Below are 48,540 nucleotides of genomic sequence, written 5' to 3'. Positions count from 1 at the left end.
CGCGCCAGTGGCTCACGCAGCCCACCACAGCGGTGGCGCCGCCCGTGCCTCACCCCTGGCGGGGGAACCGGGGCGGGGTCACAGGAGCCCCTCGTCGCGGGCGCGGCGGACCGCCTCGGCCCGCCGGCTCACCCCCAACTTGCGGTAGACGCTCTTCAGGTGGGTCTTCACGGTGTTCACCGACACGTGCAGGTCGGCGGCGATCTCCTCCGTGGAGAGCATGTCGGCCAGACGGTGCAGCACGTCCCGTTCCCGCGCGCTCAGGTCCTCCACCACCAGCTCCGGTGCCGGGACGGGGGTGGCGCGCCCCGCGACCCGGTACCGGCCGGGGCCGCGGACGAGCCAGCCGCCGGCCAGTTCGCGCGGCCGGCCGGTGCACAGCAGCGGGCCGAGCCAGGGGCCGGCCTCCAGGAACGGGCGGCGCAGTCGCTCGCGCCGCCCGTCCAGGAGCGCACGGGCGACGAGCCGGCCGGCGGCGGCGTGGTCGCCGGCCTGGTGCGCGGCCTGGGCGCGGACCAGCGTGGCGCGGACCGTCACCGCCGGACCGCACCGGGCGTCCTCGGGCAGGCCGTCGAGCAGCCCGAGCGCCTCGTCGGTCCGGCCCGCCGCGAGCCGGACGCGGGCCGCCTCGACCGCGCACGCGGTCCGGTGGTGTGCCACCCGCTCCACGTCCTCCCGGGCCAGGTCCGGCTGTCCCTGGGCGAGGTGGGCGGCCGAGGCGAGCAGCGCGCTCTGCTCCTGCGCCCAGGGCGAGCCGACGTCCGCGGTGACCGGTTCGACTGCGGCGGCGAGCGCGGCCCGGGTGTCCCCGCGGGCCAGGAGCAGCCGGCCCCGGACGACGGCCCGGCCCGCCCGCACGACCGGGTCCTCGACGGCCGGGCGGGTCACGGCCTCGTCGTCGAGGAGCGCCTGTGCCTCGTCGAGTTCGTCGCGCTCGATGTGGACGGCGGCCAGCACCAGGGGGCCGAGGCCCGCCCCGGAGCGCTGGGGCAGGCTGTAGCGCTCCGCCTGGCCGGCCGCGGCCAGGGCCTTGTGCTCGGCGCGGCCGGGCCAGCCGTTGAGGTAGTCGATCAGCGCCAGATGACCGAGGGCCTCCCACCGGGGCAGGGCCATCACCGCTCCGTCCGGCTGCCCCGCGACCGCCGACAGGGCGGTGCGGGCGTCGTCGAACCGCCCGGCCCACAGGCGGGCGGAGCCGAGGTGGGTGAGGAGGAGGGCGGTGAGCTCCGGGTGGGCGTCGAGGAGCCGCGCGGGGATCCGCTGCCGCAGGAGCCGGGCCTGCTCGGCGGCGCGCTCGGCCCGGGCGGGGGAGCCGGTCAGCCGGGCGGCGAGCGTGTCGAGCAGTGCGAAGCCGAGCTGGGCCGGGGCCGGTTCCCCGCTGCCCTGGGCCAGATCCTCCCCCGCGTGGCGCAGATGGGTCAGTCCGTGGGCGAGATCGCACCGGCCCAGGTCGCGGGCGGCGCGCACCAGGTCGGCTGCGGGGCCCGTCACCTCGGGGCTCATCCGGGTGAACAGGGCGGACAGGTCCTCGGAGCGCAGGCCGGTGAAGAGCCGGCCGAGCGCGAGGTCGTCGACGACGGCCCGGACGGTGAACTCCCAGTCGTCCGCCGCGGCGCCCTGGACGAGCGCGTCCCGCAGCGCTCCCGATTCCCGCAGCCAGCGGGCGGCCCGGCCGCGCAGCTCCGGCTCCAGGCCGGGGCGGCGTTCGCGCAGATGGGCGCGGAGGATCTCGGCGAACAGCGGGTGCAGGCTGTACCAGGAATGACCGAGGTAGTGGACGAAGGCGTTCTCCCGGTGCAGCGAGGCGAGCACGGGTTCCGCGTCCGTGCGCCGCGTCAGCGCGTTGACCAGGTCGGGACAGAACCGGTCGAGGACGCTGATGCGCAGCAGCAGGTCCTGGGTGCCGGGTGTCTGCCGGTCGAGCACCTCGGCGAGCAGGAAGTCGGCCACCGTGCTGTGGTTCGTCTCGAACTGCTTCGCGTACGTGCCGGGGTCCGTGTCCCGCTGGGCGGCCAGGGCCCAGAGCCGGAGCCCGGCGGCCCACCCCTGGGTGCGCTCCACCAGGGCCTGCACGGCGCCGGTGGGCAGCTGCAGGCCGTGGTGGGACAGCAGTGCGCCGGCCTCGTCGGTGGTGAAGGCCAGCTCGGCGTCCCGGATCTCCGTCATCTCGCCGGACGCGCGGTAGCGGTGCAGCGGCAGCAGGGGTTCGGTGCGGGTGACCAGCAGCAGGCGCAGGCCGTGTCCGGCGTGGTGCAGCACGAACTGCAGCTGCCGCGCGATCTCGGGAGAGGTCACCCGGTCGAGCTCGTCGAGGACGACGACGGTGGTGTGGTCGCGCCGCTCCAGGTCGGCGGCGAGGCGGGTCAGGGTCCTCGGGTCCACGCGGCCGGCCTCCGCGGGGCAGCCGACCTCGGCCGCCACCGGGATGCCGGCGGCCCGCAGCGCCTCCAGGAGGTACGCCCAGAAGACCCCGGGGGCCTGGTCGGCGGTGTCGGCGGTGAGCCAGGCGACGGGTTCGCGCAGACCGGCGGCCCAGTCCGCGACCAGGAGGGTCTTGCCCGCGCCGGCGGATCCGTTGACCAGGGTCAGGGGCGTGTGGAGCGCCTGGTCGAGGTGCCGGACCAGGCGCGGGCGGCGCAGGAAGGTGGCGGGCCGCCGCGGCAGTGCGAACCGGGTGCGCAGCAGGGGATCGCCCGTGGGGTCGGCGCCGGCCGGAGCCGGCTCCGCATCGGTCTCGTCGGTCACGGCCATGGAGCCCCCAGTGCGTGCCGTCCGCCGGTTCACGAGCGGTCCCTCGTGCCCGCTCAGCATCTCTCCGTTCACTCCCCCGCGCACGCCGCAGGCGATGAGCGCCGCCGGCCCGACCACCCGCCGCGGGCGATGCGCCCCCGTGGCGTCCGGGGGTCGACTGAGGGGCCCGCACACCGTCCAGGAGCCGCGGGGCACACCCGGCGGCTCGGAACCGGAGTACCGATCATGTGCCGCTGGCTCGCCTACTCGGGCACCCCCGTACTGCTCGACGACGTCCTCTACCGTCCGCAGCACTCGCTGATCGACCAGAGCCTGCACGCGCGGATGGGGGTGGAGACGACCAACGGCGACGGTTTCGGCGTCGGCTGGTACGCCTGGCACCTGCGCACACCCGCAGTCATCCGTGACACCGGGCCGGCCTGGAGCAACCGCAATCTGCGGGAGATCGCCGACCACGTCCGCTCGCCGCTGTTCTTCGCCCACGTGCGCGCGTCCACCGGGACCGCCGTGCAGCAGACCAACTGCCATCCCTTCCGTCACGGACGCTGGATGTGGATGCACAACGGGGCGATCACCGGGTTCTCCGCGATGCGCCGGGATCTGCTGCTGACCGTCGACCCGGAGCTGTTCCCGTCGCTGGAGGGCACGACCGACTCCGAGTTGATGTTCCACGTGGCCCTCACCTTCGGCCTCGACGGCGATCCGCCGGGCGCGGTGGCGCGGATGGCGGGTCTCGTCGAGCGTCTGGGGGAGGAACACGGAGTGGCGGAACCGCTGCAGATGACCATCGCGGTGACCGACGGCGAGCGGCTGTGGTTCTTCCGCTACTCCAGCGGCGGCAATTCGCGGTCGCTGTACTTCAGCAGCCGGGTGGAGGACGTGCGTGCCCTCCACCCCGACCTCGCGTTCCTCAAGCACATCTCCGACGACACCCGCCTGGTGGTGTCGGAGCCGCTGGGCGATCTCCCCGGTGTGTGGAACGCCGTGCCGGAGAGCAGCTACGGCGTCGTCCAGCCCGGCCGGGACCTGCTGCGGCACTTCGAGCCGGAGCCCGTGTGAGCCGCCCTGGGGGGTGTCTCAGCCCAGCCGGGCGGCGAACACCCCGTACGCCTCCTCGCCGAACAGCACGAACCTGACCCGCTCGACCGCCGTGCCGGCCGCCCGGACCGTCTCGACGGCGATGCGGGCGCCGTCGTCCACCGGCCAGCCGTAGACACCGGTGGAGACGGCGGGGAAGGCGACCGTGCGGGCGCCGAGTTCGTCGGCGACGCGCAGCGACTCGCGGTAGCAGGAGGCCAGGAGGTGGGAGCGGTCCTCGGTGGTGCTGAAGACGGGGCCGACGGTGTGGATGACCCAGCGGGCGTCGAGGTCGCCGGCGGTGGTGGCGACCGCCTGGCCGGTGGGCAGGCCCTTGCCATAGTGCGACGCGCGGAGCTTGCGGCACTCCTCCAGGATCGCCGGGCCGCCGCGCCGGTGGATCGCGCCGTCGACCCCTCCCCCGCCCAGCAGCGAGGAGTTGGCCGCGTTGACGATCGCGTCGACGCTCTCGCGGGTGATGTCGCCCTGGACCGCTTCGATGATGGTCATGTCTGCCTCAGTCGCTTCCACACGGCCTTCGCCGCGTTGTGTCCGGACATGCCGTGCACGCCGGGGCCCGGCGGGGTCGCCGACGAACAGATGAAGATCGCCGGGTGGGGCGTGTGGTACGGGAACAGGGTGAGCTTCGGGCGGAGCAGGAGCTGCAGGCCGGAGGCCGCGCCGGTGGCGATGTCGCCGCCGACGTAGTTGGCGTTGCGGGCGGCGAGTTCGGGCGGGCCGGCCGTGGCACGGGCCAGGACACGGTCGCGGAACCCCGGCGCGAAGCGCTCCAGTTGACGCTCGACGGCGTCGGTGAGGTCACCCGTCCAGCCGTGCGGGACGTGCCCGTAGGCCCAGAAGACGTGCTTGCCCTCGGGGGCGCGGGTCGGGTCGACGACGCTCGGCTGGGTCGTGATGAGGAACGGCCTGTCGGGAACCCGGCCCTCGCGGGACGCCGCGCGCAGGGCCGCGCCGATCTCCGCGCTGTCCGCGCCGATCTGCACCGTGCCGGCGATCCGGGCCTCCTTCGCGGTCCACGGGACGGGCCCGTCCAGCGCGTAGTCGATCTTGAACACGCCCGGTCCGTAGCGGTAGCCGGCGTAGTGGCTGCCGAAGCCGGCGATACGGGCCAGGGCGGTGGGCGAGGTGTCGAAGACGTAGGCCCGGGCCGGCGGCAGGTCGTCGAGGCGCTTGACCTCGTAGTCGGTGTGGACCTCGCCGCCGAGGTCGCGCAGATGGGCGGCGAGGGCGTCGGAGAGCGCCTGGGAACCGCCGCGGGCGAGCGGCCAGCCGCGGGCGTGCGCCGCGAGCGCGAAGACCAGGCCGACGGCGCCGGTGGCCAACCCGCCGAGCGGTGCCATGACATGGGCGACGAGCCCGGCGAACAGGGCCCGGGCCGGCTCGTCGCGGAAGCGGCGCATCAGCAGGGTCGACGGGGGCAGGCCGGTGAGCCCGAAGCGGGCGAGGGTGACCGGGTCGCGGGGCAGCGCCGTGAGCGGCAGGGACATGAAGTCCCGGACGAGCGTGTCCCACTTGGGCAGGAAGGGCTCGACCAGCCTGCGGTAGGCACCGGCGTCGCGCGGTCCGAAGCTGGCGGCCGTCTCGCCGACCGACCGGGACAGCACGGCCGCCGTGCCGTCCGGGAAGGGATGGGCCATGGGCAGCTCGGCGTGGAGCCACTCCAGGCCGTACCGCTCCAGCGGCAGGGCGCGGAACGCCGGCGAGCTGATGGCGAGGGGGTGGGCCGCGGCGCACGGGTCGTGCCGGAAGCCGGGCAGGGTGAGCTCCTCGGTGCGGGCTCCGCCGCCCACGGTGCTCCTGGCCTCGAAGACGGCGACGGAGAAGCCGCGCCGGGCCAGCTCCACGGCCGCGGTCAGTCCGTTCGGTCCCGCACCCACTACGACCGCATCGAGCATCGACGGCACCTTCGGACCCCTTCGTCAGCCGATGGCCACTGGGGATCAGGATATGCCCGGGGACGGACAGTCACCGGCCGCGGGGGATGTTCGCCCGGGACGACCGGTTTGCGACGGCGGCAACCGGCCTTCGAGCACGCCGGGTCACCACCTGTGCGCACCACGCGACGACTTGGGCCGTCAGCCCCCGCCCGCCAGCAGCCCCGCGATCCGGCGGGCCGTGGCCGCGTCCCGGGCCGCGGTGAACGGCAGGGCGTTGCCGCCCGTGATGCGGAACGGCTCGCCGGTCAGGGTCAGATGGGCGCCGCCCGCCTCCTCGACGAGGAGCAGACCGGCGGCGTGGTCCCACGCCGCCTCCCAGGAGAAGGCCGTGGCGTCCGACTCGCCGCGGGCGATGGCCAGGTACTCCAGACCGGCCGAGCCGCAGGCGCGCGGTGCCACGCCCTCGGTGCGCAGGCCGAGCAGGGCGTGCTTCTGCTCGTCCGTCGTGTAGTCCGGGTGGGAGGTGGCCACGCGGAGGTCGCGGCCCGGCTCGGGGACGCCGGCGAACAGCCGCTCGCCGTCGAGGTAGGCGCCCTTGCCCCGCTGGGCGGTGGCGAGCCGGTCGCGGGCGGCGGCGTAGGTCCAGGAGGCGAGGAGGGTGCCGCCGTGGGCCAGTGCGACCAGGGTGCAGAATCCGGCCTCGCCGCGCACGAACTGCCGTGTGCCGTCGACCGGGTCGACGATCCACACCGGGGCGTCGCCGCGTATCGCCTCGTAGGAGGCCGGGTTGGCGTGGACCGCCTCCTCGCCCACCACGACCGAGCCGGGCAGCAGGGCGACCAGCGCCTCGGTCAGGTACAGCTCGGCCTTGCGGTCGGCGTCGGTCACCAGGTCGTGCGGCCCGGCCTTCTGGTCGATCTCGTGCGCGGCGAGCCGGCGCCAGCGCGGCAGGATCTCCGTGGCCGCGGCCTTGCGGATCGCCTCTTCGACGTCGGAGGCGTGCCGGGCGAGAAACTCTTCGATGGTTTCGTTGCTGTCGATCACCCCTCCATCACAACACGCGCCGCTGACAATCCCCACCCGCGGGGTTCACCCCGGGTGGCCCCGCGGTGAACACCGGCGCGCGGGGAGGCGGTCACCGGCCGACCGCGTACCCCTGCATGCCGCGCGGGTTCGCCGCCGCCGACAGCACGCCCGTCTCCGGGTCGCGGGCGACCGCGCAGAGCCGGCCCTCCGACCAGGGAGCGCCGACGGTCACCTCATGTCCGCGCCGCCGCAGCTCCGCGACGACGGCCGGGTCGGTCCGGGCCTCCACGGTCACGCTGCCCGGGCGCATGCCACGCGGGTAGAAGGAACCGGGGAAGCCGTCGTTGTGCCAGTTCGGGCTGTCGATCGCGCCCTGCAGGTCGGGACCGCCGCGGACCCGGGGGCGCAGCGCGAGGGCCAGCAGGAAGTGCAGCTGCCACTGGTCCTGCTGGTCGCCGCCGGGCGTGCCGAACGCCAGGACGGGCACGCCCTCGCGCAGCGCGATCGACGGGGACAGGGTGGTGCGGGGGCGGCGGCCGGGGGCGAGGGTGGCGGGCAGGCCCTCCTCCAGCCAGGTCATCTGCAGCCGGGTGCCGAGCGGGAAGCCGAGTTCGGGCACGACGGGGTTGGACTGGAGCCAGCCGCCGCTGGGTGTGGCCGAGACCATGGTGCCCCAGCGGTCGACGACGTCGAGGTGGCAGGTGTCGCCCCGGGTGCTGCCGTCGGGGAGGATCTCCGGCTCGCCGGGCACGGGTGAGCCGGGGAGTTTCGCGACCGTCGGCTCGCCGATGCCGAGCGCGTCGAAGCCCTCCTGCGCGGCGGCGGCCACGCACGCGTGCGCGCCCAGGCGCGGGGTGCGCCCGCCCGGGCTGCCGGGCCGCAGACCGTGCTCGGCCCGCTCGCCGACGAGGGCGCGGCGGGCCGTGTTGTACGCGGGTGACAGCAGGTCGTCGAGCGGCACGTCGGCGGCGTCCCCGTACCAGGCCTCCCGGTCCGCCATGGCGAGCTTGCAGCCCTCGACGAGGAGGTGGACGTAGTCGGCCGAGCCGTACGGTGGCAGCTCGGGCGGGAGCAGGGCGAGCTGCTGCAGGAGGACCGGACCCTGGCTCCAGGGGCCGGGCTTGCACACGGTCCAGCCGTTCCAGTCGTACGTCGCCGGTGTCTCCCAGGTCGCGGACCAGGCGGCGAGGTCGGCGGCGGTGAGGGTGCCGGTGTGGCGGGTGCCGCTGGTGTCGAGGGTGGGGCGGGCGGCCTGCCGGACGAGGGCCTCGGCGATGAATCCGGTGCGCCAGACCTGCCGCGCCGCGTCGATCCGCGCCTCCCGGTCCCCGGCTCCGGCGGTCTCGGCGAGCAGGCGCTTCCAGGTGGCGGCGAGCGCGGGGTTGCGGAACAGCTCCCCTGGGCGTGGTGCCTTGCCGCCGGGCAGGTACACCTCCGCCGAGGAGGTCCACTCGGTCTCGAAGAGTTCCCGTACGGTCTCGACGGTCTGGCCGAGGCGCTCCACGGGCGGGTGGCCGTGCTCGGCGTATCCGATGGCGTACTTCAGGACGTCGTCGAGGGACTTGGTGCCGTGGTCGCGCAGCAGCAGCGCCCAGGCGTCGAAGGCGCCGGGCACGGCGGCGGCGAGCGGGCCGGTGCCGGGGACGAGGTCAAGGCCGAGGCCACGGTAGTGCGCGACGGTCGCCCCGGCCGGCGCGACGCCCTGCCCGCACAGCACCCGCACCTCGCCGCCGGGCGGAGCGAACAGCAGGGGCACCTCACCGGCCGGGCCGTTGAGGTGGGGTTCGACGACCTGCAGCACGAAGCCGCCCGCGACGGCCGCGTCACAGGCGTTGCCACCGTCCTCCAGCACGGCCATCGCCGTCTGCGAGGCGAGCCAGTGGGTGGAGGAGACCATGCCGAAGGTGCCCTGGAGGGTGGGGCGGGACGTGAACATGCGGCTGGTCACCTCTCGTCGTCGTGCGCCACCCGTCCCCTTCCCCCTGTCGCGGCCCCGACAAAACCCGGGCGCCGGAGCGGGTGCGCAAATCCCCCACCCGCCGCGCAAACGACCGGAATCACAGGCGTCCGTGGTGAGCCCCCGTCACCGCGCCACCACGCAGCGAGTTCGCACTTCCGCCCCACAGGGACTCGTGTGACACTGTCGTCCCCGTCCGCCGTGCGGACCCGTTCCGCACCGTCCGTCCCCCACGAGAAGGGCGCCGTGCGTTCCCTACCCCTTCCCCTGGCCCTGACCGCACGCCTGTCGCCGGTGGCCGTGCTCGCCGCGGCGGGCTGGGCGCTGTCGTCCGGTCCGCTCGCCGCGCCGAGTGCCGCCCAGCACAAGCCGGCCGAGGAGAGGACCGAGACCCGGTCCGCCTCCACTCCCTCGACGTCGACGGAGTCGAAGACGTACGCGGCGGCGCCCGCGCCGTGCGAGAGCGTCGCGAAGGAGACGATCGAGTCGCTGGTGCCGGGCGCCAGGCCGGCCGGCAAGGAGATTCCGTCCACGGACGCGAAGCTGCGCCGGACCTGCTCCTGGAACGCGCTCAAGGGCTACGACTACCGGTGGCTCGACGTGTCCTACGAGGTGATGGCGTCGGACGAGGCGGCCGAGAAGTCGTACCGGGAACAGGTGGAGCGGAAGAGCGGCGGCGGGGCCGTCCCCGGTCTGGGAGACAGCGCGTACTCCGTCGTGAACCTCACCACCGAGGACAAGCAGCAGACCCGCGAGGGCGTCGTGATCGCCCGCGCCTCCAACGCGCTGGTGACGATCACCTACAACGGCAGTGACTTCGAGTCGAAGAAGGCGCCGGACACGGACACCGTCAACAAGGGCGCCATCAGGGCCGCGAAGGAGGCCGTGGCCGCGCTGGAGAGCGAGAAGGGCTGAGCGCCCTCCAGCGCGGCGGTCACCCGGCTCGGCGGGCCGCGCGGCCGCGCAGCGCCATCAGCAGCAGGTACAGCACCATCGATGTGCCCAGGCCCACGGCCCAGCCGTAGTCGGCCAGATCCGCCAGTGCCGGGATGGGACGGCCGTCGACGAGCGGCTTGAAGCCGGCGCCGCCGACGGCGAGGACACCGCCGGCCGCGAAGGCGACGACGGCCCGCCAGTTCCAGCCACCCTCGTACCAGTAGCGGCCACCCGGGCGATACAGGTCGGCGAGGTCGAGCCTGCCGCGGCGCAGGATCCAGTAGTCGGCGATGAGGATGCCCGCGACGGTGCCGAGCAGGCCGCCGACCAGGCCGAGCCAGGTGAAGATGTAGCCCTGCGGGTCGGAGTACAGCTTCCACGGGAAGATCAGCACGCCGAGGACGCAGGTCGCGAGGGCGCCGGCGCGGAAACTGATGCGCCGCGGCGCGATGTTGGAGAAGTCGAACGCCGGGGAGACCAGGTTGGCCGCGACGTTGACGGACAGGGTCGCGACCAGGACGGTGACCAGCGCGAAGAGCAGGCCCACGGTGTTGTCCGTCTTGGCGGCGAGCTGCACCGGGTCCCAGATGGCCTCGCCGTAGACGGCCTGGGAGCCGGAGGTGACCATCACCGAGAGGAACGCGAAGAGCGTCATGGTGGTCGGCAGGCCGAGGGCCTGGCCCCAGGTCTGTGCCTTCTGGCTTTTGCCGTAGCGGGTGAAGTCGGGGATGTTCAGCGACAGCGTGGACCAGAAGCCGATCATGCCCATGAGGGCGGGGGCGAACAGTGTCCAGAAGTCGGCGCCCCAGCCGAGTTTCGAGGGCTGGTCCAGCAGCGGTCCAAAGCCACCCGCCTTGTCGCTCATCCACCACAGCATCACGAAGGCGCCGACGAGCACGAAGGGCGCCGCCCAGTTCTCGAACCGGCGGATCGTCTCCATGCCCCGGTAGATGATGACGACCTGCAGCGCCCAGAAGATCGCGAACGACAGCCACATGGTCCAGGCGTAGCCGCCGACCTTCGCCGCGTCCGTCCAGCCGGTCCCGACGAGCTTCCCGGCCAGGAAGTAGATGGCCTCACCGCCGATCCAGGTCTGGATGCCGAACCAGCCGCAGGCCACGAGCGCTCTCACGACGGCGGGCAGGTTGGCGCCGCGGATGCCGAAGGAGGCGCGTGCGAAGACCGGGAAGGGTATCCCGTACTTGGGTCCGGCGTGCCCGGTGAGCAGCATGGGTATCAGCACGATCACGTTGGCCAGGGCGATGGTGAACACCGCCTGCTTCCAGTCCATGCCGACGGCGATGAGCCCGGAGGCCAGGGTCCAGGAGGCCGTGTTGTGGGCCATGCCGACCCACAGCGCGGAGAAGTTGTACGTGGTCCAGGTGCGCTTGGCGACGGGGACCGGCAGCAGGTCCTCGTTGGCGTAGGGGCCGCTCGGCGCCGGAGCGCCCGGGGCGATCTCCACCCGGCCGTCGGCGAGGGTGACTTGGGTGGTCGGCGGGGTGGCCGTGGGAGCGGTATCGGTCATGGGCCGGGCCAATCGGGAGGTGGGACGGGAATGGCCGTGCGGGTGATGCCGACGGGGGGTGCGCCCGGGAGCGTCCTGCGCCCCCTTCCCGGGCCGGGGGAAGGGGGAGTCGAAAGGGGTGTGCGCGACAGGGGTCAGTCGTGGAGGGCTGGGATCACCCGGGATCCGTAGGCGTCGATCACGGCTTCCTGCGCGTCGTGCATGTCGTAGACGGCGAACTGGTCCACGCCGAGTTCGCGCAGTGCGTTCAGTTTCTCGACGTGCCGCTCCACCGGTCCGATCAGGCAGAACCGGTCGACGATCTCGTCGGGCACGAACCGGGTGTCCGGGTTTCCGGCGCGGCCGTGATGGGAGTAGTCGTAGCCCTGGCGGGCCTTGATGTAGGCGGTGAGTTCGTCCGGGACGGCAGCCGAGTGCTCGCCGTACTTGGAGACCAGGTCGGCCACGTGGTTGCCGACCATGCCGCCGAACCAGCGGCACTGCTCGCGCGCGTGGGCGAGCGCCTCGGGCGAGTCGTCCTCGGTGACGTAGGCGGGGGCGGCCACGCAGACGGTCACCTCCGACGGGTCGCGTCCGGCGGCGACGGCCGCGTCCTTCACGGCCTTGACCATGTACTCGGTCAGGTACAGGTCGGCCAGCTGGAGGATGAACCCGTCCGCCTCCTCGCCGGCCATCTTCAGGGCCTTGGGGCCGTACGCGGCCATCCACACGGGCAGTTCGGCGTCCGGCTTGATCCACGGGAAGCGGACGACGCTGCCGCCGCCGAGGTCGGCCTCCCGGCCGCTGCCGAGGGCCCGGATGACCCGCATGGCGTCGCTGATCCGGGCCAGGGTGTTGGGTTTGCGTCCGGCCACGCGCATCGCTGAGTCGCCGCGGCCGATGCCGCAGACGGTGCGGTTGCCGAACATGTCGTTGAGGGTGGCGAAGGTGGAGGCGGTGACCTCCCAGGTGCGGGTGCCCGGGTTGGTCACCATGGGCCCGACCTTGAGTTTCGTGGTGTTGGCCAGGATCTGGCTGTAGATCACGAACGGCTCCTGCCACAGCACGGCGGAGTCGAAGGTCCAGCCGTGGGTGAAGCCGTTGCGTTCCGCGCGCTTCATCAGGCTGATCACCCGCGAGGCCGGCGGGTCGGTCTGCAGGACGAGTCCGAAGTCCATGCCCACCACTCCTAGTCGAGGTACTGACAAGTCGAACGCGGGATGAAGACGCCGTGTCCGGCGTGCCCGGTGTACTCCCGCTCGGTGACGACGGGGACGCCGCGCGAGAACACCGTCTCGACCCGGCCGGTGACCCGCCTGCCCTCGTACGCCGAGTAGTCGACGTTCATGTGGTGGGTCTCGGCCGAGATGACCTGCTCGGCGTGCGGGTCGTAGATCACCACGTCGGCGTCGGCGCCCGGCGCGATGGTGCCCTTCTTGGGGTAGAGGCCGAACATGCGGGCCGGGGTGGCACAGGCGATCTCGATCCAGCGGCGGCGGCTGATGTGCCCGTCGACGACGGCCTGGTGGAGCAGGTCCATGCGGTTCTCCACGCCCGGCAGGCCGTTGGGGATCTTGGAGAAGTCGCCGCGGCCGAGTTCCTTCTGGCCGGTGAAGCAGAAGGGGCAGTGGTCGGTGGAGACGACCTGGAGGTCGTTCGTGCGCAGGCCCTGCCAGAGCTTCGCCTGGTGCTCGCGGGGGCGCAGGGGCGTGCTGCACACGTACTTGGCGCCCTCGAAGTCCGGCTCGGCGAGGTTGTCGGTGGACAGGAACAGATACTGCGGGCAGGTCTCGCCGAAGACGGGCAGCCCCTCGTCGCGGGCCCGGGCCAGTTCGGCGACCGCCTCCATCGCCGAGACGTGCACGACGTAGAGGGGAGCGCCGGCCACCTGCGCGAGCCGGATGGCACGGTGGGTGGCCTCGGCCTCCAGCAGGGCCTTGCGGACCTCGCCGTGGAAGCGCGGGTCGGTCTCGCCGCGGGCCAGGGCCTGTTCGACCAGGACGTCGATGGCGATGCCGTTCTCGGCGTGCATCATGATCAGGCCGCCGTTGTCGGCGGAGCGCTGCATGGCGCGCAGGATCTGGCCGTCGTCGCTGTAGAAGACGCCCGGGTAGGCCATGAACTGCTTGAAGGAGGTGACGCCCTCCTCGACCAGCAGGTCCATCTCCTTGAGCGTGTCCTCGTTGACGTCGGAGACGATCATGTGGAAGCCGTAGTCGACCGCGCAGTTGCCCTCCGCCTTGGCGTGCCAGGCGTCGAGGCCCTCGCGCAGACCGTGGCCGACGCTCTGCACGGCGAAGTCGATGATCGTCGTCGTGCCGCCCCAGGCGGCGGCGCGGGTGCCGGTCTCGAAGGTGTCGGAGGCGAAGGTGCCGCCGAAGGGCAGCTCCATGTGGGTGTGGGCGTCGACGCCGCCGGGGATGACGTACTTTCCGGCGGCGTCGATGGTGCGGTCGGCGGTGAGAACTCCGGGCGCGGCCAGGGCGGCGATGCGGCCGTCTTCGATCAGGACGTCGGCGTGGACTTCGTCGGAAGCTGTGATGACTAGACCGCCGTGGATCAGTGTTCGGGTCATCGGGCGCTCCTCAATGTGGATACGTGCGGGTTCGTCGTGGCTGGTCGCGCGCACGCGGCGGCAGCCGCATATCGCATACGGCCCCGCGCCCCTAGAGGTCCGTCAGCGGACCGTACGTGGCGGGCGCCCGGTCCCGGTAGAACTGCCAGCGGTCGCGGACCTCGCGGAGCCTGGCCAGGTCCAGGTCGCGGACGACCAGTTCGGGCGCCTTGTCGCCCGCCACCTCGCCGACGAACCGGGCCTCGGGGTCGACGAAGTACGAGGTGCCGTAGAAGTCGTTGTCGCCGTACTCCTCCACGCCGACCCGGTTGATCGCGCCGATGAAGTACTCGTTGGCCACGGCCGCCGCCGGCTGCTCCAGCTGCCAGAGGTAGCCGGACAGGCCCCGGGAGGTGGCGGAGGGGTTGAAGACGAGTTCGGCACCCGCGAGGCCCAGCGCCCGCCAGCCCTCCGGGAAGTGCCGGTCGTAGCAGATGTAGACGCCGACCCGGCCGACCGCCGTGTCGAAGACCGGCCAGCCGGAGTTGCCCGGACGGAAGTAGAACTTCTCCCAGAACCCGCGTACTTGCGGGATGTGCGTCTTGCGGTACTTGCCGAGGTAGGTGCCGTCCGCGTCGATCACGGCGGCGGTGTTGTACAGGACGCCGGGCTGCTCCTCCTCGTACATCGGCAGCACCAGGACGAGGCCCAGTTCCCTCGCCAGGGCCTGGAAGCGGCGGACGATCGGGCCCTCGGGGATCTGCTCGGCGTACTCGTAGAAGGCCGGGTCCTGCACCTGGCAGAAGTACGGGCCGTAGAACAGCTCCTGGAAGCAGAGGACTTGGGCGCCCTGCGCGGCGGCGTCGCGGGCCGCCTGCTCGTGGACCTGGATCATCGACTCCTTGTCGCCCGTCCAGGCGGTCTGGAAGACGGCGGCACGGATCACTCGGCTCATCGGGACCTCCGGTCGCTCGGTGTGCCGTGAGCCTAGGAAGCCGGGACGCCCTCTTTGAGTGGCACCGTGTCACGTCTCGGGGCGTGCGGCGTGCCACCGTGTCACTCTCGCGAAGGCCCATGTTTCACCGCCGTTTTCCCAGGTGGTTGCGTGTTTCAGTGGTGTTGCGCGTCGTGCGCGAGGAGTGCGATGTGCACCGAGGCGGCCTGCTCGAAGTCGTCGAGGTCCACCCCGAGGCGGACCTGTATCGCCTCCAGGCGGCGGTACAGGGCCGGCCGGGAGACGTGGTGGAGCTGGGCGGTGCGGGACTTGTTGCGGCCGGTGGCGAGGTAGGTGCGCAGCACGGACAGCAGGTCCCTGTCCGCCTCGCACAGCAGCCCGTCCAGTTCCCGCTCCGCGAAGGACTGCACGTGCGGGTCGTCCCGCAGCAGGCGGATCAGCCCGCGCAGGTGGACGTCCCTGAGGCGGACCACCGGGGGCAGGTCGAGGGCGGCGGAGGAGCCGGCGACGGCGTCCGCGACGTGCTGGGCCTCGCGCAGGCCGGTGGGCACGTCGTCCCAGGCGAGACGGGGTTCGGCCGCCGCGACGACCGTGCCGTCCGTGCCGGACTCCGTGCGCAGCCGGGTCGCGAAGTGCGTGGCGAGGGCGCCCGCGTCCTGGTCGCGGGCGAGGCTGAGCAGCACGGCGGTGGCGCCATCGGCGAGTTCGGCGACCAGCCCGGACAGACCGAGCAGCCGCAGCAGCCGTTCCAGGCGGGCGACGTCGCCGTCGCGGACGACCAGCGGCACGAACGTCCGCCGGTTGACCGGCAGTCCGGCCGCCCGTGCCCGGGGCAACAGGTGCCGCGCCGGTACGACGCCGCTGACCAGGTCGGTCAGCAGGCCCTGCGCGGACTGCTCCTCCCAGGAGCACCCGGCGCCCCCGCCGAGCATGCGGTGCAGGACGAGGGCCTCGGCGGCACGGTCGGCCAGCAGCCGTCCGGTGGCGGTGTCACCGCGGTAGCCGCACAGCACGATCCGGCCCCAGCGCTCCCCGCGCCCGCCGAGTTCGGCCCGGATCCAGCCGTCGCCCCCGGCGCCTGCCCCAGTGCCTGAGCGTCCTGGGCGGTGCCCCCATGCCTGCCGGGCGATGCGCTCCCAGTCGCGCAGCACGTCGTCGACCGCGGGCCGCTCCCCCGCCGTGCCGAGGACGCGGTGGGCGAGGTTGGTGACGACGACCGGGCAGGCGCTGTGCCGGGCGACCTCGTCGAGCAGGCGCTGCAGCGGGGCGCCCGCGGTGATGAGGGCGGTGAGTTCGGTGCGGACGGCCTCGGAGAGGCTGACGGCGGCGAACTTGCGCCGCACCAGCCGGGACTGGACCTCCTCGGTCAGTTCGGCGAAGGGGAAGGGCCGGTGCAGCACGACCATCGGCAGCCCGCACCGCTCGGCGGCCCGGCGCATCACGTCCGGCGGGGAGGGGAAGGCCCGGCCGAGTCCGAGGACGACCGCCGCCGCCTCGGCGCGGTGCAGCGAGCGCACGTACTCGGCCTGCTTGTCCTCGTCGCCGGCGAGCAGCACGCCGGTGGTGAGGACCATCTCGCCGCCGCTGAGCATGACCCCGACGTCGGCGGCCTCGGCGACGTGCACCCACCGCACGGGCCGGTCGAGGTGGCCGGCACCGGCCACCACCTCGGGCTCCCCGGCGAGCACCCGCTCCAGGGCCAGGACCTGCCGGACCGACAGGGCCGGTTCCGGGGGATCCAAGGTGATGGTCATGGTGTCGGTTCCCTTGTTCGGTCCACCGCTACGTGATGCTCCGCAGAGCGTTCTCGAGGATCGCGGCACCCTCCTCGGCCTCCGCGACGTTGAGGGACAGGGGCGGGGCCACGCGCAGGGAGCTGGTGTTGTGGCCGCCGCCCTTGCCGATCAGCAGGCCGCCCTCGCGGGCCGCCTCCAGGACGGCCGCCGCGGTCGCCGGGTCGGCCTCGTCGGTGCCCGGTCTGGTGATCTCGATGCCGATCACGAGGCCGCGGCCGCGGACCTCCCGGACGGCCGGGACCTGGGCGGCGGCGGCCCGCAGCCGTTCGATGAGCAGACCGCCCACGCGTCGGGCGTTGCCCTGGAGGTCGTGTTCCAGCAGGTAGTTGAGGTTGGCGAGGCCCGCCGCCATGGTGATCTGGGTGCCGCCGAAGGTCGAGATGCTGTTGGAGTCCAGGCAGTTCATGATCTCGGCGCGGGCGACGACCCCGCCGATGGACATGCCGTTGCCGATGCCCTTGGCGAAGGTCATGATGTCCGGCGGTCCGTGCTGCCCGTGGGCCTGCCAGCCCCAGAAGTGCTCGCCGGTGCGGCCCCAGCCGGTCTGCACCTCGTCGGCGATCCACAGGATGCCGCGCTCGTGCAGCACCTCGCGGAAGGCGGCGTAGAGCCCGTCCGGCGGGGAGGTGAAGCCGCCGACGCCCTGGATGGGCTCGGCGATCAGCGCGGCCGGCGCACGGGTGTGGCCCAGCAGGTCGACCAGGTCGTCCACGCAGGCCGCGATGAAGTCGCCGTCGCTCAGCTCGGCGTACGGGCCGCGGGTGCGCACGCCGCCGTGCACGTACAGCGTCTGCAGCGGGGACAGTGAGGTCGGGGACCAGCCGCGGTTTCCGGTGATGCCGACGGAGCTGAAGGAGCGGCCGTGGTAGCTGTTGCGCATGGCCAGGACGGTGTTGCTGCGCCGGTACGTCGTGGCGAGCAGCAGGGCGGTGTCGTTGGCCTCGGTGCCGGAGGTGGTGAAGAAGACACGGGCGTCCGGGATGCCGCTCAACTGGGCGATGCGCTCGGCCAGTTCGACCATCGGGCGGTTGAGGTAGAGGGTCGAGGAGTGGATGATCCGCCCGGCCTGCTCGCTCACCGCCTTGGTCACCTCGGGCAGCGCGTGCGCGGTCATGGTGGTGAGGATGCCGCCGAAGAAGTCGAGGTAGCGGTTGCCCTCGGAGTCCCAGACGTGGCGGCCCTCGCCGTGGGTGATCTCGATCGGCTCCTCGTAGTAGAGGGCGAGCCAGTCGGGGAGCACGGCCCGGTGGCGGCCCAGCAGGTCGTGGGTCATCACGGCCGCACCAGCCCTTCGTAGGCGTCGGGGCGGCGGTCGCGGTAGAAGGCCCACGTCTGCCGCACCTCCTCGATCAGGTCGAGGTCGATGTCCCGGACCACGAGCTCCTCCTTGCTGTCGCTGGCGACGTCCCCCACGAACTGCCCGCGCGGGTCGACGAAGTAGCTCGTGCCGTAGAAGTCGTTGTCGCCGTACTCCTCCTGTCCGACACGGTTGATCGCGGCGATGTAGTAGCCGTTGGCGACGGCCGCCGCGGGCTGCTCCAGCCGCCACAGGTGGGCCGACAGGCTCCGGTGCGTGGCGGAGGGGTTGTAGACCAGCTGGGCCCCGGCCAGGCCGAGTTCGCGCCAGCCCTCCGGGAAGTGGCGGTCGTAGCAGATGTAGACGCCGACCTTGCCGACGGCCGTGTCGAAGACGGGCCAGCCGAGGTTGCCCGGCTTGAAGTAGTACTTCTCGCGGAAGCCCTTCAGCTGCGGGATGTGGTGCTTGCGGTACTTGCCGAGGTAGCTGCCGTCGGCGTCGATCACGGCCGCGGTGTTGTAGTAGAAACCGGGCTGCTCGGCCTCGAACACCGGCGCGACGATCACCATGCCGGTCTCGCGGGCGAGCGCCCGCATGCGCCGCACGGTCGGCCCGTCGGGGACGGGCTCGGCCCAGCGGTAGTGCTCCGGTTCCTCGACCTGACAGAAGTAGGGGCTGTTGAACACTTCCTGGAACCCGATGATCTTCGCGCCCCGGCGGGCCGCCTCGCGGGCGTGCTCCTCGTGTTTCGCCACCATGGACTCGGTGTCGCCGGTCCAGGTGGCCTGGACCAGAGCGGCACGTACGACGTTGGCCATGAGCTGCTCCTTCGACGCGACGTCTGCGCCTCTACGCCCGTAGAAGCGAGCCGTAGAGCCACGAACGTAAGCCTCCCGCCGGGGCTTGCCAAGACCATCGTCGCCAACCCGCGGGGCAGCGCGCGATTCGCACTCCGGTGGGTGAGTCGCCGGGGCCACGGCGTCGCCGGTCAGGCGGGGTGTCCGGCGACCCGGAGCGCGTGCACGAGATCCCAGCGGCGCTCGTCCGACACGCCCGCGGCGGCCTGAAGCAGGAGCGGTACGAGGCGCTGCGGGTCGGGCGCGGCGCTGCGGGCGGCCTCCTCGGGGGTGCGGGCCGCGACGTAGGCGTCGAGGAGCACGCGCACCTCACGCCGGCGCCCCGCGTCGACCAGCCCGAGGACGGCCCGGCCGATCTCGCCGGGCGGGCGGGCGACGCCCTGCCGGAGCATCTGCCGCGCGTCGCCCGCGCGCCCGGCCGCGGCCAGGGCGTCGGCGGCGGCGACCAGCCGCCCGGCCGGCAGCGAGGCGGCCTCCCAGAGCAGGGTCTGCCAGTCGGCGTCCAGCCCGGCGCTGTGCAGCAGCTCGGCGAGCAGCGGGAACCGGGCGGGCCCCCAGGCGGCGGCCTCGACCAGCAGGGCGTGCGCCTCGCCGCTTCGCCCCTCCCCCCGCAGCCGCGCCAGCGTCTCCACGACCCTGGCCACGTCGTCCCGGTCGGCGTCCCCGGCGGTGAGGTCCTCCCGAGCCGGGCGCTCCCTCACCGCCTCCTCGGCGGCCCCGGCGAACCGGGCACCCCGGGGTGAACGCCCGGCGCCCGGGGCATCGGGCCCGGGCAGCACCGGCACGACAGCGGTCTGCGGCACGACCACGGGCTCGGCGTCCTCGTCCACGACCCCGGCGAATCGCGCACCGCCGCGCCGGCGCTTGCGGGGTTCGGGGGTGACGGGCCGGGGCGGGGAGGGGGTGGCCGAGGCGGGCACAGCGGAGGTGGTGACAGGGGGCGGGGCGGTGGCAGGGGCGGGGGTGGGAGCAGCCGGACCTGAGGCAGGGGCCGGAGCTCCGAAGAGGCTCGCGGCGGCCGGGTCGACGGACACCCGCTGCCCGTGCCGGTCCAGGCGGGCCGTCCGTGCACGCAGTTCCGCGCAGCGGGCCGTCGCGCGTGCGTGGTCGTCGTGGGCCCAGGCCAGGTCCAGGCGGAGAGCGTCCGCCTGGTCGCGGGTCGTGGCGGAGGCCAGCTGACGGGCCAGGGCGGCCTGGCGTTCCGCCGCGTACCTCTGCTCGCGGAGCATGACGTCGAGGCGATCGCCGAGGGCGTCCCGGCCACCGGGCCGGTCGTCGTACGCGGCGAGCGCGGCGGCGTGCAGGAAGCGGGCGTGTTCGGTCTCCGGGCCGGCGTGTCCCGGCCCGTACTGCCCGGCCAGGTCGCCCAGCAGGGACTCCACCACGTCCCAGGGCGGCATCTCGCGCCCGTCGAGGCAGGCCCGCATGCCCTCCGGGTCCCGCTGCCAGAACACCGCGCACCAGCCGCCGGACGGGTCGAGGCGCGCCAGGAGACCGTTCAGGTAGTTCGCGAACTCCCGCACCTCGGCCGGGAGTCGATCCGCCGTCATCGCTCAACTCCCGCCAGACCGGAGCACTCCGCCCCGTAGGCAACACCAGTCGTGTTACAGGGGTGCTACGGGGAGTTTTCCCCCGCGGAGCAGGCGCCTGCCGGGCCGGTCAGAGCGGCACGAGGACGCACTGCCCGGCCAGGTCGTCCATCGACAGCCCGAGCGCGCCGGCCAGCGCGGCCACCGTGAAGAAGGCCGGGGTCGGGGCCCGCCCGGTCTCGATCTTGCGGAGGGTCTCGGCGGAGATGCCGGCGCTCGCCGCGACCTCGGTCATGCTCCGGTCGCCACGCGCCTCGCGCAGCAGCCTGCCCAGCCGCTCGCCGCGTTCGCGCTCTTCGGGGGTGAGAGGGGTGCGCACCATGCCCCCATTCTAATACCGGTATAGTAATTGGCATGGTGGAGCTCAAGACAGACACATCGATCGATGCCATGTACGAGGCGGGACAGGTGGTCGCCCGCGCGCTGACGGCCGCGCAGAAGGCCGCCGACGTGGGCGTTTCCCTGCTGGAACTGGACGAGGTGGCACACGACGTACTGCGTGAGGCGGGCGCGACCTCGCCCTTCCTCGGGTACCGGCCGTCCTTCGCGCCGACCCCCTTCCCCGCCGTCCTGTGCGTCTCGGTGAACGACGCGATCGTGCACGGCGTCCCGACCCGTTACCGCCTGCGCGACGGCGACCTCGTGTCCATCGACTTCGGTGCCGAGTTGGGCGGCTGGGTCGGCGACTCCGCGCTGAGCTTCGTCGTCGGCACCCCGCGCGAGGCCGATCTGCGCCTGATCGAGACCGCCGAGCGGGCCCTCGCGGCCGGCATCGAGGCGGCCGTCGTCGGCAACCGCATCGGCGACATCGCCCACGCGATCGGCACGGTCTGCCGCGGAGCCGGCTACGGCATCCCCGACGGCTTCGGCGGCCACGGCATCGGCCGCCGGATGCACGAGGACCCGGGGGTGCCGAACGAGGGGCGCCCGGGGCGCGGCATGCGGCTGCGGCACGGCATGGTGCTGGCGATCGAGCCCATGGTCGTCGCGGGCGGCACGGACGACTACCACGCGGCCCCCGACGGCTGGACCCTGAAGACGAACGACGGCTCCCGCGCGGCCCACGCCGAGCACACGGTGGCGATCACCGACTCGGGACCGAGGGTCCTGACCGCGCGCTGACACGGCCGGGTTCGCCCGGATATGTCCCGAAGGTGCCCGTTGTCGGCGATCGTGCGAAGGTGTTCTACGAGCGCGCCCCAGGTGTAACGGGCTGCCACCCGGGTTACCCGACCCCGGCACGTCGACCAGCGAGGGCGTCCCCCGCCCGGGCGCCGGGGACGCCGGGAACGGAAGGCCCATGAGCAGCGGCTTCAGCAGCCCGGAGGGCTACGGCTCGGATCCCTTCGGAGAATTCCTCGCACGCTTCTTCGGCGGACCGCGCCCCGGTCCCCGGCAGATCGACCTGGGCCGGCTGCTCAGTCAGCCGGCCCGGGAGCTCGTCCGCGGCGCCGCCCAGTACGCCGCCGAGCACGGCAGCCGGGACCTCGACACGCAACACCTGCTGCGGGCGGCGCTCTCCACCGAGCCCACCCGGACCCTGCTCAGCAAGGCCGGCGCGAACCCGGACTCGCTGGCCTCCCAGATCGACGAACGCTCGGGCCCGGCCCAGCACTCCCCGGACGACGCGCCGCCGCCGACCGCGCTCTCCCTCACCCCGGCCGCCAAGCGGGCCCTGCTGGACGCGCACGACCTGGCCCGGGCCCGTGGCTACGGCTACATCGGCCCGGAGCACGTGCTCAGCGCCCTGGCCTCGAACCCCGACTCGGCCGCCGGGCACATCCTCAACGCGGCCCGCTTCGCGCCGTCCAGCCCGCCCGAGGCGCCGGAGGCACCGCAGGCCGAGCGGCCGCGCGCGACGAACACGCCGACGCTGGACAAGTACGGCCGCGACCTCACCGAGCTGGCCCGGCAGGGCCGGATCGACCCGGTGATCGGCCGGGACGAGGAGATCGAGCAGACCGTCGAGGTGCTCTCCCGGCGCGGCAAGAACAACCCCGTGCTGATCGGTGACGCGGGCGTCGGCAAGACCGCCATCGTGGAGGGCCTGGCCCAGCGCATCTCCGAGGGGGACGTACCGGACGTGCTGACCGGGCGCCGGGTGGTCGCCCTGGACCTGACGGGCGTGGTCGCGGGCACCCGCTACCGGGGTGATTTCGAGGAGCGGATGAACAACATCGTCGGGGAGATCCGCGCCCACTCCGAGCAGCTGATCATCTTCATCGACGAGCTGCACACCGTCGTGGGCGCCGGTGCCGGTGGCGGCGACGGCAGTTCCATGGACGCCGGCAACATCCTCAAGCCCGCCCTCGCCCGGGGCGAGCTGCACATCGTGGGCGCCACGACGCTGGAGGAGTACCGCCGGATCGAGAAGGACGCGGCACTGGCCCGCCGCTTCCAGCCCATCATGGTGCCGGAGCCGACCCCGGCCGACGCGATCGAGATCCTGCGCGGGCTGCAGGACCGCTACGAGGCCCACCACCAGGTCCGCTACACCGACGAGGCGCTGGTGGCGGCCGTGGAGCTGTCCGACCGCTACCTCACCGACCGCCGCCTGCCCGACAAGGCGATCGACCTGATCGACCAGGCCGGTGCCCGGGTGCGGCTGCGGGCGCGCACCAAGGGCACGGACGTGCGGGCCCTGGAGCGGGAGCTGGAGCAGCTGGTCCGGGACAAGGACCAGGCGGTCGCGGACGAGAGTTACGAGCAGGCCACCCAGTTGCGCGACCGGATCCTGGACGTGAAGCAGCGGATCACCGAGGCCGGCGGCGACGGCGAGGTCGACGAGGGCCAGGACCTGGTGGTCGGCGCCGAGGCGATCGCCGAGGTGGTGTCCCGGCAGACGGGCATCCCGGTCAGCAGCCTCACCCAGGAGGAGAAGGACCGCCTGCTGGGCCTGGAGGAGCATCTGCACGAGCGGGTCGTCGGCCAGGACGAGGCCGTCCGGGTCGTCGCCGACGCGGTCCTGCGTTCCCGCGCCGGGCTCGCCGCCCCCGACCGCCCGATCGGCAGCTTCCTCTTCCTGGGCCCGACGGGCGTCGGCAAGACCGAACTGGCCCGGGCCCTCGCCCAGGCCCTGTTCGGCAGCGAGGACCGCATGGTCCGCCTCGACATGAGCGAGTACCAGGAACGCCACACCGTCAGCCGGCTGGTCGGCGCCCCGCCCGGGTACGTCGGCCACGAGGAGGCGGGCCAGCTCACCGAGGTCGTCCGCCGCCACCCGTACTCGCTGCTCCTGCTGGACGAGGTGGAGAAGGCCCACCCGGACGTCTTCAACATCCTGCTCCAGGTCCTCGACGACGGCCGCCTGACCGACTCTCAGGGCCGCACGGTGGACTTCGCCAACACCGTCATCGTCATGACCAGCAACCTCGGCTCCGAGGCGATCACCCGCCGCGGCGGGTCCGTGGGCTTCGCCTCGGGCGGCGCCGACGCGGACGAGGAGGCCCGCCGCGAGCAGATCCTGCGTCCCCTGCGGGAGCACTTCCGCCCGGAGTTCCTCAACCGCATCGACGAGATCGTCGTCTTCCGCCAGCTCACCACCCAGCAGTTGCGCCGGATCACCGACCTGCTGCTGGACCGCACCCGCTCGCTGGTCCGGAGCAAGGGCGTCACGGTCGACTTCACCGACCGCGCGGTGGAGTGGCTGGCCGACCACGGCTACCAGCCGGAGTACGGCGCCCGCCCCCTGCGCCGCACCATCCAGCGCGAGGTGGACAACGAACTGTCACGCCTGCTGCTGGACGGCAGGGTCGCGGAGGGCGGCCGGGTGACGGTGGACGTGCAGGACGGTCGTCTCGCGTTCGGTACGGCGCCCCGGTAGGGGCGCGGGGAGCTGCGCGCCCAGGGCCTGTCGTGTGGTGTGTCGTGTGGATCATGCCGCAGACGTGATCCACACGACAGGCCTCAGCCCCCGCACCCGGCGCTCAGCGCGCCGGCCGCACCACCATCGCCGATCCTCCGCCCCGCCGCACGGTCTCGGCGGCTGCCAGCCACTTGCCGCCGGGCAGCCGCTGCACGCCCGTGGCCGCCCCGATCTCCGGGTTCGCCTTGAACGAGTGCCCGATCGCCTCCAACTGCCGCCGCACGTCGCCGTCGAGCCCCGGCTCCAGCTCCGTCTGCGCGGCGTTGCGCTGACTGGCCCGGGGCGCCGCGATCGCGTCGACCAGCGGCAGTCCCCGGTCGAGGAACCCGGTGAGCGTCTGCAGCACGGTCGTGATGATCGTCGCCCCTCCCGGCGAGCCCAGCGCCACCACGGGCCGGTCGTGCCGGTCGAGCACGATCGTCGGCGCCATGGAGGACCGCGGCCGCTTGCCCGGCCCGGGCAGGTTGGGGTCGTGCACGGCGGGGTTCGCCGGGGTGAAGGAGAAGTCGGTCAGCTCGTTGTTGAGGAGGAAGCCCCGGCCCGGCACGGTGATCCCGCTGCCGCCCGTCTGCTCGATGGTGAGGGTGTAGGAGACGACGTTCCCCCACTTGTCGGCCACGGTCAGATGCGTGGTGCTGTCGCCCTCGTAGGTGGTGGGAGCGGCCGTGCCACCGGCGTCGCACGCCTTCGGGTCGCGCGGATCGCCGGGCGCCACCGGGCTCGTGAGCACCGCGTCGTCCTTGATGAGGCAGGCGCGCGAGTCGGCGAACCGCTGCGACAGCAGCTCCTTCGTCGGCACGTCCTCGAACGCGGGGTCGCCCACCCAGCGCCCCCGGTCCGCGAACGCGATCCGGCTCGCCTCGATGAACCGGTGCAGGTAGGCCGCCCGGTCGGCCTTCGACAGGTCGGTCCGCTCCAGGATGTTGAGCGCCTCGCCGACCGTCGTGCCGCCGGAGGAGGACGGCGCCATGGAGTAGACGCCGAGACCGCGGTACGAGGTCCGGCTGGGTGCCTGGAGCCTGGTGCGGTAGGCGGCCAGGTCCCGGACGGACAGGTCGCCGGGCCGGGCGTTCCAGCCGGAGCCGGGGTCCACCGGCGGCTTGTTCACCGTCTCGACGACCTCCCGCCCGAGCCGGCCGTGGTAGAGCTCCCCTACCCCCTTGCGCGCCAACTCCGCGTACGTGCGGGCGAGATCGGGGTTCTTGAAGGTGGAGCCGACGACGGGCAGGCGGCCGCCCGGCAGGAACAGCTCGGCGGTGTCCGGGAAGTAGCGGAAGCGGGCCTCGTTGGAGGCGGTCTGCGAGCGGAACGTCTCGTCGACCGTGAAGCCGTCGCGGGCGAGTCGCTCGGCGGGCTTGAGGACGCTCGTGAGCCGCTTGCTGCCCCACCGGTCGAGGGCCGCCTGCCAGGTGGCGGGCGTGCCGGGCGTGCCGACGCTCAGGCCGCTGCTGACGGCCTCGGCGAAGGGGACGGGCTTGCCGTTCTCGACGAAGAGGTTCTCGTCGGCGCTCAAGGGGGCGGTCTCGCGGCCGTCGATGGTGCGCACCGTGCGGGAGCGGGCGTCGTAGTAGACGAAGTAGCCGCCCCCGCCGATGCCGGCGGAGTAGGGCTCGGTGACGCCGAGGGCCGCGGCCGTGGCGACGGCCGCGTCGACGGCGTTGCCGCCCTTCCTGAGGACCTCGATCCCGGCGGCGGAGGCGTCCGGGTCGACGCTGGAGACCGCGCCGCCGTAGCCGACGGCCAGGGGGGTCTTCCCACCGCCGGGGCTCTGCGCGGCGGGTGGCGCCGCCGCCCCCACCGAAGCCACCACGGCGGCCGAGACCGCCAGGACCGTCAGATTCCGCGCGACAGGGCGACGCATCCGCACCTCCAGGCAAAGGCAGTCCGCGCAGCTTAATTCATCGCCATGGCCTCGTCAGGAACGCGCCGAACGCGTGTCCGCGCGGACCGCTACCATGCGCGCCCATGAACGACGACGTGCGCAACATCGTCCTGGGCGTGATAGCGGCGGGCATCAGCGCCGCGCTCGGCTGGGTGGCCCGCACCTACCTGTACAGACGCAGGCTGCGCCGCAAGCAGGCGTTCTTCGGGCTGCCCGACAACTCCGAGTCCCTGCTGGTGGTGAACCGGGGCGCGGCGGGGCCGGAGCTCGCGGTGATGCGCTACGACGTGTTCGCGCTGCTCGAACTCGCCGCGCTGATCAAGGACTGCAACGCCCACGCCCAGATCCTCCCGCACGACACGGCGCGTCAAGGTTTCGGCGAGCGCACCGAGTTCTGCGTCGGCGGCCCGGCGTCCAACCGGCGGATGGCGGCCCACCTGTCCTCGCTGCTGCCGGGCGTGCGGGTGAACGTGGACGCCGAACCGGGTCCGGACCGGGGGTCGTTCCTGGTGGGCGCGGAGCGCTACCGCGTGGAGCACGGCCGGGAGGAGTACGCGCTGCTGGCCCGCCTCACCGCGGACCGCACCCACGACATCCGCCCGGTGTTCCTCTTCTGCGGCCAGACGTCGATCACCAACCAGGCCGCCACCCGTTACCTCGCCCGCCACCACGAGCGGCTGACCCGCAAGTACGGCAACAGCTCGTTCGTGCTGCTGCTGAAGGTGATCAACTCGCAGGCGTACGGACCGGACGTCGTCGAGCTGGTGGCGGACGTGACGCGCGCGGCGCAGGCGGCGCTGCCCGCGACCACGGGGGCGGCTGCACGCAACACACACCGCGCCTCCTGAAGTCCCGCACGGATCGACAATCGTTACTGGCACGTAACTTACCGACGGGTTACTCCTGGTAAGAGGCCGAGGTTACCGTTCGGTCACTTTGCACTGACACGAGTGAGGAGTGACCCGTGGGACCCCACCGCAAGGCCCTGCGCACCACCGCCGTAGGCGCCGTCTCGGCGACCCTGGTCGCCGGAAGCGCCCTCGGAATCGCCCCCACCGCCCAGGCCGCGCCGAACCCCGTCCGCTTCGTCGACATCGGCGGCGACGGCGGCACCGTCCTCAAGGCCAACGTCGTCACCCCGGCCGGCGCCGACGGCAGCCGGCGCTACCCGCTGCTCGTCATGCCCACCAGCTGGGGCCTGCCCCAGATCGAGTACCTCGCCCAGGCCCAGCAGCTCGCCGACTCCGGGTACGTCGTCGTCACCTACAACGTGCGCGGCTTCTGGCAGTCGGGCGGCGAGATAGAAGTGGCGGGCCCGCCCGACGTCGCCGACGCCTCGAAGGTCATCGACTGGGCGCTCGCGCACACCCCCTCCGACGCCGGGCGCGTCGGCATGGCGGGCGTCTCCTACGGCGCCGGCATCAGCCTGCTCACCGCCGCGCACGACGAACGCGTCCGCGCGGTCGCCTCGCTGAGCGGCTGGGCCGACCTGATCGGCTCGATCTACGCCGGGCGCACCCAGCACGTCCAGGCGGCCGCCCTGCTGGACGGCGCGAGCATCGTCACGGGCCGCCAGGGCGCAGAACTCCGGCAGGTCTTCGACGACTTCTACAGCTCCGACCTGGCGAAGGAGCCGGAGCTCATCGCCTGGGGGAAGAAACGTTCCGCTGCGACGTTCGTCGACCGGATCAACGACAACGGCACGGCGATCATGCTCGCCAACGCCTGGGGCGACTCGGTCTTCCCGCCCAACCAGTACGCCGACTTCTACGAGAAGCTGACCGGCCCCAAGCGGCTGCAGATGCGGCCCGGAGACCACGCCACCGCCGAGCTGACCGGTCTGTTCGGACTGCCCAACGACGTCTGGAAGGACACCGAGCGCTGGTTCGACCACCACCTGCGGGGCATGGACAACGGCATCGACCGCGAGCAGCCGATCCGGCTCAAGTCGCGCTCAGGGGGCGGTTACGAGGGCTACCCGGACTGGAAGTCGGTCGGAGCGAACGACCGGAAGATCGCCCTCGCGGGCTCGAGGACCCTCCACACCAACGTGAACTCGGGCGCGGACGGCGGGGTCGTCTTCCTGTCCAGCATCCTCGACCAGGTGGCCCAGCTGCCCCCGACGGCCTCGATCCCGCTGCTCCCGCGCCGCTGGGCCGCCGTGTGGCAGTCGGAGAAGTACGCCACGGCCCAACAGGTGCGCGGCACGGCCGGGTTGCACACCACCCTCACCCCGACCAAGGAGAGCGGCACCCTCGTCGCCTACCTCTACGACGTGGGGCCGCTCGGCCTCGGCAAGCTGGTCTCCCACGCGCCGTACACCTTCCACGGGCGCACCCCCGGGAAGCCGTTCGGCGTCGACCTGGAGCTGTACTCCACGGCCTACGACGTCCCGGCCGGGCATCGCCTCGCCCTGGTCGTCGACACGGTCGACCCGCTCTACATCGAGCACAACCCGTCCGGCGCGCAGCTGACCTTCTCCTCGCCGGCGAACGACCCGTCGTACGTGTCGGTTCCGCTGCGCGAGCAGTGATCTCCGGCTGCCGCCGGACGGGCCTGGCCGATGTGAACCACCGCCCCCGTGGCCTGGTGCCGCGGGGGCCGCGCCCGGCGGGTGACGCCCCGCGGACCGGGCGGGCGGTCTGCTCACCCCGAACGGATCGGCGGTCTTCGGTGAAGTCCCCCTCTCCGACAGGGATGAAGGGCACATCGTAGTCGAGGTCCGACACGATGGGTCTTCCGGTGCCCGCCCGTTCAGTGCTTGAGGATCTTGGAGAGGAAGTCCTTGGCCCGGTCGCTGCTGGGGTTGGTGAAGAACTCGTCGGGCGTGCGGTCCTCGACGATCCGGCCGTCCGCCATGAAGACGACACGGTTGGCGGCCGAGCGGGCGAAGCCCATCTCGTGCGTCACGACGATCATCGTCATGCCCTCGCGGGCGAGCTGCCGCATGACCTCGAGCACCTCGTTGATCATCTCCGGGTCGAGGGCCGAGGTCGGCTCGTCGAAGAGCATCGCCTTGGGCTCCATGGCCAGGGCGCGGGCGATCGCCACGCGCTGCTGCTGACCGCCGGAGAGCTGCGCCGGGTACTTGTCGGCCTGGTCGGCGACACCGACCCGCTCGAGGAGTTCCCGGGAGCGCTTGTCGGCGTCCTCCTTCTTGCGCCCGCGCACCTTGACCTGCCCCAGCGAGAGGTTCTGCAGGACGGTCTTGTGGGCGAAGAGGTTGAACGCCTGGAAGACCATGCCGACGTCGGCGCGCACCCGGGCCAGCGGCTTGCCCTCGTCCGGCAGCGGCTGCCCGTCGATGACGATCTGCCCGGACTCGATGGTCTCCAGCCGGTTGATCGCCCGGCACAGCGTCGACTTGCCCGACCCGGACGGGCCGATGACCACGACCACCTCCCCCCGGCCGACGGTGAGGTTGATGTCCCTCAGGACGTGCAGGTCCCCGAAGTGCTTGTTGACGTCACGCAGCTCGATCAGCGGATCGACGGCCATACTCAGCCCTACTCACTCTCAGCTGTGTGGTGGTTGCCGCAACGTATCCAGGCGCGATCGGATGTGTCGGGCGACACGCACTTTTCGATCATTAGCCGTATTTACGTCGGACTTTGGGCCAAAGGTTACGGCCCCGGGGGCTCAGGACTCCGCGACTTCGGCGTACAGCTGGGACAGTTCGGGCACGCCGTGCGCGGCCCACTCGTGACCGGAGTCGACGACGTCGAACTCCCGGCCGGAGGTGAGCCGTACGACGGGCTGCCCGTCGGACCGGATCTCCCAGGCGGCGCCGGGCACGGTCCGCACGATCACGGTGCCCAGGTAGAGCCCGGCGTCGTTGCCGAGCCAGGTCAGGGTCTCCTCGTCGTCCCGCCAGCGCGGGACGAGCTGGTCGAGCGCCTCCAGGGAGGCCGCCGAGTCGTCCAGCCGGACCCCCTCCCGGGACGCCTGGGAGCGGAGCAGTTCGCACTCGGCGAGGAGTTCCGCGATGCCCGCCGGATCGGGGAACCCCACCTTCTGGCGCCGGTGGCCCAGGAAAGGGATGTTCATATCTCCAGCGTGTCATTCGTACCGCCGTATGCACCACAGGGCGCGCGGACCCGGGGCGGTGGCCGAGTTCACGCCGAGTTCGCGCCGCGCTCGTTGACGAGTCCCCGGCGTCTCCCTAACTTCACCGTGCGCCTTGCGTACCGGCTGTCGTTGAGCCTTCTGTTCCGTCCCTGCGTTGCGTGGTGTCGCGTCGTGTCTCGAAGAGCGGGAGGAGTCGGCCGTGCGCCGATGTGTCCGGGGGATCCTGGTCGTCCTGGCCCTGTGCGGGTCGCTGGTGCCGACGGTGTCGGCGGAGGCCGCCGAGGGGAGACGCGCCGCGCCGGTGCCGCTTGAGCGGCTGTTCGACAACATCGCCGTCAGCGACGACGACCGGCCAGGACAGGCCGACTTCGACGGCTCAGGGGCCTCCCTGTCGGCACGCGACCTCGCGGCCGCGGGCTGGACGCCCGGCCGTGTCCTCACCCTTCAGGGCGCCCGGCTGACCTGGCCGAAGCGGCAACCCGGCGAGCCGGACAACGTGCGCGCCGCGGGGCAGGACGTCCGGGTCACGGGGCGCGGCGACGCCCTCGCCTTCCTGGTGGCGGGCACCTCCGGCGCGCAGGCGGGCGGCCCGGGCACGGTCGTCTACGCGGACGGCACCCGCTCCGCGTACCGGCTGACCGCGCCCGACTGGCGCACCGGGCCGCTCGCCACGAAGGCCGTGGCCCTGCCGCACGTCAACACGCCCGGCGGGCAACTCGCCGAGCGCGCCCGGCTGTACGCCGTGACCGTGCCGCTGGCGCCGGGGCGCGCGGTCGCCTCGGTGCGCTTGCCGGACGCGGCCGGACTGCACGTCTTCGCCGTCTCGGTACGGTCCGGGACGGCGGGCTGGACGGGCAGCTGGGCGACGTCCACGGGCGGCTACGCCGCCGTCGGGCCGTGGACGGACCGCACACTGCGGCTGGTGGTGCACACCTCGGCCGGCGGGCCCCGGGTACGGGTCCGGTTCGACAACACGTTCGCGTCCGCGCCCGCGCGGATCGGCGGCGCGACGGTGGCCGTGCGCGCCTCGGGGGCGGCCGCGCGCGGCACTCCGGTGCCGCTGTCCTTCGGCGGGGCGGCGGGCCTGGCGATCCCGGCCGGGGCGCAGGCGTACAGCGATCCCCTCGGCTTCGACGTGCCGGCCGGCGGCGACCTGCTGGTCAGCTTCCACCTGCCCGGCACGGTGGCGGCGGCGCCGGTGCACCGGCTCGCGCAGCAGCGGTCGTACGTCAGCGAGCCCGGCGACCACACGGCGGACGGCTCGGCGCGGGCGTACACCTCGGCGATCACCGGCTGGCCGCTGCTCGCCGGGGTCGACGTGGGCGGCGGGCCGGGGTCCGTGGTCCTGCTCGGGGACTCGATCACCGACGGCGACAAGTCGACGGTGGACGCCAACCGGCGCTGGCCGGACGTCCTGGCCGGCCGCCTGCGCAGCCAGAGCACCGTCCCGCGCTACGGCGTGCTGAACCAGGGCGTCTCGGGCAACCGGGTGGTCACCGACCGGTACCCCGGCGACGGGGTGTCCACGGACATGGCCGGGGTGAGCGCCCTGCACCGGTTCGACCGGGACGTGCTCGCGCAGACGTCGGCGCGGACGGCGGTCGTCTTCGAGGGCGTCAACGACCTGCGGTGGGGCACCTCGGCGGAGCAGGTGATCGCGGGCCTGCGGGAACTCGCGGCGCGCGGGCACGCCCGGGGGGTGCGGATGCTCGCCGCGACGATCCTGCCCTGCGAGGGCGAGGCGCGGTGCACCGCCGCCGTGGACGCCGAACGCCGGGCCGTGAACGCCTGGCTCCGGGACGGCGGGGTCTTCGACGGCGTGCTCGACTTCGACGCCGTCGCCCGGGACCCGCAGCAGCCGTCACGGCTGCTGCCCGCCTACGACAGCGGCGACCATCTGCATCCGGGCGACGCGGGACTGGCGGCCCTGGCGGACTCGGTGGACCTGCGGCTGCTCAGGCCCTAGACGTCCAGGTCGACGACGACCGGGGCGTGGTCCGAGGCACCCTTGCCCTTGCGCTCCTCGCGGTCCACGTACGCGTCCTTCACGGCCTGCGCGAACGGCTGGTTGCCGTACACCAGGTCGATGCGCATGCCGCGGTTCTTCGGGAAGCAGAGCTGGCGGTAGTCCCAGTACGTGAACGGGTGCTCGTACTTCAGGGGCCGCGGGACCACGTCCGACAGACCCGTCTCGCGCAGTGAGGCCAGGGCGGCGCGCTCGGCGGGCGTGACGTGCGTGGAGCCCTCGAAGAAGGCGGGGTCGAAGACGTCGTCGTCCGTCGGCGCCACGTTGTAGTCGCCCATCACCGCGAAGGGGCGGCTGCCGGCCGCGTCACCGGCGACGGCGGCCTTGAGTGCCTCGAACCACTGCAGCTTGTAGGCGTAGTGGGGGTGGTCCACCTCACGGCCGTTCGGCACGTAGACCGACCAGACGCGGACCGGGCCGCAGGTCGCCGAGATGGCACGGGGCTCCACCGAGCCGTCGAAGCCGGGGTCGCCCGGCAGGCCCTTGACGACGTCCTCGATGCCGACGCGGGAGAGCACCGCCACGCCGTTCCACCGGCCGGTGGCGTGCACCGCCGACTCGTAGCCCAGCTCGCGCAGCTGCTCCGCGGGGAACTGCTCCTCGGCGACCTTGGCCTCCTGGAGGCACAGCACGTCCGTGCCGCTGCTCTCCAGCCAGGCCAGGAGCCTCGGCAGGCGGGCGGTGATCGAGTTCACGTTCCAGGTCGCGATGCGCATGCCTCACAACCTACCCGGAGGGGGTGACAACGCGGCCGGGTGCCGCCGGGGCCTAGATCTCGGCGGAGTCGCCGGGGGTCAGCCGCAGGTGTTCCGAGCCGCCGAGCTGCCCGATCTGGCGGTCGTAGACCGGGCGGGCCAGGTCGGTGAGGAGGGCGTCGTGGATGTCGTAGGCGCGGTGCGGCTTCACCTCGCGGACGTAGTCGATGACCTCGGAGATCTTGCTCCAGGGGGCCATGACGGGCAGCATCAGCGTCTCGACCGGCTGGTCGGGGACCGTGAGGGCGTCGCCGGGGTGGAAGACCTTGCCGCCGTCGACGAGGTAGCCGACGTTGGTGATGCGCGGGATGTCGGGGTGGATCACCGCGTGCAGCTCCCCGTGGACCTGGACGTCGAAGCCGGCGGCGGTGAAGGTGTCGCCGTGACCCACGGTGTGGACGCGGCCGGGGAAGGCGGAGGAGAGCTTCTCCGCGACCGACCGCAGGGTCCAGATCTCGGCGGCCGGGTTGTCCTCCATCGCGGCGCGCAGCCGGGACTCGTCGAAGTGGTCGGGGTGCTCGTGGGTGACGAGGATCGCGTCCGCGCCGAGCGCGGCGTCCTCCTCGGTGAAGGCGCCGGGGTCGAGGACGAGGGTCCGGCCGTCCTTCTCCAGGCGGACACAGGAGTGCGACTTCTTCGTGAGCTTCATGGTCTCCATCCTGCCTCCGCGGTGCGCGGCGGACTCACTCCTGGGGCGTGGTCTCCTCGCGGATGACCTGCTGGGCCACCTTGAAGGCGCTGTTCGCCGCGGGCACGCCGCAGTAGACGGCCGCCTGGAGCAGCACCTCCTTGATCTCATCGGGGGTGAGGCCGTTGCGCAGGGCGGCTCTGGTGTGGAAGGCCAGCTCGTCCAGGTGTCCGCCGGCGACCAGGGCGGTGAGGGTGACGCAGCTGCGGGTGCGCCGGTCGAGGCCGGGTCGGTCCCAGATCTCGCCCCAGGCGTAGCGGGTGACGAACTCCTGGAAGTCCCCCGAGAACTCGTCGGCCTGCGCCAGCGCCCGGTCCACGTGGGCGTCGCCGAGCACCTCGCGGCGGACCTTGATCCCGGCGTCGTACGGGTCGGGCCGCCCCTGCCCCTGCGGCGGGGTGGCGACCGGGGCGATCTCGGCGACGGGGCCGGTCTGCGGCGGCTGCGGCGGGGCCGGGGACAGGACCGGCTTGAGCCCGGCGGCGGGCAGCGCGGTCTGGCCGGTGGAGGTCTCGAAGGCGGGCTGCCAGGCGGTGGAGAAGTGCCGCACGAGCAGGTCGGTGACGGCGGCGGGCTGCTCCACCGGCACCAGGTGCGAGGCCCCGGGGACGACGGCGAGGCGGGCGTCCGGGATGCCGGCGACCAGGGTGCGGGCCTCGGCGGGGCCGGTGACCTGGTCGTCCGAGCCGACGAGGACCAGGGTGGGGACGCCGACGCGCCCGAGCTCGGTGCGGACGTCGAAGGAGGCGAGCGCCTCGCAGGCGGCGATGTAGCAGCCGGGGTCGGTGGTGCGCACCATCTGCACGGCCCACTCCGTGATGGCGGGCTGCGCGGCGGCGAACCCGCCGGTGAACCAGCGTTCCGGCGCGGTCCGGGCGATGGGGTCGAGGCCGTTGGTCCGCACGATCACGCCACGCTGCCGGAACTCGTCGGCCGTGCCGAAGCGCGGGGAGGCCGCGATCAGCGCGAGGGAGGCGAGCCGCTCGGGATGGCGCAGGGCCAGCTCGATACCGACGGCGCCGCCGAGCGCGCAGCCCGCGTAGCCGAAGCGGTGCACGCCGAGCGCTTCGAGGGTGGCCAGCAGGCGTGTGGTGAGGTCGGTGACGGAACCGGCCGGGTAGGCGGGAGCGCCGCCGTGGCCCGGCAGATCGAACCGGAAGACCCGCCACTGCTTGATCAGCTCGGGGACCTGGCGGTCCCACATGTGCCACGTGGTACCCAGTGAGGGACCGAGGATCAGGACGGGAGCCTCTTCCGGCCCGTCAAAGCGGTACTGCAGGGTGTTCGACGGTGTCTCACTCACGCCGTAGACCATCTCACGTAGGACGAGCGCCCCTGAAACGAGGGGGCTGGACACCGGCCGGAGCGGTCCCACCGGTGGGCTCGGCGGTCGGGCGGGCGGGACGGCGTCAGAGGTCGCCTGTCAGGCCGAGGCCTGTCAGGGCGCCGACCGGGTCCAGGTCGGGGGTGCCGCGCGGCCACCAGTCGTCGCGGCCCGGCTCGGATTCGTACGCGTACCACAGGCCGTCGCGGCCGAGGCGCAGTTGGAGGTGGCCGTGGGGGTGCGTGAGGTGGTTGCGCCAGGGGCGGAACGCGGGGAGGTCGGCGGCGAGGAGCAGGGGGCGGGCCCGGTCGAACCGCCCGGCCGGCGGGTCCCAGGGCTCCTCCAGTACGGCGAGGCCCTCGAGCCCGCCCTGCCGCCAGGCGGCGACCGCGCGGGCCAGGTCGGAGGGCGTGCGGCCGGCCGCGGAGGCGAGGGCGGAGTAGAGCGCCCGGGTGCCGGCGGTGAGTCCCGAGCCGGGGCGGGCCGCGGCCAGGCGGACCGCGTCCTGCCAGAACGTCAGCTGCCCGACCGGGTCACGGCCCGTGGTGAGGAGGGCGTGCGCCCGGGCGGCGGCGTCCGTGGCCAGCTGGTCCAGGGCGAAGGGGTCCGGGCCGCCGGGGGACGCCGGGTAGGCCGGGGGCTGCTCCGGGTGCGCGGGCGGGGGCAGGGGCGCGGGTAGGGGCGGCAGGGCGCGCGGCTGCAGCGCCTCCTTGGCCCGCACGCCGGGGAGCGGTGCCGGTTCCTTGTCCTGCGCGGCGCGCGCCGCGCGGGTGGCGCTCAGCCGGGACAGCGCGTCGAGCAGCTCCCGCTCGCCCCGGCCGCGCAGCAGGAGCAGCACGAACGGGTCGGCGTCGAGCAGCCGGGCGGTCTGGTAGCAGAGGGCGGCGGCGTGCTTGCAGGGGTGGCCGCGGTCGGGGCAGCTGCACCGGGGCTCCAGATCACCGGGGCCGGGCAGCAGGGGTACGCCGCCGTGGGCCAGTGACGGGGGCATCTCCTTGTCGAGCAGCGCCGCGATGTCTCCGGGCCGGTCGGCGGCGGCGTCCAGGAAGCGGTCCCAGTCGGAGTCGCCGAGGGTGCGCAGACGCACCTGGACGCGGTACGGCCGGGGGCGGCTGCCCTGCACGTACGCGAGCACGAGGCCGGGCGTCACCGTGATGGCGTCCACGTGTCCCTGCTCGGCGTACCCGCGGCCGCGCTCCAGCCGCTTGACGTCCAGCGCGCCCTGTTCCAGCGCGGAGACCCAGGCGTTCCCCCACCAGCTCTCGGCGAACCGGTCGCCCTCCCTGGCCGGGAAGGCCGGGAACGTGCGGCGGAGGTCACTGTCGCGGTCGGGGGCGGCCATGGTGCGGGGGGTGGTGCGGGGGTTCGCCCCGGCGGCCGTGCGGGGGGTTGGGTGGGCCGGGGTCGGAGTGGGGTCGGGTGTGACGGGGTGCGTGGGTGCCGGGCGGACGGCGGCCGACGGGGCGTGGGGGGACGAGGCCGGGGGCACAGCGGCGTCGGATGCACGGGCCTGGCCCCTTTCCGAGGCCGGAGTCGCCGAAGGATCCCGTTGTTCCGGGGCCGGAGTCACCGAAGGGCCTGCTTCGGGGGTTCGGGCAGGGGTCGTGGCCGGCGCGGCCGGGGCACCGGTCCCGGGAGCGTGCAGCGGGGTGGCCGGCGGCGTCGGCGCGGGCTCGGCGTCCGGAGTGCCGTCCCGGGCCGCCCCGGCCGCGGCGGGAGGTGACGAGGGAGACGACGAGGGCGCCACGTCCTCGGGCTCCGGCTCCGGCTCCGGCTCCGGCTCCGGCTCCCTGCCGGCATGCCCGTGGCGCAACTCGGGCACGCGTGAGGGCGTCCTTTCCTGTCCTGCCCTCTCCGCGCGGTCGGAGGACGCCCTCTCCGGCTCGTCCGGCAGGTCCGGCAGGTGCGGCAACCGGAACGCGTCCGACAGCAGCCGCCGTACGACGTCAGTGGCTTCGCCCGTGCCGTGGTCACGCGCCCGGCGTACTGCCGCCGCCCTGTCGTCCACGGCTTTCTGCCGGGCCCGGCGCCTGCGTCGGGCGCCTTCCCGCTCGGTCTCCTCCCGGGCCCGCCGCGCGTCCTCGCGGGCCGCGCGCAGCGCCTCGCGTGCGACGTCCGCGGCGCGGGGCCCGGGCCGGTCGGCCTCAGCGCTCGGAGTCCGTTCCTCCTCCTCCGCCGCCGCCGTTGCGGGCGCGTGGGCCGGGTCGGTCCCGGCAGGGCTCTCCTGCGGGCCGGTGAACGCTTCCGGCTCCGTACCGCTTCCGGCCGCGCCGGTGTCCTGGCCCGCCCCGGTGTCCCGCGCCGCAGGCTCCTCGCCCGGCGGGTCGTCGTCGCCCCGGCCACTCCCCCGCTGCTCCGACACCGCCCTCCGCAGCGCCTCACGGGCGGCGTCCCCGGGGCGCGGGGTCTGCCGGCCCGGGGACTCGCCGCCGGGCGACGGTGTCGTGCAGGGGTCCTGGGCCGCCCGGGACCTGGCCTCGCGCAGGGCGCGGCGGGCCTCGTCGGCCGGGCGCGGGCTCATGACGACCTCCGCAGGGAGACCAGGTCCGACAGCTCGCGGTCGGTCAGCTCGGTGAGGGCCGACTCGCCGGAGCCGAGGATCGCGTCGGCGAGGGCCCGCTTGGCCTGGAGCATCTCGGCGATGCGGTCCTCGACCGTGCCCTCGGTGATGAGGCGGTGGACCTGGACCGGCTGGGTCTGGCCGATGCGGTAGGCGCGGTCGGTGGCCTGTTCCTCGACGGCCGGGTTCCACCAGCGGTCGAAGTGCACGACGTGGCCCGCGCGGGTGAGGTTCAGGCCGGTGCCCGCCGCCTTCAGGGACAGGACCAGGACCGGGGTCGAGCCGGCCTGGAAGCGGTCGACCATGCGCTCTCGCTCCGGGACCGGGGTGCCGCCGTGCAGGAGGTCGACCGGGACCGCGCGGACGGCCAGGTGGGAGGTGATCAGGCGGGCCATCCCGACGTACTGCGTGAAGACCAGGGCGGAGCCGTCCTCGGCGAGCAGCGTGTCCAGCAGCTCGTCCAGCAGGGCGAGTTTGCCGGAGCGGGCGGCGAGCCGGTCGCCCGGCGGTGCGTGCTCCTCCTTCAGGTACAGCGCGGGATGGTCGCAGATCTGCTTCAGCGACGTCAGCAGTTTCAGCACCAGGCCGCGGCGCGCCATGCCCTCGGACGTCTCGATGGCGAGCATCGACTCGCGCACCACCGCCTCGTACAGCGCGGCCTGTTCGCGGGTGAGCGGGACCGGGTGGTCGGTCTCGGTCTTGGGCGGCAGTTCGGGGACGATGCCGGGGTCGGACTTCCTGCGGCGCAGCAGGAAGGGGCGGACCAGACGGGCCAGACGCTCCACCGCCTGCTCGTCCTCGCCGGTCTCCACGGCCCGGGCGTGCCGGGCGCGGAAGGACTTCAGCGGGCCGAGCAGGCCCGGGGTCGTCCAGTCGAGCAGGGCCCACAGCTCCGAGAGGTTGTTCTCGACGGGCGTGCCCGTGAGGGCGACCCGGGCGGGGGCGGGGATGGTGCGCAGCGCCTTGGCCGTGGCCGAGTAGGGGTTCTTGACGTGCTGCGCCTCGTCGGCGACGACCATGCCCCAGGCCTGCTCGGCCAGGGCGGGGGCGGCCGAGCGCATCGTGCCGTACGTGGTGAGGACGAAACCGCCGGCCAGGCCGGACAGGCTGCGGTCGGGTCCGTGGAAGCGGCGGACGGGGACGCCGGGGGCGAAGCGGTTGATCTCGCGCTGCCAGTTGCCGAGCAGGGAGGCGGGGCAGACGACCAGGGTCGGTTCGCGGCGGGCCCGCTTGAGGTGGAGCGCGATGAGCGTGACGGTCTTGCCGAGGCCCATGTCGTCGGCGAGGCAGCCGCCGAGGCCGAGGGAGGTCATCAGGTCGAGCCAGGCCAGGCCGCGCAGCTGGTAGTCGCGCAGGGTGGCGTGCAGGCCGGGCGGCGGATCGGCCGGGCGGATGCCGGCGGTGAGGCGGTCGCGCAGGGCGGCCAGGGCGCCGACCGGGACGGCCTCCACCGTCTCGCCGTCCACCTCGGCCGTGCCGGTGAGGGCGACGGACAGCGCGTCCACCGGGTCGAGCAGCCCGAGGTCGCGCTTGCGGGCCTTGCGGACGAGGGCCGGGTCGACCAGCACCCAGCGGTCGCGCAGCCGGACGACCGGCCGGTGCGCCTCGGCGAGGGCGTCCATCTCGGCGTCGGTGAGCGGGTCGCCGCCGAGCGCGAGCTGCCAGCGGAAGCCGAGGAGGTCCTCGCTCTCGAAGAAGCCGGTGCCGTCGGTCGCCGAGCCGGGCGCGGGGCGGACCACCGCGGTGGCGGACAGGTCCTGCGCGAGGTCCCTCGGCCAGTGCACGGCGACGCCGGCCGCGGCGAGCCGGGTGGCGGCGATCCCGAGCAGGTCGCTCACCTCTTCCTCGCTCAGGGCCAGCACGTCGGGCACGGCCTGCTCGGAGAGCCGGTCCAGCGGCGGCCAGACCCGGGCGGCGCGGCGGACGGCGAGGGCCGCGTCCACGCGCGCGCGGGGGCCGAAAGCGTCGTCGGTCTCGCCCGCCCACAGGGCCGCCGCGTCGGCCACGAGGGTGGGGTCGGCGAGGCTGTGCACCTGGACGACGGCCGCGCCGGCGCCGCGCGTGCCGCCGTCGGGGGCGCCGTCGAACAGGTCGTAGGCCGTGAGGTCCAGGCGGAGCGAGATGCGCACGCCGGCGTCCATGCCGGCGGCGACCTCGGCGGCCCAGTCGTGGGCGCCGGGCAGGTGCGTGGCGACGCGGGCGGCGAAGGGCCGGCCGGTGGCGTGGGGGGCGGCCGGGGTGCGCGGCAGCGTGTCGGCGACCGCGTCCAAAAAGGCGCGCACGAGCGCTTCCGGCTCGGGCAGGCGGATCGGGCCCGGGCCGGGCAGCGGGACCGCGTGGCCTTCGTGGGGCAGGGCGGCGGCGATCGCGCGCAGGTGGGCGATGTCGTCCGGGTCGAGGGGGCCCGCGCGCCAGGCGTCGTGTCCCGTGGCGGTGAGGCCGGGCAGCAGCCGGCCGCGGGCGGTCAGCCGCAGGGCGTGCAGGGCGGCGGCGCCCCAGCAGGCGGTGGCGGGGTGGGCCGTCGGGTCATGCCGGGCGCGCACCAGCAGGGGCAGGGCCGTCTCCAGCGGGAGGGACAGCGCGGGGGTGGTGTGCCGCCGGATGCCCGTCCCGTGGCGTCGCACGACGGTCAGTTCCGTGGCGTCGGCGGGCAGTGGCTCGCCGGCGGGGTCCCAGAAGGCGACACGTCCGTCGCGTGGGAGAGGCGCGGGCAGGAAGACGGCCGGGAGCCGGGCCGGGGCCGTCGCGTCGTCCGCCCGCTCGGCCGTCACAGCCGTGTCGCCCATACGTCCTGCCACCTCCCGCCCGCCTGTCGGATCAGTTGTCTCCGACTCTACGGGCGGGGTCTGACAACCGGTCCCGGCGGCGGGCTCAGGGCACGGTCCGGGACACGACGTACACCCACGGGTACGCCGGGTTGGACAGGTCGACGACGACGTCGTGCGTGGGGGCCGGGTTCTTCTGCCGGTGGACGAAGCCGTACCACGCGTCGCCCCCGGGGAACTTCCAGCCGGTGATCTTGCGGTCGCGGGCGCCGATGGTGATGTCGCCCTTGCGCAGGTCCGCGCGGGTCATGCCGAGGCCCGTCAGATAGGCGTCCAGACCGGCCGTGTTGGTCTCGAACTGGGCGTAGAGGCGGCTGGTCTTCCAGTTGTTGGTCTCGTAGTACGCCACGTGCCAGGCCGGGTGCGGGATCGGCACCTGGTAGATGCGGCGCTGGAGCTTGGAGGGCCAGCCCTCGGTGAGGCCGGTCGCCGAGTACTTGGCCTCCTTGTCCTTGCCGCTGTCGCGGCTCTGGTTGGCGGAGATCACCAGGTAGCCGGCCGGGATGCCGATGAGCAGCACGATGATCAGCAGGGTGAGCGCCCTGCGGCGGATCATGTGGCGGCGGTCCTCGACCGGGCGGTCCGGTCCGCCGGGCCAGGGGCCCTGGTGGGGCAGGGATGCGGTCACAGCGTCTCCTGGCTGCTGCGCAGCGACTGCGTGTACCGCTCGTAGCGCTCGAAGCGCTCCACGCGGCGGCGCTTGGCGCGGCGGAAGCGGCGGGCGACGAGCCGGGCGAGGTCGGCGGCGCCGACCATGCCGGCCTCGGGGCCGAGCTGGGCGCGGACGATGCGGGCCTCGGGGCGGTAGCCGCGGCCGGTGAGGTGCCGTTTGAAGGCGTCCCGGGCGGGGCCGATCAGCAGGTCGTCGGCGGCCGAGACGCCGCCGCCGATCACGAAGCAGGACGGGTCGAGGGCGGCGGCGAGGTTGGCGATGCCGACGCCGAGCCACTGGCCGATGTCCTGGAGGAGTTCGATGCACATGGCGTCGCCGTCGCGGGCCAGCTCGGTGATCATCGGGCCGGTGATGTCGCCGATGCTGCCCTTGACGTGCTCGATGATCCCGTACGCGACCGGGGAGTCGGCGGCGGCCAGCTCGCGGGCCTCGCGGACCAGGGCGTTGCCGGAGCTGTACTGCTCCCAGCAGCCGCGGTTGCCGCACGGGCAGCGGTGGCCGCCGGGCACGACCTGCATGTGGCCGAACTCGCCGGCGACTCCGTACTTGCCGCGCTTGACCTGGCCGTCCTCCAGGATGGCGCCGCCGATGCCCGTGCCCAGCGTGATCATGACCAGGTGGTCCTCGCCGCGGCCGGCGCCGAAGCGCCACTCGGCCCAGGCGGCGGTGTTGGCGTCGTTGTCGACGAGCACCGGGACGGACAGCCGGCTGGCGAGGCGGTCGCGCAGCGGTTCGTTGCGCCAGGACAGGTGGGGGGCGAACAGCACGCGGTTGCGGTCGGCGTCGACCCAGCCGGCCGCTCCGATGCCGACGGCGTGCACGTCGTGCCGGTCGGAGAGGTCCAGGACCAGCTCGGCGATGGTGTCCTCGACGACCTTGGGGCTCTTGGACTTGTCCGGGGTCTCCGTGCGGAGCTTCTCCAGGATGTTGCCGTCGGCGTCGACGACGCCCGCCATCACCTTCGTACCGCCGATGTCGATGCCGACCGTGGGCACGCGGGGTGCCGTCAGGTGCGAGCGGCGCTCCCGGGTGCCGACGGTGCGGAGCACGGTGGCACGGCGGGAACCGATGGGGGCGGTGAAGTCGCGATAGGTGCTCATCGCCGCCGATTCTGCCTCACGGGGAGGCGGGGTGCGGAGCAGAGGGGTGGTGCGGATCATCGCCGGGTGCGGGTGCGTGAGGGCTCGTCGCGCAGTTCCCCGCGCTCCTGGAACCGGCTCACGACCGCACGAGCAACTGGAACTCGAAGGAATAGCGCGTGGGGCGGTAGGTGTGCGTTCCGTACTCGACCGCGCGGCCGGTGTCGTCGAACGTGACGCGTTGCATGGTGAGCAGCGGGGCGCCCGGCTCCTCGGCCAGGCGCTCGGCCTCCGCCTGGTTCGCCGCCCGGGCGCCGATGGACTGGCGGGCGCTGTGGAGCGTGATGCCCGCCGCGCGCATCAGGCGGTACAGGCCCGTCGACTCCAGCTGGCCGGTGTCGAGGTCGATCAGGCCGGGGGGCAGGAAGTTGCAGAGGTGGGCCATGGGCTCGCCGTGGGCGAGGCGGAGGCGTTCCACGCGGTGGACGTCGCTGTCCTCGGTGACCCCGAGGGCGGCGGCGACCTCGGCGGAGGCGGGTACGACCGTGTTGACGAGGACCTTGGTGGCGGGGCGCTGGCCCGCCGCCTCCAGGTCGTCGTAGAGGCTGCTGAGCTCCAGCGGGCGCTTGACCTGGCTGTGCACGACCTGGGTGCCGACGCCGCGGCGGCGCACGAGGAGGCCCTTGTCGACGAGCGACTGGATGGCCTGGCGGACGGTCGGCCGGGACAGCCCGAGCCGGGCGGCGAGCTCGATCTCGTTGCCCAGCAGGCTGCCGGGCGTCAGCGTGCCGTGCTCGATCGCGGCCTCCAGCTGCTGGGACAGCTGGAAGTACAACGGCACGGGGGAACTGCGGTCCACGCTGAGCTCTAGCTGCACGGTCGGGTCCACTTCTGGTTTCGGCACGCGCTGAGCGTAGCTCCGCGCGTTGTTGACGGGAAGTTGTGTAGTCAGATTGTCCGGACATACAGATTGACAGCGGAGGGCTGGGCACGCACGTTGTTTCCATGCGCATCGGCGTCATCGGTACGGGCCGCATCGGCACGATCCACGCGAACACCCTCAGCAGGCACCGTGACGTGGGGTCCTTGATCCTCACGGACGCGGAACCCGGGCGGGCCCAGGACCTGGCGCACCGCCTGGGTGAGACGGCGGCCCCCGGCGTGGAGGAGATCTTCCGCTGGGGCGTCGACGCCGTGGTGATCACGACGGCCACGTCGGCCCACGCCGAACTGATCGGTCGGGCAGCACGCTCGGGCCTGCCCGTGTTCTGCGAGAAGCCCATCGCGCTGGACCTGCCGGGGACGCTGAGCGCGATCGCCGAGGTCGAGACGGCCGGGACCGTGCTGCAGATGGGCTTCCAGCGCCGCTTCGACCCGGGTTACGCGGGTGCCCGCGAGGCCGTGCGCGCGGGCCGGCTGGGACGGCTGCACACCGTGCGGGCGCTGACCAGCGACCAGGCACCGCCGCCGGCCGCGTGGCTGCCGGTGTCCGGCGGGCTGTACCGGGACACCCTGATCCACGACTTCGACGTGCTGCGCTGGGTGACGGGCCGGGAGGTGGCGGACGCGTACGCCGCCGGGTCGGACGCCGGACCCGCGATGTTCCGCGAGGCCGGGGACGTCGACACCGGCGCGGCGCTGCTCACCCTCGACGACGGCACGCTCGCCACGGTCACCGGTGCCCGGATGAACGGGGCGGGCTACGACGTGCGCATGGAACTGGCCGGGGAGCACGACCAGATCGTGGTGGGGCTGGACGACCGTACGCCGATCGCGTCGACCGAGCCGACCGGGCCGCCGGCCGCGGACAAGCCCTGGACGGGCTTCCTGGAGCGCTTCGGCCCGGCCTACGAGGCGGAGCTGAACGCGTTCGTGGAGGTCGTCCGGGGCGAGCGGGCCAACCCCTGCGACGGGCGGGAGGCCCTGCAGGCGCTGCGGGTCGCCGAGGCGTGCGAGGTGTCGCGCCGGGAGCGCAGGCCGGTGCGGCTCGCGGAGATCCCCGGCGGGGCCGCCGCGTTCGCCTGACCGGCCCCCGGCCCCTCAGCTGTCCGCCTGCTCCTCGGTGCCCTCGGCCCCTTCGTCGAGGAGGCCCGCGTCGTAGGCGAGCAGCGCGATCTGCACGCGGTTGTTCAGGCCGAGCTTGGCCAGGATGCGCGAGACGTGCGTCTTGACGGTGGCGACGCTCATGAACAGGCCGGCGGCGATGTCGGCGTTGGACAGGCCCCGGCCGACCGCGACGGCGACCTCGCGCTCACGGTCGTTGAGGCAGTCCAGGCGCGCGCGTGCGCGCGTGCGGCGGGTGTCGGCGGCGCTGCCGACGGCGTGCCGCACGAGCTGGCGGGTGACCGTGGGCGACAGGACCGGGTCACCGGCCGCGACGCGGCGCACCGCCGCGAGGATCTCGGCGGGCGGGGTGTCCTTGAGGACGAACCCGGCGGCGCCCGCGCGCAGGGCCCGCAGCACCTGCTCGTCGGCGTGGAACGTCGTGAGGACGATCACCTGCGGTCCCTCCGCGCGGGCGCGCAGCAGCTCGGTGGCGGTGAGTCCGTCCACCGTCGGCATCCGGATGTCCATGAGCACGACGTCGGGGCGGGTGCGGTCGACGAGGGACTCCACCTCGCCGCCGTCGGCGGCCTCGCCGACGATCTCGATGTCGTCGGCCCCGCCCAGCATCAGGGACAGCCCGGCCCGCACCAGCGGATCGTCGTCGACGAGGAGGAGTCTGATCGCAGTCATGGCCCTTACGTAATCACGGCTGCCGCGGAAGCAGGGCGGGAACGGCGATCACCCCTCAGCCCCACGGCAGCCAGGCCCGCACCTCGAACCCGCCCTGCGGCGTGGGGCCGTGCTCCAGGCGGCCGCCCGCGAGGGTCGCCCGTTCCGTCAGGCCGATCAGGCCCTGCCCGGAGCCGGGCACGGGGGGCACCTCCCCTTCGGGGGCCGGGTTGCGCACGCGGACGGTGAGGCCGTCGCCCGGCGCGCCGGCGACCGAGACCGTGACCTCGGTGCCGGGGGCGTGCTTGCGGGCGTTGGTCAGGCCCTCCTGGGCGATCCGGTAGGCGGTGCGGCCGACGGAGGAGGGGGCGGCGGCCGGGTCGTCGACACGGAGGTCGAGGCAGACCTTCATACCGGCTTCCCGGGACTCGGCGACGAGTGTGTCCAGCGCCCCGAGCGTCGGCTGCGGCCGGCCGCTGTCGTCCGGCTCGGCCGCGCGCAGCACGCCGATGATCTCCCGCAGGTCCTGCAGCGCCTCGTGCGCGCTCTCCCGGATCACGCCGGCCGCCCGCGCCGTCTCCGCCGGGGGCGCGTCCGGCCGGAACTCCAGTGCGCCCGCGTGCACGCTGAGCAGGGTCAGCCGGTGCGCGAGCACGTCGTGCATCTCGCGCGCGATGGCCTCCCGGGCGAGCCGCTGCGCCTGCTCGGCCCGCAGCCGCGCCTCCGTCTCGGCCCGCCGCGTGCGGTCCCTGAGGCTGACCATGAGCTGCCGCTTGGCCCGCACGAACATGCCCCAGCCGATGATCGCCACGGTGAGCAGCATGGCGAACGGCACGATCACCAGGTAGGAGACTTCCGCGTCGGGGCGCAGCCAGTAGTAGAGGGGAACCAGCGCCGTGTTGACGCCGCCCACCCAGGCCGCGTACCGGAAGGGGCGGTGCACGGCCAGGGTGAACAGCGCGATGACGCCGGCGCCGCCCGCGGTGTCCGAGACGAAGGTGACGGGGACCATCGCCACGGCCAGCCCCAGCGGCCAGCGGCGCCGCAGCCAGACCGCCGCGCAGGCCAGCGCGCCCACCACCTGGTCGACGACGGCGAGCCCCGGCGGGACGTGCGGGTTCTGCTGGAGCGCGTCGAGGGCCGTCGCGCCCACGATCACCGCGAGCAGGAAGCAGGAGAAGTCCACGACCCAGTCGCGGGCGGTGCGCCGGGGCCGCCGCCGGGTCCCGGCGGCGTCGGGGTCCAGCTCGTGCAGCAGGGCGGAGGGGAAGTACCACCGGGGTCCGGTGAAGAGCGCCGGTGTCTCCCCGGTCGGCACCGGGCCGGTCCGCCCGGCGTTCTCACCATCCACGGTCGACAAATCTACGCAGCCCTGGCCCGCTCCACGGCCGCGCGGGCGGGATCGTCGACCAAAGTCGCCCCGGCGCAGACTTTCGGCGTGACCGTCCGGCCGGAACGGGGACTTCCGTCGGGGGATGCCCGCCCCGCGACCGATGTGGGTGGGGGGTCCGCGGGGCGAGGGTCGTGAGGCATGAAGCAGGTACTGGAGATTTTCGGCTTCCTCGCCCTGGTGCAGGGCGTGGCGGGCCTGGTGCACGAGTTCACCGACTGGGACTGGGGCCTCGTACAGCGCCTGGGGTTCCTCGACGGCCACGAGGTCTACGCGAGCGTCGCCCTGCTGGTGCTGGGCGTCGCCCTGTTCGCGGCGGCCGGGAGCCGGAAGTCCGTGTGAGGTCCGCCGGACGCGACGGACTTCCGGCCGGCGTGCGCCGGGGAGGGGCCCGGTTCAGCAGCCGTGGTCGACCAGGTCGAACGACGCGTAGTGGTCGGCCGTGTAGTAGTCCTCCTGGCTCCGCTCGCCGGTGACGATGCGCCGGGCGCCGCGGGTGGAGGAGCCCGGGGTGATGACCGTGTACTCGTGGTAGTAGCCGGACGACTGCGTGGGCAGGATGCCTTCCCGGTTCTGGAAGACGGTGCCGTCCTGGTCGAACGGGTAGGGGCCGCCCTGCTCGATCAGGTCGAGCGTGTCGTGGGCCTGGGACGGCAGGGCGCTGTAGCAGATGTCACCGACGGCGGTGGCGGCCGCGCCGGCGGTGGGGGCGGTGACGGCACCGCCGACGAGGAGAGCGGACAGAAGGGCGGCTGCTGCGCCGAGCCGTGAGGCGCGTGGGGGGAAAATCATGCGCTCATGATGACGCGCGTAGACAGTGGCATGTCAATGACAAGAAGGCACAATTTCCCGTCACGCCGGATGAGTTCGCGGGACGTTAACCTGCCGTCCGGCGCCGTGCGGTGCCGTGCGCGCCCCTAGGCGTCCTCGGGCAGTGCGAACTCGCCGTACTGGGGGCGGCCCGCCACGTCGTACGTCTGCACCGAGACGCCAGCGCCGGTGACGCTCCCTCCGGCGTGCTCGAAGGCCGTCGGCACGGCGCCCTCCGGGAACAGGCGGAAGCCCGAGCCGAGCACGACCGGGAAGGTCAGCAGGTGGAGGGTGTCGACGAGGCCGAGCGCCAGCAGGGAGCGGACCAGGGCCCCGCTGCCGTGCACCTGGATCTCGCCGTCGGTGCGCTCCTTCAGGGCGGTGACCTCCTCGGCGGGATCGCCGGCAAGCACGGTGGTGCCGGTCCACCCGGGGTCGGTCAGGGTGGAGGAGGGGACGTACTTCGGCAGGGAGTTGAGCTTGGAGGCGACCGGGTCGGCGGGGTCGGTCACCTTCGGCCAGTACGTGGCGAAGATGTCGTAGGTACGGCGGCCCAGCAGGAAGGCGGCCGGGCGGGCGAACACCTCGTTGATGAACCGGCCGAAGTCCTCGTCGGCGTACGGGAAGCTCCAGCCGCCGTGGGTGAAGCCGCCGCGGGTGTCCTCCTGCGGGCCGCCGGGGGCCTGGTAGACGCCGTCGAGGGTGATGAAGAGGGTGGAGACGAGCTTGCCCATGGCGGGTTTCTTCCTTCCGGGTTCCGAGCGGGGCGCCGAGGCCCTGGTGTCATCGGTTCAGACCCCGCCGGTCCCCGCAACTCATCGCTGGGCCGTCCGGTGCGCCGCGGCCCGTGAGTTCGACGTCCGTTCGCCGCCAGCGCCGCCGGGGGCGGGCCGCTGGGATGGGGGCATGACTTCTCGAGGAACTCTTGACGGCAAGGTGGCTCTCGTGACCGGCGGGAGCCGTGGCATCGGCGCGGCGGCGGCTGTGCGGCTCGCCCTGGAGGGCGCCGACGTGGCGGTCGGGTACGTGCACGGCAAGGAGGCGGCCGAGGAGGTCGTCCGGGCCGTGGAGGCGCGGGGGCGCCGGGCGGTGGCGCTGCGCGCGGACGCGGCGGACCCGGGCGAGGCCGCCGGCGTCGTGAACGCGGCGGCACAGGCGCTGGGCGGGCTCGACATCCTGGTGAACAACGCGGGCGTGGGGGTGCTCGGGCCGCTGGAGACCCTGTCCCTGACGGAGGTGGACCGCGTCCTCGCGGTGAACGTGCGCGCCGTCTTCCTGGCCTCCCAGGCGGCCGCCGCGATCATGCCCGAGGGCGGGCGGATCATCACGGTCGGCAGCTGCATGGCCCAGCGGGTGCCGGGTCCGGGCGGGACGCTCTACGCGATGAGCAAGGCCGCGCTGACCGGCCTGACGAAGGCGCTGGCCCGGGAGCTGGGCGGGCGGGGCATCACGGCGAACCTCGTCCATCCCGGCCCGATCGACACGGACATGAACCCGGCGGACGGCCCCTACGCGGCCGGGCAGGCGGCGATGACGGCACTGGGCCGCTTCGGCACGGCCGGGGAGGTGGCGTCGACGGTCGCGTACCTGGCGGGGGCGGCGTTCGTGACGGGAGCGGAGTTCGCCGTGGACGGCGGACACGCGGCCTGACGCTCGGACAGCCGGTCCGGCGCGCACGGC

General features: G+C 73.6%; 39 protein-coding genes. 10 read left to right on the top strand and 29 right to left on the bottom strand.

The window, feature by feature from the left end:
• Positions 1-78: 78 nt before the first annotated feature.
• Positions 79-2,751, bottom strand: coding sequence for a LuxR C-terminal-related transcriptional regulator (locus RIN80_RS08965; RefSeq protein ID WP_309094988.1), 2,673 nt, complete (start codon positions 2,749-2,751; stop codon positions 79-81).
• A gap of 225 nt (positions 2,752-2,976) precedes the next feature.
• Between RIN80_RS08965 and RIN80_RS08960 the strand changes: the two genes are divergently transcribed.
• Positions 2,977-3,810 carry a class II glutamine amidotransferase gene (locus tag RIN80_RS08960; protein WP_309094987.1) on the top strand — a complete coding sequence of 278 codons (834 nt, stop codon included), beginning with the start codon at positions 2,977-2,979 and terminating at the stop codon, positions 3,808-3,810.
• Positions 3,811-3,828: 18 nt separating this feature from the next.
• Here RIN80_RS08960 and RIN80_RS08955 read toward each other — a convergent pair whose 3' ends face one another.
• The 4 genes from RIN80_RS08955 to RIN80_RS08940 all read right to left on the bottom strand — a co-directional run bounded on the left by RIN80_RS08955 (position 3,829) and on the right by RIN80_RS08940 (position 8,688).
• A complete protein-coding gene (locus tag RIN80_RS08955; RefSeq protein WP_309094986.1) occupies positions 3,829-4,338 on the bottom strand; it encodes an O-acetyl-ADP-ribose deacetylase in 510 nt (169 codons plus the stop codon).
• A complete protein-coding gene (locus tag RIN80_RS08950) occupies positions 4,335-5,744 on the bottom strand; it encodes an NAD(P)/FAD-dependent oxidoreductase (protein WP_309094985.1) in 1,410 nt (469 codons plus the stop codon). The genes RIN80_RS08955 and RIN80_RS08950 overlap by 4 nt, the downstream gene beginning before the upstream one ends.
• Before the next feature lie 180 nt (positions 5,745-5,924).
• The gene (locus tag RIN80_RS08945; RefSeq protein ID WP_309094984.1) at positions 5,925-6,770 is read right to left on the bottom strand and encodes an inositol monophosphatase family protein; all 846 of its coding nucleotides are present in this window, start codon (positions 6,768-6,770) and stop codon (positions 5,925-5,927) included.
• A gap of 91 nt (positions 6,771-6,861) precedes the next feature.
• Positions 6,862-8,688, bottom strand: coding sequence for a gamma-glutamyltransferase (locus RIN80_RS08940; protein ID WP_309094983.1), 1,827 nt, complete (start codon positions 8,686-8,688; stop codon positions 6,862-6,864).
• 267 nt (positions 8,689-8,955) lie between these two features.
• Between RIN80_RS08940 and RIN80_RS08935 the strand changes: the two genes are divergently transcribed.
• Positions 8,956-9,624: a hypothetical protein gene (locus RIN80_RS08935; RefSeq protein WP_309094982.1), complete on the top strand. Its 669-nt coding sequence runs from the start codon at positions 8,956-8,958 to the stop codon at positions 9,622-9,624.
• A 19-nt stretch (positions 9,625-9,643) separates the two neighbouring features.
• Here RIN80_RS08935 and RIN80_RS08930 read toward each other — a convergent pair whose 3' ends face one another.
• The 9 genes from RIN80_RS08930 to RIN80_RS08890 all read right to left on the bottom strand — a co-directional run bounded on the left by RIN80_RS08930 (position 9,644) and on the right by RIN80_RS08890 (position 20,522).
• Positions 9,644-11,173, bottom strand: coding sequence for an NCS1 family nucleobase:cation symporter-1 (locus RIN80_RS08930; protein WP_309094981.1), 1,530 nt, complete (start codon positions 11,171-11,173; stop codon positions 9,644-9,646).
• A gap of 134 nt (positions 11,174-11,307) precedes the next feature.
• Complete coding sequence (locus tag RIN80_RS08925) at positions 11,308-12,330, bottom strand: TIGR03842 family LLM class F420-dependent oxidoreductase (RefSeq protein ID WP_309094980.1); 1,023 nt, start codon at positions 12,328-12,330, stop codon at positions 11,308-11,310.
• 11 nt (positions 12,331-12,341) lie between these two features.
• Positions 12,342-13,727 carry a dihydropyrimidinase gene (hydA, locus tag RIN80_RS08920; protein ID WP_309094979.1) on the bottom strand — a complete coding sequence of 462 codons (1,386 nt, stop codon included), beginning with the start codon at positions 13,725-13,727 and terminating at the stop codon, positions 12,342-12,344.
• 91 nt (positions 13,728-13,818) lie between these two features.
• A complete protein-coding gene (locus tag RIN80_RS08915) occupies positions 13,819-14,661 on the bottom strand; it encodes a nitrilase-related carbon-nitrogen hydrolase (protein ID WP_309094978.1) in 843 nt (280 codons plus the stop codon).
• A gap of 155 nt (positions 14,662-14,816) precedes the next feature.
• Positions 14,817-16,415, bottom strand: coding sequence for a PucR family transcriptional regulator (locus RIN80_RS08910; RefSeq protein WP_309094977.1), 1,599 nt, complete (start codon positions 16,413-16,415; stop codon positions 14,817-14,819).
• A 28-nt stretch (positions 16,416-16,443) separates the two neighbouring features.
• The gene (locus RIN80_RS08905; protein WP_309094976.1) at positions 16,444-17,730 is read right to left on the bottom strand and encodes an aspartate aminotransferase family protein; all 1,287 of its coding nucleotides are present in this window, start codon (positions 17,728-17,730) and stop codon (positions 16,444-16,446) included.
• Positions 17,730-18,572, bottom strand: coding sequence for a nitrilase-related carbon-nitrogen hydrolase (locus RIN80_RS08900; RefSeq protein WP_309094975.1), 843 nt, complete (start codon positions 18,570-18,572; stop codon positions 17,730-17,732). Before RIN80_RS08900 ends, RIN80_RS08905 begins: the two co-directional genes overlap by 1 nt.
• A 170-nt stretch (positions 18,573-18,742) precedes the next feature.
• On the bottom strand, positions 18,743-20,161 hold the full coding sequence (locus tag RIN80_RS08895) for a hypothetical protein (RefSeq protein WP_309094974.1): 1,419 nt from the start codon (positions 20,159-20,161) through the stop codon (positions 18,743-18,745).
• Positions 20,162-20,270: 109 nt separating this feature from the next.
• On the bottom strand, positions 20,271-20,522 hold the full coding sequence (locus RIN80_RS08890) for a helix-turn-helix transcriptional regulator (RefSeq protein WP_309094973.1): 252 nt from the start codon (positions 20,520-20,522) through the stop codon (positions 20,271-20,273).
• Positions 20,523-20,554: 32 nt separating this feature from the next.
• Here RIN80_RS08890 and map point away from each other — a divergent pair, with 32 nt between their 5' ends.
• Positions 20,555-21,322 (top strand): type I methionyl aminopeptidase, encoded by a 768-nt coding sequence (gene map, locus RIN80_RS08885; RefSeq protein WP_309094972.1) that lies wholly within the window; start codon positions 20,555-20,557, stop codon positions 21,320-21,322.
• A 178-nt stretch (positions 21,323-21,500) separates the two neighbouring features.
• Positions 21,501-24,023, top strand: a complete 2,523-nt coding sequence (locus tag RIN80_RS08880) for an ATP-dependent Clp protease ATP-binding subunit (RefSeq protein WP_309094971.1) — start codon at positions 21,501-21,503, stop codon at positions 24,021-24,023.
• Between the two features lie 103 nt (positions 24,024-24,126).
• Here RIN80_RS08880 and ggt read toward each other — a convergent pair whose 3' ends face one another.
• Positions 24,127-25,926 (bottom strand): gamma-glutamyltransferase, encoded by a 1,800-nt coding sequence (ggt, locus tag RIN80_RS08875; protein ID WP_309094970.1) that lies wholly within the window; start codon positions 25,924-25,926, stop codon positions 24,127-24,129.
• Between the two features lie 104 nt (positions 25,927-26,030).
• Between ggt and RIN80_RS08870 the strand changes: the two genes are divergently transcribed.
• Positions 26,031-26,795, top strand: a complete 765-nt coding sequence (locus tag RIN80_RS08870) for a hypothetical protein (RefSeq protein WP_309094969.1) — start codon at positions 26,031-26,033, stop codon at positions 26,793-26,795.
• A gap of 116 nt (positions 26,796-26,911) precedes the next feature.
• A complete protein-coding gene (locus RIN80_RS08865) occupies positions 26,912-28,480 on the top strand; it encodes a CocE/NonD family hydrolase (protein ID WP_309094968.1) in 1,569 nt (522 codons plus the stop codon).
• Between the two features lie 221 nt (positions 28,481-28,701).
• Here the strand turns inward: RIN80_RS08865 and RIN80_RS08860 are convergent, their stop codons facing one another.
• Positions 28,702-29,445 (bottom strand): amino acid ABC transporter ATP-binding protein, encoded by a 744-nt coding sequence (locus tag RIN80_RS08860; protein WP_309094967.1) that lies wholly within the window; start codon positions 29,443-29,445, stop codon positions 28,702-28,704.
• A gap of 141 nt (positions 29,446-29,586) precedes the next feature.
• Positions 29,587-29,994 (bottom strand): DUF6278 family protein, encoded by a 408-nt coding sequence (locus RIN80_RS08855; protein ID WP_309094966.1) that lies wholly within the window; start codon positions 29,992-29,994, stop codon positions 29,587-29,589.
• A 220-nt stretch (positions 29,995-30,214) separates the two neighbouring features.
• Here RIN80_RS08855 and RIN80_RS08850 point away from each other — a divergent pair, with 220 nt between their 5' ends.
• Positions 30,215-31,981 (top strand): SGNH/GDSL hydrolase family protein, encoded by a 1,767-nt coding sequence (locus RIN80_RS08850; protein WP_309094965.1) that lies wholly within the window; start codon positions 30,215-30,217, stop codon positions 31,979-31,981.
• On the opposite strand, the gene RIN80_RS08845 is transcribed toward RIN80_RS08850, so the two are convergent.
• The 8 genes from RIN80_RS08845 to RIN80_RS08810 all read right to left on the bottom strand — a co-directional run bounded on the left by RIN80_RS08845 (position 31,978) and on the right by RIN80_RS08810 (position 42,822).
• Positions 31,978-32,757 carry an exodeoxyribonuclease III gene (locus RIN80_RS08845; RefSeq protein WP_309094964.1) on the bottom strand — a complete coding sequence of 260 codons (780 nt, stop codon included), beginning with the start codon at positions 32,755-32,757 and terminating at the stop codon, positions 31,978-31,980. The genes RIN80_RS08850 and RIN80_RS08845 overlap by 4 nt on opposite strands.
• A gap of 52 nt (positions 32,758-32,809) precedes the next feature.
• The gene (locus tag RIN80_RS08840; RefSeq protein ID WP_309094963.1) at positions 32,810-33,445 is read right to left on the bottom strand and encodes an MBL fold metallo-hydrolase; all 636 of its coding nucleotides are present in this window, start codon (positions 33,443-33,445) and stop codon (positions 32,810-32,812) included.
• A gap of 34 nt (positions 33,446-33,479) precedes the next feature.
• On the bottom strand, positions 33,480-34,787 hold the full coding sequence (pcaC, locus tag RIN80_RS08835) for a 4-carboxymuconolactone decarboxylase (RefSeq protein WP_309094962.1): 1,308 nt from the start codon (positions 34,785-34,787) through the stop codon (positions 33,480-33,482).
• A gap of 106 nt (positions 34,788-34,893) precedes the next feature.
• On the bottom strand, positions 34,894-36,702 hold the full coding sequence (locus RIN80_RS08830) for an SWIM zinc finger family protein (RefSeq protein WP_375141649.1): 1,809 nt from the start codon (positions 36,700-36,702) through the stop codon (positions 34,894-34,896).
• Positions 36,703-37,325: 623 nt separating this feature from the next.
• On the bottom strand, positions 37,326-40,154 hold the full coding sequence (locus RIN80_RS08825; RefSeq protein ID WP_309094960.1) for a DEAD/DEAH box helicase: 2,829 nt from the start codon (positions 40,152-40,154) through the stop codon (positions 37,326-37,328).
• Positions 40,155-40,239: 85 nt separating this feature from the next.
• Complete coding sequence (locus RIN80_RS08820; protein WP_309094959.1) at positions 40,240-40,821, bottom strand: sugar kinase; 582 nt, start codon at positions 40,819-40,821, stop codon at positions 40,240-40,242.
• Positions 40,818-41,966: an ROK family glucokinase gene (locus tag RIN80_RS08815; protein WP_309094958.1), complete on the bottom strand. Its 1,149-nt coding sequence runs from the start codon at positions 41,964-41,966 to the stop codon at positions 40,818-40,820. Before RIN80_RS08815 ends, RIN80_RS08820 begins: the two co-directional genes overlap by 4 nt.
• Before the next feature lie 118 nt (positions 41,967-42,084).
• The gene (locus RIN80_RS08810) at positions 42,085-42,822 is read right to left on the bottom strand and encodes a GntR family transcriptional regulator (protein WP_309094989.1); all 738 of its coding nucleotides are present in this window, start codon (positions 42,820-42,822) and stop codon (positions 42,085-42,087) included.
• Between the two features lie 128 nt (positions 42,823-42,950).
• On the opposite strand from RIN80_RS08810, the gene RIN80_RS08805 reads away from it, so the two are divergent.
• The gene (locus RIN80_RS08805; RefSeq protein ID WP_309094957.1) at positions 42,951-43,970 is read left to right on the top strand and encodes a Gfo/Idh/MocA family oxidoreductase; all 1,020 of its coding nucleotides are present in this window, start codon (positions 42,951-42,953) and stop codon (positions 43,968-43,970) included.
• A gap of 15 nt (positions 43,971-43,985) precedes the next feature.
• Here RIN80_RS08805 and RIN80_RS08800 read toward each other — a convergent pair whose 3' ends face one another.
• Both RIN80_RS08800 and RIN80_RS08795 read right to left on the bottom strand, forming a co-directional pair.
• Entirely contained in the window at positions 43,986-44,681 is a 696-nt protein-coding gene (locus tag RIN80_RS08800; protein ID WP_309094956.1) for a response regulator transcription factor, read from the bottom strand.
• A 55-nt stretch (positions 44,682-44,736) separates the two neighbouring features.
• Complete coding sequence (locus tag RIN80_RS08795; RefSeq protein WP_309094955.1) at positions 44,737-46,011, bottom strand: histidine kinase; 1,275 nt, start codon at positions 46,009-46,011, stop codon at positions 44,737-44,739.
• A 180-nt stretch (positions 46,012-46,191) separates the two neighbouring features.
• Between RIN80_RS08795 and RIN80_RS08790 the strand changes: the two genes are divergently transcribed.
• On the top strand, positions 46,192-46,392 hold the full coding sequence (locus RIN80_RS08790; protein ID WP_309094954.1) for a hypothetical protein: 201 nt from the start codon (positions 46,192-46,194) through the stop codon (positions 46,390-46,392).
• A 54-nt stretch (positions 46,393-46,446) separates the two neighbouring features.
• Here the strand turns inward: RIN80_RS08790 and RIN80_RS08785 are convergent, their stop codons facing one another.
• Together RIN80_RS08785 and RIN80_RS08780 are read right to left on the bottom strand one after the other, a co-directional pair.
• Complete coding sequence (locus RIN80_RS08785) at positions 46,447-46,842, bottom strand: ribonuclease domain-containing protein (RefSeq protein WP_309094953.1); 396 nt, start codon at positions 46,840-46,842, stop codon at positions 46,447-46,449.
• Between the two features lie 125 nt (positions 46,843-46,967).
• A complete protein-coding gene (locus tag RIN80_RS08780; protein WP_309094952.1) occupies positions 46,968-47,594 on the bottom strand; it encodes a dihydrofolate reductase family protein in 627 nt (208 codons plus the stop codon).
• A 172-nt stretch (positions 47,595-47,766) separates the two neighbouring features.
• Between RIN80_RS08780 and RIN80_RS08775 the strand changes: the two genes are divergently transcribed.
• Positions 47,767-48,510: an SDR family oxidoreductase gene (locus RIN80_RS08775; RefSeq protein WP_309094951.1), complete on the top strand. Its 744-nt coding sequence runs from the start codon at positions 47,767-47,769 to the stop codon at positions 48,508-48,510.
• The last annotated feature ends 30 nt before the right edge of the window (positions 48,511-48,540 follow it).

The organism is Streptomyces sp. (assembly GCF_031181705.1).
GTDB lineage: Bacteria > Actinomycetota > Actinomycetes > Streptomycetales > Streptomycetaceae > Streptomyces.
This window is presented reverse-complemented; position numbering and strand designations above follow the sequence as displayed.

Bases quoted from the DNA above. Each gene is read 5' to 3' on its own strand.
- RIN80_RS08965 (WP_309094988.1), bottom strand. From the start codon at position 2,751: ATGGCCGTGACCGACGAGACCGATGCGGAGCCGGCTCCGGCCGGCGCC.
- RIN80_RS08960 (WP_309094987.1), top strand. From the start codon at position 2,977: ATGTGCCGCTGGCTCGCCTACTCGGGCACCCCCGTACTGCTCGACGAC.
- RIN80_RS08955 (WP_309094986.1), bottom strand. From the start codon at position 4,338: ATGACCATCATCGAAGCGGTCCAGGGCGACATCACCCGCGAGAGCGTC.
- RIN80_RS08950 (WP_309094985.1), bottom strand. From the start codon at position 5,744: ATGCTCGATGCGGTCGTAGTGGGTGCGGGACCGAACGGACTGACCGCG.
- RIN80_RS08940 (WP_309094983.1), bottom strand. From the start codon at position 8,688: ATGTTCACGTCCCGCCCCACCCTCCAGGGCACCTTCGGCATGGTCTCC.
- RIN80_RS08930 (WP_309094981.1), bottom strand. From the start codon at position 11,173: ATGACCGATACCGCTCCCACGGCCACCCCGCCGACCACCCAAGTCACC.
- RIN80_RS08925 (WP_309094980.1), bottom strand. From the start codon at position 12,330: ATGGACTTCGGACTCGTCCTGCAGACCGACCCGCCGGCCTCGCGGGTG.
- hydA (WP_309094979.1), bottom strand. From the start codon at position 13,727: ATGACCCGAACACTGATCCACGGCGGTCTAGTCATCACAGCTTCCGAC.
- RIN80_RS08915 (WP_309094978.1), bottom strand. From the start codon at position 14,661: ATGAGCCGAGTGATCCGTGCCGCCGTCTTCCAGACCGCCTGGACGGGC.
- RIN80_RS08910 (WP_309094977.1), bottom strand. From the start codon at position 16,415: ATGACCATCACCTTGGATCCCCCGGAACCGGCCCTGTCGGTCCGGCAG.
- RIN80_RS08905 (WP_309094976.1), bottom strand. From the start codon at position 17,730: ATGACCCACGACCTGCTGGGCCGCCACCGGGCCGTGCTCCCCGACTGG.
- RIN80_RS08900 (WP_309094975.1), bottom strand. From the start codon at position 18,572: ATGGCCAACGTCGTACGTGCCGCTCTGGTCCAGGCCACCTGGACCGGC.
- RIN80_RS08895 (WP_309094974.1), bottom strand. From the start codon at position 20,161: ATGACGGCGGATCGACTCCCGGCCGAGGTGCGGGAGTTCGCGAACTAC.
- RIN80_RS08890 (WP_309094973.1), bottom strand. From the start codon at position 20,522: ATGGTGCGCACCCCTCTCACCCCCGAAGAGCGCGAACGCGGCGAGCGG.
- map (WP_309094972.1), top strand. From the start codon at position 20,555: ATGGTGGAGCTCAAGACAGACACATCGATCGATGCCATGTACGAGGCG.
- RIN80_RS08880 (WP_309094971.1), top strand. From the start codon at position 21,501: ATGAGCAGCGGCTTCAGCAGCCCGGAGGGCTACGGCTCGGATCCCTTC.
- ggt (WP_309094970.1), bottom strand. From the start codon at position 25,926: ATGCGTCGCCCTGTCGCGCGGAATCTGACGGTCCTGGCGGTCTCGGCC.
- RIN80_RS08870 (WP_309094969.1), top strand. From the start codon at position 26,031: ATGAACGACGACGTGCGCAACATCGTCCTGGGCGTGATAGCGGCGGGC.
- RIN80_RS08860 (WP_309094967.1), bottom strand. From the start codon at position 29,445: ATGGCCGTCGATCCGCTGATCGAGCTGCGTGACGTCAACAAGCACTTC.
- RIN80_RS08855 (WP_309094966.1), bottom strand. From the start codon at position 29,994: ATGAACATCCCTTTCCTGGGCCACCGGCGCCAGAAGGTGGGGTTCCCC.
- RIN80_RS08845 (WP_309094964.1), bottom strand. From the start codon at position 32,757: ATGCGCATCGCGACCTGGAACGTGAACTCGATCACCGCCCGCCTGCCG.
- RIN80_RS08840 (WP_309094963.1), bottom strand. From the start codon at position 33,445: ATGAAGCTCACGAAGAAGTCGCACTCCTGTGTCCGCCTGGAGAAGGAC.
- RIN80_RS08825 (WP_309094960.1), bottom strand. From the start codon at position 40,154: ATGGGCGACACGGCTGTGACGGCCGAGCGGGCGGACGACGCGACGGCC.
- RIN80_RS08815 (WP_309094958.1), bottom strand. From the start codon at position 41,966: ATGAGCACCTATCGCGACTTCACCGCCCCCATCGGTTCCCGCCGTGCC.
- RIN80_RS08805 (WP_309094957.1), top strand. From the start codon at position 42,951: ATGCGCATCGGCGTCATCGGTACGGGCCGCATCGGCACGATCCACGCG.
- RIN80_RS08800 (WP_309094956.1), bottom strand. From the start codon at position 44,681: ATGACTGCGATCAGACTCCTCCTCGTCGACGACGATCCGCTGGTGCGG.
- RIN80_RS08790 (WP_309094954.1), top strand. From the start codon at position 46,192: ATGAAGCAGGTACTGGAGATTTTCGGCTTCCTCGCCCTGGTGCAGGGC.
- RIN80_RS08785 (WP_309094953.1), bottom strand. From the start codon at position 46,842: ATGATTTTCCCCCCACGCGCCTCACGGCTCGGCGCAGCAGCCGCCCTT.
- RIN80_RS08780 (WP_309094952.1), bottom strand. From the start codon at position 47,594: ATGGGCAAGCTCGTCTCCACCCTCTTCATCACCCTCGACGGCGTCTAC.
- RIN80_RS08775 (WP_309094951.1), top strand. From the start codon at position 47,767: ATGACTTCTCGAGGAACTCTTGACGGCAAGGTGGCTCTCGTGACCGGC.